This is a genomic window from Niallia oryzisoli, assembly GCF_043641075.1.
Classification (GTDB): Bacteria; Bacillota; Bacilli; order Bacillales; family Cytobacillaceae; genus Bacillus_BD; species Bacillus_BD oryzisoli_A.
In genome coordinates, this window is the sequence record NZ_JBHZRC010000014.1 from 57,672 (window position 1) to 101,046 (window position 43,375).

Here is a 43,375-nt window from a genome sequence, read left to right on the forward strand (position 1 = left end):
CGTCGCACCTGCGCCAAAGCAGGCCAAAACAAGAAACGTTTGCGCCCCGTAGATTCCTAGGGACAGACCCACGGAAAAGCTGTCCAGACTTACGCTAAGTGCAAACAGGATTAAGCCGAAACCAGCCGGTGTGATCAAGCTCCCCTCTTCCTTAGAAAAACTGGACCAAATCATCTGCACCCCTAGAATCAGCAGCAGCGCACCGCCTATGTATACAGCAATGGCCCCAAACTGCTCCGATAAATACCTGCCAGCTACCATTCCCAACAACGGCATAAAAATATGAAAAATACCAATTGTAATCCCAATTTTAAAAACCTGCCGCAGCCGCAGCCTGTACATCCCCATCCCCAAACTAATGGAAAAGGCATCCATCCCCAGTGCAAAAGCCATAATGATCAGCGTAATTAACTCCCCAATAATTGGCGGCATCCCAATTCCCCCTCGGACGTGCTATTTCAACATATGCAAGTCCAATTGAATTTAGAAGCGGGAGATTTTTTATGATTGCGTGCGCGGTTCGGAGCGGGAATATGCCATAAATAACAGCTATAGCAAGTGCTGCTTCTGTGAATAAGTGGGGGAAAACCGCGGATAACCTCTCAGCCAAAGGTTATCCACAAGCTTTTTCCGAAAAAACGTACCTAAAAGGGCAGCATTTCCACTGAATATGTGGATTTCCTGTTGAAAACATAAAGTTTTGCGGGCTCTTTTTTTACCCAGCACTGTTTAATATGTGGATAGGCTGTTGAAAAGTGATTAATCATCCGTTAACGGGGAGCTCTATCCACGGATATGTGGGTAACCTGTTGAAAACGAAGCCTCTTCGTCGAATAAAAAATCTTCAATGCTCGTTTCATTGTTGCTATAATAGGTTGACATGTATGATTGAAGAAGGCTAGGTACCCTGTATGAAGAAAAGATTACTTATTACTGGTTTTGTTATTTTGATTTTTCTCCTGCTGTTTTACGGCACGTATACATTAGCAACTTCTCGCGATTACCAGTTATTCGGAAACCTGACATCAAAGGTAGAGACGAATAAAAAGGTGGTTGCTCTGACCTTTGACGACGGTCCGACAGAGAATGTCGATCAGATTTTACCTTTATTGGACAAATACAATGTGAAAGCCACGTTTTTTCTAATTGGCCAAGATATTGAGAAATACCCCGAAGGCGCCAAGCAAATTGCTAAGGCGGGCCATCAAATCGGCAATCATACCTATTCACATAACCGTATGGTTTTCAAAACACCTTCCTTTATTAAAGAAGAGCTGGAAAAAACGGATCAGTTGATTCGCGATGCCGGCTATCAAGGTGACATTGACTTTCGCCCGCCGTATGGAAAAAAACTCATTGGGCTGCCCTATTATCTAAAAAAACAAAACAAGGAATCCATCACCTGGAACCTCGAGCCCGATAGCTTTTACAGCACCACGGCAGACAAGGTGAACTATGTGAAGGAAAATGTTACACCAGGTTCCATTATTCTGCTTCATCCAATGTATGAGGATAAGGACCACGTGCTGCAAACCATTGAGGGCGTCATCAAGAACTTGTTAGAACAAGGGTATACGTTTGTCACGGTTGATGAGCTTCAAAGCCTATAAGAGTCGTATGACCTCACATAACGAGGTCTTTTTTTATCCACAAAAAAAGGTATCTGACATTGAGCCTCGCAAGCCCAATTTCAGATACCTATTTTTACACTTTTAGCACGCGCTGACCGGCCGCCTTCATCAGCCGATTCATAATCGCATTTCCTACGCCTTCATTCGAAAACATCTCACTATAAATCAATTCAATGTCCTGTTTGTTGAAGCTTCGCAATGCTTCATAAATCGAGCTGGCAACCGTTTCAAGGCGCCCGCGCTCGCCGCAGGCAAAGACAAAGTCGGCATCATAGTAGGCTTCATTCTCCTTTGTCGTAAGAACGCCCACCTTCCTGCCTTCTCTCCTTTGTTCATTTACCAGCCTCTGAATCGCTTCCCTTGTTCCATCGACTAGATATAAAGGGGCATCCGGTGCATAGTGGCGGTATTTCATGCCAGGTGATTTTGGCGCTTCCTTTTCGTCAGCCAATGCCGGATCGACATGAACTTCACCGATTACTTCTTCCAGCTGCTCCTTTGTGACACCACCGGGTCGAAGGATAACCGGAATGGCGGTCGTACAATCGATTACAGTTGATTCCACTCCAACACCTGTCGGGCCGCCGTCCACAATTCCCGCAATCCTGCCGTCGAGATCTTCTTTTACATGCAAAGCCGTTGTTGGACTCGGCTTGCCTGAACGATTCGCACTTGGCGCCGCAATTGGCAGACCGGACTGCTTCAATACCGCCATCGCCACCGGATGATCAGGCATTCTCACTGCAACCGTCTCCAATCCAGCCGTTGCTTTATTGGAGAGAAATCCCTTTTTCAACGGAAAAATAATCGTTAATGGCCCTGGCCAAAAACGGTCCATTAAATATTGCGCTTTAGGGGAAATTTCCTCCACAAAGTCTGTCAGCTGGCTTTGCTCAGCAATATGAATAATTAACGGATTGTCACTTGGACGTCCCTTTGCCTCATAAATCTTGTTAACTGCTTGATCCTCTTTCGCATTTCCGCCCAAGCCATAAACCGTTTCAGTCGGAAACGCCACTACCTCATTTTTGCTTAAAAAATCAGCGGCTTGTTGAATTTGTGGATAATTTTCCAGATTATCCACAAACTTATCCACTGACCAATAATTTGTAATCATCATTCTCCACCTTCAGAAATACCAAAATTTACGCTAATTTCCTTTGAAAGTATAAAAGAAGATAGTGAACAACTCAAGTCTTATCCACAAATTGTGGATAAAAATCTTCATTTTGTGGATAATTTTGTGGATATTAGCATGTTTTAGAGAGAAATTTTTAGAAAAACCGAGTTATCCACAGTAAGAATGTGTTGAACATGGCCAGCTCGGGATAAAACCGGCGGCAGCTCCGATTTCTTAATCTGTTGAAAACCCAAAAGCTCAACAAGCTTTACCGCTCCAATTTTATTCGTGGCCATAAAGATTTCCTTCATGCCCTTTTCAGTCGCAAGCAGGAAAATCTGCTCGAATAAAATATATACATCATTTTTCATCGTTTGCGACGTCATTACCAACGAGCGCAGCAGTCCAACTTCACCAAACTGTTCAATTCCTATTGTTGCCTGAATGTCACCTATTTCATCCTCCATAATGAGGAAAGAATCAATGGTTCCCTTCACACCCTCCGCACTCAGCCCTGCACGTTCTAGAAAAATCTTTAAGTTATCTACATCATCTGTGATTGCACACCGAATCACTGCGCTCATAAAACTCCCCCCTAGTTTCATATCGTTAAACTATTAATATGAAAAAATAGAGAGAGTAGAACCTTTATTTTTATTTTCTGGCCGGGTGGTCATTAGGTAATAAAATTGGATGTGGATAACTCCTTCATACGTGTAAAAAGGAAAGAAGTGTAGCTTCTTCCCTTGCTTAACCAAATAGACTATCCCATATTTCTTTTACAAAAAACTTCACTTTAACCGGCTGTTCATCTTCACTTGTGTATACAGGTGCTGTTTGCTTGGAGTTAGCCTGTTCGACTTCCATTTCCTTTGCAGCTTCCCTCTTTTCATCTGTTGCTACAGTGGACTTCTCTTCATCAGATGATTGTGTTTCAGTTTCAGCTGTTTGTGTTGAAGTTACAACCGTTTCTGCTGCTTGCTTGCGATGATCCTCGTTATCCCTTGACGGCTCTTCTTTCTCAACAACTACGTTGCTTACCACTGCTGCTTCGATATTTTTTTCCTCCGCAGCTGCCTGTTCCTTGCTGTCCTTTTGTTCAGTGGACTTTACTGGTTTATCCTTTTGCTCAGAAGGTCTTTCTTCTGGAATAGAGGATTCTTCGTTGTCTGCTTTCTTTTTATCATCGTTATCAGCGATCTTCTCTTCTTCATCAAACCCTTCGCTGACAGCTACGCCGCTTGAGAAATCAAGGAAGCATAATGGCGGGAATAACACGCACCACCAATTGGCGCCTTCTCCGTCGCCAAGGGTAATAAGAATCGCTTCATACTGACCTGCTGGGTATAAAAATTGTCCGTAAAGCTTCGTAGGAAAATCTACTAGACCGAATTCGACCTTCACGCTTTGATTCACCTGTTCTTCTTCAAGCACCTGCTCAGCAATCCTCTGAATGTCTGGCATACCAGCCTTGATTACTTCTCTTGCTTCCTCTTTTGAAGTAAGAGCTGATACCCATTGGGTAATCTCCTTGTTAACCTCATCACGGACCATTCTCTTGATCGCCTGATCCTCCCCACTGTCACTGTTGGCAAGAATACGCAGGCGAATCGCATCATTTGGTATGATGACAGCATCGTTTGCCGTTACTTCATTTTTAGGTATATATAAACTTAAAATGGTTCCAATTGATAGGATAAATAGATAAATGATTGCTAGATTTTTTCTTTTCATGTAGAACACCGCCCCTTCACTAACCCATTGTGGACAGGAAGGTGGATTTTTAAACTAGCAAAAAATGAAAAAATTTTTTAATAGATTCGGTGTCAGGCACCGAAAATGGACACTTTAGCCATTTTGTCCTTTTGTGGTGCCTGACACCGGGTTGATTTCCATGAATACCATTCTGTCTTTTCCATTGATGTCATATACCGTTTCTATGTGTGCCTTAGGGAAGGCTTGATGCAGGAGTTGTGATACATCCTGACTTTGTCCCGCTCCTACTTCAAATCCGACGAGTGATTTTTCTTTTAAAACAAAAGGAAGCTCTTCGGCAAATCGACGGTACAAATCAAGTCCATCCTCGCCGGCAAATAGGGCGCTATGGGGCTCATGATCTGTCACGACAACGGACATCTCTACCATATCTCCAAGTGGAATATAGGGTGGATTGGAAATCACCACATCAAACCTCTGACCAGCTTCGATAAACGGCTTCAGCAAATCACCTTTAACGAAGGTTACATCCGCATCAAGCTGTTCTGCATTGCCAGAGGCAACGGCCAATGCACTCTCCGAAATGTCACTTGCCGTAACTGACAGCATCGGCCGCTCTAATTTTAACGAAATCGCAATTGCCCCGCTGCCCGTTCCAACATCAGCAACCGCCACAGACTGCCCATCACCAAATAAACGAGATATCCGCTCCAATGCTCCGAGCACAAGCTCCTCTGTTTCAGGCCTTGGGATTAACACACTCTCATTCACTCGAAACCTGCGGCCATAAAACTCCTCATGACCGATTATGTACTGGACCGGCGTCCCCTCACCGTGAAGCTCTACAGCACCACGGAAATGGTCCTCCACTTCAGGCTCCAGCTCCTCACGCAGATTCGCCAGGAGCTTTGTACGATCCATCTGTAATAAATAACGCAGCAATAATTCTCCGGCATTTTCGTCACGATTCTTTTCTTTTAAAAAAGAAGAAGCCCATTGAAGAGCTTCGTAAATTCTAGCCATATCTTAATCCTCTGCGCTTTCCAGCTTGCTTGATTGTTCTTCCATAATAAGAGCATCAATGATGTCATCGATTTTCCCTTGAAGAATTTGATCAAGCTTTTGGATGGTTAGACCAATACGGTGGTCTGTCACGCGGTTTTGCGGGAAGTTATACGTACGAATTCGCTCAGAACGGTCACCTGTACCAACCGCCGATTTACGCTGCTGATCATATTCAGCCTGCGCTTCACGCTGGAATTTATCGTACACACGGGCACGAAGAACCTTCATCGCTTTTTCTTTGTTCTTAATCTGGGATTTTTCATCCTGACAGGAAACAACCGTACCTGTTGGGATATGAGTTAAACGAACGGCTGACATGGTCGTGTTAACACTTTGTCCGCCTGGTCCGCTGGAAGCAAACGTGTCGACACGGATATCCTTATCATGGATTTCCACTTCCACTTCCTCTGTTTCAGGAAGAACGGCAACGGTTGCAGTAGAAGTATGAATACGGCCGCCAGATTCTGTTTCAGGAACACGCTGTACACGGTGGGCCCCATTTTCAAACTTCAGCTTGGAGTAGGCACCTTTACCGTTAATCATGAAGATAATCTCTTTATAGCCGCCGACACCTGTTGTGCTCGCCTCGATGACATCCGTTTTCCAGCCTTGCGCTTCAGCAAACTTGCTGTACATGCGGTATAGGTCTCCAGCAAACAGTGCTGCTTCATCACCGCCGGCAGCACCGCGGATTTCCATAATAACGTTTTTATCATCATTAGGGTCTTTCGGGATCAAAAGAATTCTTAGTCTTGCTTCCAATTCTTCGATACGGTCCTCTAATTCGGAAAGCTCTTCCTTCACCATTTCACGCATTTCCGGGTCAAGCTTTTCCTCAAGCATTTCCTTTGCATCACTTAATTGCTCTTTTACTTCTTTGTATTCGCGATAGGTTATAACAGTTTCCTGTATATCAGACTGCTCTTTTGAATAATCACGCAGCTTATTTGTGTCACTTACAATTGCTGGATCACTTAAGAGCTCGTTCAGCCTATCGTAGCGATCCTCCACAGCTTGAAGACGATCAAACACGGTCATTCACCTCATTTATTTAAAATAGATCATTTAAGTATGTTAAAGCGTAAAAATTAGTAGTACTCATATGTCGTTAAAATCTCATCACCATACGCATATCGTTCCACATGCATAACATTCTAATTATAGTATAGGCAATATTCTTCGTCAAAACCCCATTTGGAAGCAAAAGAACCGTCCCTCTGCTTCTTCGGTTCTCCTGCTTCCAAATCTTTGAACATCAAAAAACAGGCAAGATTGAAACTTGCCTGTTTTTGTTTGTTTAACATTTTATTACTGTCCAACTCCAGGCGCCATCGGCTCGAGGTCATAAGCCAATCCGTCAAGAAGGTTAAAGAACAACCTTCATGCCGGCTCGTCTTATGCTTGTCGCCGATAAGCGGGCGCCTTCCGTTTTCATTACTTGATACCGTATTTTTTGTTGAAACGATCAACACGACCGCCAGCTTCAGCGAACTTTTGACGTCCTGTGTAGAATGGGTGACATTCTGAACATGTCTCAACACGGATTAATTCCTTAACTGAGCCAGTTTCAAATTCGTTACCGCAAGCACATTTCACTGTAGCTTTTTTGTAATTAGGATGAATTCCTGATTTCATTCCTTTTCAGCTCCTTCCGCCCTGAATCTCTCGAAACAGAGTTATATGTTACAGCGTAACAATTATACGCTATTTATTACTGAAAAACACTCTTCATATTATAGCAAGGACTATTTTGAAATGCAACTTCTGTTTTATTCCTGTTTTTTAGTCACTGTTAGACATGGTTGTTGATTTCCGTTTCAGGCACTTCGCTTTCCGCGGGCGACCGCAGGAGTCTTCGTGCCTTACACTTCAATCAACAAATTAATTTTATAAAAATTAATATCAGCTACAATTTAAATTAAATCACTAACCTAAGAACGCTTTGCCTTCATTTCATCACTTAATGCAGCAAAGAAATCCTCATTTGATTTCGTTTGCTTTAGCTTGCGAAGGAATTTCTCGGCAAAGTCTGGCGCGTCTGACATGGATTTACGGATAGCCCATAATAGGTCAAGACGATCCTTTGGAATTAGAAGCTCTTCCTTACGCGTACCAGAGCGACGAATATCGATAGCCGGGAAGATTCTTCTTTCAGCCAAGGAGCGGTCAAGGTGAAGCTCCATATTACCGGTTCCTTTAAATTCCTCATAGATAACATCGTCCATACGGGATCCTGTATCAACAAGCGCCGTTGCTAAAATGGTTAAGCTTCCACCTTCTTCAATATTACGTGCCGCCCCGAAGAAGCGTTTTGGACGGTGGAACGCTGCCGGGTCAATCCCCCCTGACAATGTACGGCCGCTTGGCGGAATAACAAGGTTGTAAGCACGAGCCAATCTCGTAATACTGTCCATTAAAATCACAACATCACGCTTGTGCTCCACAAGGCGCATCGCACGCTCAAGCACGAGCTCCGCTACTTTAATGTGGTTTTCCGGTACCTCATCAAAGGTTGAGCTGACAACGTCACCGGCAACAGAGCGTTCAATGTCTGTCACCTCTTCCGGACGCTCATCGATTAATAGAACGATTAACTCTGCTTCCGGATGATTTGTTGTTACACTGTTGGCGATTTCTTTAATCAGCATCGTTTTCCCTGCTTTCGGAGGGGCCACAATCAGACCACGCTGACCAAATCCCACCGGTGCCACGACGTCCATAATACGCGTTGAAATATTTTTATGTGTCGTTTCAAGCTTCATTTGTCTGTTTGGATATAATGGAGTCAGGCCAGGAAAATGAACACGTTCCTTCGATGTTTCCGGGTCATCGCCATTCACCGCTTCAACCTGGAGCAAGCCGAAATAACGCTCATTTTCTTTAGGAGGACGAACTTTACCCGATACCTTATCCCCGTTTCGTAGATCAAATCGGCGAATTTGTGAGGCTGAAATATAAATATCCTCTGAACTTGGAGAGTAATTGATCGGTCTTAAAAATCCGAAGCCCTCTGATTGAATAATTTCGAGGACACCTTCCATGAAAAAGTACCCTTCCTGTTCAGCACGTGCTTTTAAAATGGCGAAAATTAATTCCTTTTTTGTGAGCTTGCTGTAATATGATACCTTATATTCGCGAGCTAATTCGTAAAGCTCCTTTAACTTCATATTCTCTAAACTTGATATATTTAATCCCATGATTCCACCACTCTTTTGAATTTTCAATCATTCCCTCCACGAGCAGAACATTCAGGCAGTATTGTATGAAAGGCAAAAGGAAAGATTTTTTTAACACTTGAGGTTCTTACTTTTTTGAAGAATGTCTTATACGTGATTTTGAATATTCGAAGACAAAAATAATGTTTATTTTACCCTCTCTTGTGAAACTTAACAATATTTATTTTTTAAAAATAGGGAATGAAAGGTTTTTTATCTATATGAAAGTGCAACAGCTATTCAGAAGTAAACAAGTAGCTGTTGCTTTATCTCTTCTGAAAGGAAATTTCTCTATATGGAAGGCTATATCATGCCCTGCCATTGGCAAGGCGCTTTTTTATTGCTCTGCGCCTACCCCCTCGAGTCATAAGCTGGTCGGGGGGTGATCAAGGCGCTTCTGCTTTTCATATTATCCAATAACTAAATTAGGCTTTTTCTTTAAACTATGTGTTCCTTCAATGAAACGAACGGTACCTGATTTTGCACGCATAACGACAGAATGTGTGGTTGCGTGTGAGCCTTTGAACTGAACTCCGCGCAGCAATTCTCCGTCCGTAATACCCGTTGCAGCAAAAATAGCGTCGTCACCTTTTACTAGGTCATCCATTAGAAGAACCTTGCTTGGGTCTACTCCCATACTTAAGCAGCGCTGTAATTGAGCGTCATCCTCTGGTAGTAGCTTCCCTTGAAGTTCACCGCCAAGACATTTCAATGCAACTGCCGCAAGTACACCCTCAGGGGCACCGCCTGCTCCAAATAAAATATCAACACCTGTGAAGTCGAATGCTGTATTGATGGCTCCTGCCACGTCACCGTTATCGATTAGCTTAATTCGTGCGCCTGCTTCTCGGATCTGTTGAATAATGTGAGCATGACGTTCACGGTTTAATATCGTTGCCACGACATCTTCAATATTTTTATTTTTCGCCTTCGCTACAGCTTTAAGGTTATCAATCACTGGTGCATTGATATCGATACAGCCCACACATTCTGGCCCAACAGCAATTTTATCCATATACATATCTGGGGCATGCAGAAGGTTTCCTTTATCCGCAATCGCAAGTACGGCAAGTGCATTCCAGCCGCCTGCAGCAAGGATTTCAGTCCCTTCTACCGGGTCAACAGCTACGTCAACCTCTGGTCCAATACCGGTTCCAAGCTTTTCACCGATATACAGCATTGGCGCTTCATCCATTTCACCCTCACCGATTACAACTGTTCCCTTCATATCAACCGTGTTGAAAATGTCACGCATGGCTGTAGTTGCAGCATCATCTGCTTCATCCTTCTTACCACGACCCATCCAACGTGCAGATGCCTGTGCAGCTCCCTCTGTTACACGTACCAACTCCATTGTTAAACTTCTTTCCACTGTGTTTCCCCCCTAGTATTTCCCTTTGTATGTTAAACAAAATTGTTGATTTCCGTTCAAGGCACTTCGCTTTCCACGGGCGACCGCCGAGCCTCCTCGACAGTCTCGCTTCTCCCGTAGGAGTCTTCGTGCCTTCCACTCCAATCAACAAGTTTACCAAAATAAACAATAGGCTTTAAACACTGCCTTGAAATCAAGCATTTTTCGTTTGTTCGATTTCATCCTTGGATAAGTTTTCGCGCCAAACGGTGGCACCTAATCCGTTTAATTTTTCTACCATATGACTGTAGCCGCGATCAATATGTTCAAGCCCTGTTACTTCTGTGACACCTTCAGCCATAAGACCGGCAATCACAAGCGCAGCTCCTGCACGCAGGTCACTGGCTTTTACCTTGGCCCCCTCAAGCTGTACCGGTCCATTAATAACGGCAGAGCGTCCTTCCACTTTGATGTTAGCATTCATTCGTCTTAGCTCATCAATATGCTTAAAGCGAGCTCCATAGATCGTATCCGTAACAATACTCGTTCCCTCTGCCCTTGTTAATAGAGAAGTCATCGGCTGCTGCAAATCTGTTGGAAAACCAGGATACACAAGCGTTTTAATGTCGATTGCTTTCATTTTCGGAACGGAACGGACAAATATTTGATCATCATTGACCTCAATATGGACACCCATTTCTCGAAGCTTGGCAAGCAACGATTCTAGATGCTGCGGAATCACATTATCCACAAGCACGCCATCACCAGCAGCAGCGCCGAGAATGATATATGTACCTGCTTCAATTCGGTCAGGAATAATCGTGTGTCGGCAGCCATGAAGCTGGTCGACTCCCTCAATCCGAATCACATCCGTACCGGCACCTTTTATTTTTGCCCCCATATTGGTCAGCAGTGTAGCAACATCAATAATCTCCGGCTCTTTTGCCGCATTTTCAATAACCGTACGTCCTTTCGCACGAACCGCTGCCAGCATGATATTAATTGTTGCTCCTACACTGACAACATCCAAGTAAATCCGTGCGCCCTTTAGTTCATCTGCTCGCAGATAAATAGCACCCTGTTCATTGGTCACTTGTGCTCCAAGTGCTTCAAACCCTTTAATATGCTGATCAATTGGGCGCGGACCAAGATGACATCCACCAGGCAAACCAATCACAGCTTTTTTAAAACGACCAAGCATGGCACCCATCAAATAGTAGGATGCACGAAGCATTTTGACTTTTCCGTTCGGCAGGGGCATGGAAATCATCGTTGAAGGGTCAACCGTCATATCATTGTCGGTAAATTCCACTTTTCCGCCAACCTCTTCTAATAATCCTTTTAAAATCTGGACATCTGAGATATCAGGCAACCCTTCAATCGTTACAGGAGAATCAGCGAGAATAGTGGCAGGAATTAACGCAACAGCGCTATTTTTGGCACCGCTGATTCGAACTGTCCCTTTTAATGGATAGCCGCCTGCAATCATTAATTTTTCCATTTTAAACTCCCTTCAAAGTCATGTTGTATATCAAATTCGCTTGTCGAATTTGCGCCCGGATTTTTATCGAGCTCGCTCGATAAATTACCTTTAAAAAAACCGTGGCATCCGCCGGAGGCTTAACTTCATTCAGCCGGGGTTTAACCCCTCTGAGCCAGAGAACTTATTTCATTCAATCATTAAACTTTAGAAGCGAAGAACTACTGCTGAATGAAGTTAATTCATTCTTCATGCTTACCTTAGAAGATCATGGCTTGTCTTGTCTTTTTCGAAGGCTCTTTTGTTATTCATTTACTCTTAGCTGTGGAACACGATGTTGTTGATTTCCGTTTTTCGAGCGAAGATCAACATGCTAGCATCCATCCTGTACTTAAACACAGCATTTGTTTTGACACCCATTCTTTATTTTACACAAAAAATAAGGGACTTCTATCAAATTGGAAAAATTTTTCCCTATTTCACTAAAATTTTTCTGAAAATACTATATTGGAAAAGTAATTCGCGAGTTTTTTCTTGGGGAATAGGCTGACTTAAGCATCAATCATCTGCCAATGGTTGTGACTGTGCAGTTCAGGAGTCAGTGCCGATGAAGATGGTGGCTGCGGCACTATTTAGATAAGAGCACCAAGCTTTATAAAGCAAGGCACTTTTGATAATTAACTACTCTTTAGTCTTCCAATCAAACAGCCTTCATTCCATCTGGAGTCATTGGGATTTTAACTGTAATATTGGGTGCAATAGCAGCCAATTCTTTTCCTTCTCTAATCATGCCTTCAGCATCAAGAGCGATTACTTCTCCACTTACTGAGCCAGGAACAAGGGTTGCAAATTCTCTCAGGCGGTCATGAAAAGAAATATTTTTTTCTTTAGCAACAAGGGAAGGATTTGTTGTTACACCGGAAATAATCCCAAGTTCATGCGCCTCTTTGATTTCTTCCATATTTGCAGTATCGATAAAAAGCTTTATCAGTATACCCCTCTCGAGTGAAAAATTTACTTATTACAGCTTTTTTATTTTTTACAGAAGGATTTTAAATAAACAAGAAGTAAGTGGTATGTACTAATGCATTGAAAACCGCCTTTAAAAAAGGCGGTTTCCCTATAAACAAACGTTTCGATTTACGCTTTACCTGAAGAACCAAACTCACCAATCTTGCCGATAACCGTTGCTTTGATTACTTCACGTGCAGGTCCTAAGTATTTACGTGGATCATAGACTTCTTTATCTGCATCTAAAATTTCACGAATACGTTTTGTTGATTCAATTTGATTTTCTGTATTCACGTTGATTTTGGCCGTACCTAAAGAAATAGCCTTTTGGATATCCTTTGTTGGGATTCCAGTTCCGCCGTGAAGTACAAGTGGTACACCTGTTGCATTTCTTACTTCTTCCATTTCTTTAAAGCCTAAGTTTGGCTCACCTTTGTATGGACCGTGAACAGATCCAAGCGCAGGTGCTAGTGCGTCGATACCTGTACGTTTTACAAGCTCTTCACACTCTTTTGGATCAGCATAGATTACGCCGTCCGCTACTACATCGTCTTCCTGTCCGCCGACTACTCCAAGCTCAGCTTCAACAGAGACACCCTTAGAATGAGCATATTCAACGACCTTTGAAGTCGTTGCAATATTTTCTTCAAATGGATGATGTGACGCATCTATCATAACTGATGTAAAGCCAGCATCAATTGCTTCTTTACATTTTTCAAAACTAGAACCATGATCTAAGTGAATCGCAACTGGAACAGTGATTTTTAGATCTTCTAATAACCCTTCAACCATTTTTACAACAGTTTTGAATCCACTCATATAGCGGCCTGCACCTTCAGAAACCCCTAGAATTACTGGTGATTTTTCTTCTTCTGCAGCTTGAAGAATCGCTTGAGCGTACTCAAGGTTATTTACGTTAAATTGGCCGACTGCATAGCCTTCTGATTTTGCTTTGTTAAGCATTTCAGTCATAGAAACTAAAGGCATATGTGTTCCTCCCTTTTCTTTATGGTTCATTCCATATAATACTTATATCAGTTTTCCCTTTAGAGCTGAAAGTATGTAATAACTATATACAGAACGAAGGAATAAACATCCATTGCAAATTCCAATTTGTATCATATCAAAATAATAATAGAAATGCTAATGTTCTAACAAAGTTTTACACAGTGATTTTCAACCTTAAAAAAGTAAACCGCTTCCAAGTGCATAGGGAGTACAATCTGCCTGAAAATGTCTTTTTTTTGTCTATTTTTCGTCTTTTTAGATTTTACTGTGCCAAATATTTAGCAACCGCAACACGGATATCTTCAATATCAAACGGCTTTGCAAAATGCGTTATCGCACCTAAGTCCATCGCTTCCTGAATCATATCCAATTCCCCATATGCTGTCATGAGCACAACTTTAATATCCGGAATCATTTCCTTCATCCGTTTTAAAATTTCAATTCCATCCATACCTGGAATTTTCATATCAAGCAGCACCAAATCTGGTACATTATCCTTTACGATTTCCAATGCCTGCAGACCATTCGCAGCCTGATACGTATCATACCCTTCTTTTTGCAATACCTCATTTAATAATATACGGATTCCGAACTGATCATCTACAATAAGTATTTTCTTTTCCATTGTGACACCTCTTCCTCTGCATTAAGTTTCTAGTATGTTGATTTATTTTTTCAATTTCACTTTTAAACAGATTTACTCTATATTCATATTACATTCTACTTTCCCTTTTGAAAATCCTTCCTGATTTATATGATTAATAAGAACTATTCTATAACACAATATACCTAGCCTATAAAATCTTTATAACAAAAAATGAAAGACAATATAGAAAAAGGTAAAATGCAGGTGTGCTTATGTTTACAGACTATTCTGTTACTTAACTAAAGTGTACTAGTATAGGTTATTTTCTTAATTCGATACATGTGTGTTAGTATATGTATTGTTTGTGTATTACAGCCAAGCTATATTCCATCAAAAATTATATTTCTATATAAACGTCTACTTGGAGGAGATAATTTGTTAAAAATTTTTGCAACCCAGCTAAATGGATTATTCACAAAAATTCGCGATGAACAAATGGAGGATATGGAAGACGGTGCACGTTTGCTGGCTCAGGCCATTATCGCTGACGGAAAAATCTATGTGTACGGCACAGCTGAAATGGCAGCCGTGGCAAGCGAAGCTGCCTATGGTGCCGAGCCTCTCACCCACGCAGTTGCTTTGACACCAGACGATATGGAACAGGTCTCCAGCGTTGACCGTGTACTAATTGTAACCCGCCATTCAACAGATACAGAAGCTTTAGCCGTAGCACAAAAACTTGCCGATCAGGGTATTTCCTTTGTAACATTGTCCACACATCAAGAATCAGAGGAGGAATCGATTGCAGAGCTTGCCGATGTCGCCATCGATCTATCGCTGCGTAATGGATTGGTTCCGACTGACGACGGCGGACGATGCGGATATCCCTTCTCTATGGCCGCGTTGTACGCATATTATGGGTTAAAATTTACAATTGACGAAATTTTGGCTGATTACTAAATAACTTATTTTTTAAAAAGGCTGTTTGCAGATGAAACCTTCTCCTTTAACCAAGGAATGTAAGTTGACTGCACACAGCCTTTTTCTTTTTCCCAAAAAACAAAAAAGCCTTGCAACAAACAAGGCTTTTCTGCTTACTTTTCTTCTCTATCTTTCAAAGACGCTCCGATAAAGTCACGGAATAACGGCTGTGGACGGTTTGGTCTTGAGATAAACTCCGGATGGAATTGGGATGCCACGAACCAAGGGTGGTCCTGAAGCTCCACGATTTCCACTAGACGGCCGTCAGGGCTTGTTCCTGAGAATACAAAGCCTGCCTTTTCCATTTGCGGGCGGTACTGATTGTTAAACTCATAGCGGTGGCGATGACGCTCATAAACCACTTCATCCTGGTATGCATCGTATGCTTTTGTACCTTCAGCCAGCTTACATGGATATAAACCAAGGCGAAGTGTACCACCAAGATCTTCAATATCCTTTTGCTCTGGAAGCAGGTCAATAATCGCATGCGGTGTTTCTGGATAAATTTCAGATGAATGTGCTCCTTCTAAATGAAGAACATTGCGTGCATACTCAATCGATGCAAGCTGCATGCCTAAGCAAATTCCAAGGAATGGACGTTTTTGTTCACGAGCATAACGAATGGCAGAAATTTTCCCTTCGATTCCGCGGTCACCGAATCCGCCGGGAACAAGCACTCCATCCACATCATTTAAAAGATCTGCTACATTCTCATCATTTACATCTTCTGAGTTAATCCATTTAATATCAATTTTTGAATCAAATGCATAACCAGCGTGCTTCAACGCTTCAACAACAGATAGGTAGGCATCCTGAAGCTCCACGTACTTTCCAACAAGACCGATCGTTGTCTTCTTAGAAAGATTGCGTACTTTTTCAAGTAAAGCTGTCCATTCTGTCATATCCGCATCACGGCATTCTAATTTCAAATGATTGCAGACGATAGAATCCATCTTTTGCGCCTGAAGGGCTAATGGAATCGATAATAGATGGTCTGCATCTTCACATTCGATTACGGCATTTTTATCAATATCACAGAAAAGGGCAATCTTGTCCTTCATATCCTGTGTCATTGGCATTTCTGTACGAACGACAATGATATTTGGCTGGATGCCAAGGCTGCGTAATTCTTTAACACTGTGCTGTGTCGGCTTTGTCTTCATTTCGCCAGCTGCTTTAATATATGGCACAAGTGTACAGTGAACATACATCACATTATCAGCACCGACATCACTTTTTACCTGACGGATCGCTTCTAAGAATGGCAATGACTCGATGTCGCCTACTGTACCGCCGATTTCTGTAATTACCACATCCGCGTTTGTTTCACGGCCGGAGCGGAATAAACGCTCTTTAATTTCGTTTGTGATATGAGGAATTACCTGAACGGTTCCACCTAAATAATCACCGCGGCGTTCTTTTTTCAAAACAGTAGAGTACACTTTCCCTGTTGTCACATTGCTGTATTTGTTTAGGTTAATATCAATAAAGCGCTCATAGTGCCCTAAGTCTAAGTCTGTTTCGGCACCATCATCTGTTACAAACACTTCACCATGCTGGTATGGACTCATGGTTCCTGGGTCCACGTTAATGTATGGGTCAAATTTTTGAATCGTTACATTGACCCCGCGGTTTTTTAATAATCTTCCCAATGATGCTGCTGTAATTCCCTTTCCCAGCGACGACACAACGCCACCAGTTACAAAAATATATTTTGTCATGATTAAAATTCCCCCTCCATAACAGTTTGTACAAATTCTCTTTTATTTAAAGACAGTAAATAAGTGAAATATGATGAACTTCCAGTTAATGTGGTCATTCATATAAAAATACATGCCAAAGATGCATGAAAAAAGGCTGCCCCTGCTTTTTGGACAGACAAAAAACAATATTGATATAGGGGAAAACCAATAAAAAAACAAAAACGCTCCTCTTACTTCTTCTTACAAAGTAAGGGAGCGCTACTCTCAAAAATTTATCCGTTCCTCGTTTGAGGAGCCCAAAAAGTATTCTACAAGTGTCGACACAAAATGTCAATATGAAAATTACTTATCTAGACCGTCTTCTAAATCATCGGCCAGATCTTCATCTTCTTCATCATCTTCGTCAAGATCGAACTCTTCATCCAATTCTTCATCTAAATCTAGATCGTCATCGTCATCGTCCAAATCTAAATCCTCATCAAGGTCATCGTCGTCATCGTCATCATCATCTAGGTCCAGATCATCATCAAGATCGTCGTCATCATCTAACAGATCATCGTCATCGTCATCTAACTCATCGAATACGTCATCTTCAAAGTCGTCTAACTCTAGATCGTCATCTTCAACAACCTTCTTCGCTTTCTTCTTCTTCTTCGCTTTAACAGGATTGACGATTTCTTCTACCACTTGATCAACTGGGTACCAAACACGCAGTCCCCATTGATTATCGCCAATAGCTAAAAAGCGGCCGTCTATATTTAAATCAGTATAAAATTGAGCAATTCTCTTTTTCAATTCCTCTTCAGTAAGTCCGGTAATGTTTGCTATTTCTTCCGTTAAATCTTTAAAAGTAATTGCTGCTTTTCTTTCTTCCATGATTTCGTAAGCAATCTCTATTAAAGACATTTCCATTATTTCTTCTTTTGAGAACTGAGCTAAACTCAAGATCCGCACTTCCTTTCTATCTAATCCCACATTCATTGCAGCCATATACGTAGCCCGTCCAGTTTAAGAAAATCAGCGAGCATGCTGCTGTACGTATTGATTCATTATGTAATTCTGTATAAACTATGAATCGTGCCATTTCTACGCAAAATACATATTCTTCATTATAAACAAAATATTGGTGTTTATGCTAGCACTAGCTGATGTTTCTAGCATATTTTTCACAACTTATTTCTTTGTAGCCTGTAATTTTTCTTTTAACAGTTTTTTCTTAACAATAGACCTCTTTTTCGGCTGTTTACGAAGTTCCTTCCGGGCTAATAGAAAAAAATAAATGGAAAATAAAAAGAATGGAATGGCTCCGAGCTGTTGTTTGTAAAGATAATACGAAACGGTCAACGCTCCAGTCCAACCCAAAATTTTGAAAATAAACCGCTTCAAGCCTTTCACATCCTGAACTAGAATAAATAAAAAACTCTCCTGCTGTAAAAGCGAAGTAATTTACAGCCTTCCCAATCTATGGATTTCTCATAAGACCATACTATCATTTATATGTAAATTTGTTGTAAAAACACCAAATAATTCTCCATTATTCCAAAACAATTTCATAAAACTGTTACAGCCCTGTCACAATCTTTAACGCATGAAAGCACCGGGGGACAGTCCCCCGGCGCTTTCATGCGGCGCAGTGCTCTACATGTTTCGGCGGTATTGGCCGCCTACCTCGTAAAGCGCGCGGGTAATTTGACCAAGGCTGGCGAATTTGACGGTTTCCATGAGTTCGTTGAAGATGTTGCCTCCACTCGTTGCTGTCTGCTTCAATCGGTCCAGCGCTGCATCTACAACAGCTTTATTCCGCTCCTGAAAACTCCTTAGATTCGTAATCTGTGTCTCCTTCTCCTCCCTTGAGGCACGAGCCAGCTCCATGTTATCCAGCTCTTCCTCCTTAGGTGGCGTTGGGTTTACGTACGTATTCACCCCGATAATCGGCAGCCCTCCTGTTGACTTTAAGGTTTCGTAATACATCGACTGCTCCTGAATCTGCCCTCTTTGATACTGCGTCTCCATGGCACCCAGGACTCCGCCTCTATCATCTAAGCGTTCGAACTCCCTTAATACAGCTTCCTCTACAAGCTCGGTCAGCTCCTCGATCATGAACGACCCTTGTAGTGGATTTTCGTTCGTTGATAAGCCATGTTCCTTTGTAATAATCATTTGAATTGCCATTGCACGTCTGACCGATTCCTCTGTTGGCGTTGTAACGGCCTCATCATAGGCATTCGTATGCAGAGAATTACAGTTATCCTGTAAAGCCATCAACGCCTGAAGCGTCGTCCGGATATCATTAAAGTTCATTTCCTGCGCATGCAGTGACCGTCCCGAGGTCTGAATATGATATTTTAGCTTTTGACTTCGCTCGTTGGCACCATATTTGTCTCGCATCACAACTGCCCAAATTCGCCGTGCTACCCTGCCAATCACGCTATACTCCGGATCCAGTCCGTTCGAGAAAAAGAACGATAAGTTTGGCGCGAAGTCATCAATCTTCATCCCTCTGCTCAAATAATACTCAACATACGTAAAGCCATTTGCCAGGGTAAATGCCAGCTGCGAAATGGGGTTGGCCCCCGCTTCTGCTATATGATAGCCGGAAATCGAAACAGAGTAATAATTTCGTACTTGGTGATCAATGAAATACTGCTGAATATCGCCCATCATCCTTAGAGCAAACTCCGTCGAGAAAATACACGTATTCTGTCCCTGGTCCTCTTTTAAAATATCCGCCTGCACCGTCCCTCTTACGGTCTGCAGTGCGGCCGCCATTACTTCGGCATACTCCGTTTCCGTGAGAGTTCGGCCCAGAGCAGCCGCCCTCTTTTCCACTTGCTGCGCAACGGCCGTATTCATGAACATCGCCAGAATAATCGGCGCCGGCCCGTTAATTGTCATCGAAACAGATGTAGACGGATCGCATAAATCAAAGCCTGCATAGAGTTTTTTCATATCATCAAGCGTACACACGCTGACGCCGCTCTCACCAATTTTCCCAAAAATATCAGGGCGCTCGTTAGGATCCTCGCCGTAAAGCGTCACGGAATCAAATGCCGTACTGAGGCGCTTCGCCTGATCATCCTTTGACAAATAATGAAACCGGCGGTTCGTCCGTTCCGGTGTCCCCTCACCAGCAAACTGACGCTTCGGGTCCTCCCCTTCTCGTTTAAACGGAAACACACCCGACGTATAAGGAAACCTTCCAGGCACATTTTCACGATAGACCCACGAAATAATCTCTCCATAATCCTTATAGTTTGGAAGCGCCACCTTCGGAATCAACAAGCCTGACAAGCTCTTTGTCTTTAGAACCGTCACGATTTCCTTATCACGAATTCTTGTTGTAAACTGTTCTCCCTCATAAAGCTCCTTTGTGCTTTCCCACTGTTCGAGAATCCGGACTGATTCCGGCGTTAGCTGCTCGAGTGTTTTCTCCTTAATCCTCTCCAGCTCATCAACTGTATCCTGCTGGCCGTTAAGCTCTCTTACTGCCTGAATCGCACCTTCCAGCTGGAACAGCTTACGTGCTACATCTGCCTGCACCGAAGCCTTCCGCTTGTAACTGTGGACCGTGTCAGTCACGCCGCGCAAATAAGTACGCTGCTCGTTCGGAATAATCACATGCTGCTTCTCCACCTTATCCTTCTTTGAAAAAGAAGTACCCCAGCCTAGACCCAATTTTTCATTGAGCTTTTGAACCAAGGCCGCCCACAACACATTCGTACCATAGTCGTTAAACTGACTTGCTATCGTGCCGTACACAGGCATTTCCTCCAGGCCTTTTTCAAACAGCATATGGCTGCGCTGATATTGTTTTTGCACCTGACTTTTGGCATCCTCTGAACCCTTACGCTCAAATTTATTAATAACGATTAAATCAGCATAATCAATCATATCGATCTTTTCCAGCTGTGATGGCGCACCAAATTCACTTGTCATCACATACATCGATACATCACAAATATCCGTGATGGCCGCATCACCCTGACCAATTCCGCTTGTCTCGATGACAATCAGGTCAAAGCCCGCGCATTGAACAACCTTTATGGCATCAGAAATCGCCGCTGATAATTCCGACTTTGACTTACGTGTGGCGAGGCTCCGCATATAAACACGAGGTGAAAAAATGGCATTCATGCGGATGCGGTCGCCCAGAAGTGCCCCGCCGGTTTTTTGCTTCGTCGGATCGATCGATAATACGGCGGCTTTTTTTTGCGGAAAATCCTGTAGGAAGCGGCGGATAAGCTCGTCAGTCAACGTACTCTTCCCCGCACCGCCTGTACCGGTAATACCTAACACAGGCACAGCCTTTGCCATCCTATTTATTTTTTCAAATAGAGCATTACTCGAAAAATGCTCCCCTTCGGCCCGCTGTTCTGCATGAGTAATCATCCTCGCAATGGAGTTCACCTCACCAGCCGCAAGTCTATCAACCACCTCTTCTGAAGCAGCCCCCAGCGGAAAGTCACATTCCTTAAGCATCGTATTGATCATGCCTTGTAGACCGTCACGAAGTCCATCCTCCGGAGAAAAAATCCGTGCTACACCGTACGCATGAAGCTCATTTATTTCCCGCGGAATGATAACGCCGCCCCCACCGCCAAAAATTTTGATATGGGAGGCGTTTCGTTCCTTTAAGAGATCCACCATATACTTGAAATATTCAACATGGCCGCCCTGATAGGAAGAAACAGCGATCCCATGGACATCCTCCTGGATCGCTGCATAAACCACTTCCTCGACCGACCTATTATGTCCCAGATGTATTACCTCTGCCCCGCTTGCCTGCAGAATTCTTCGCATGATATTAATCGAAGCATCATGCCCATCAAACAGACTTGAAGCGGTCACGAACCGGATTGTATTAGTTGGCCGATACATTTCTGGTTTCACAATAGATACACTCCTTTATATTCTCCTTAACCCCCTTAGCCCCCTCTACTAAAAACTCCATCTGCAGCTCGATATACTCATCAAGCGTGAATAGCTTACGCAGCTCCCAACGCCTGAATGCCCACATTTGTCCCTGTACGTAAATATTATGCGAATGCATTTTTATTTGATTGTCAGACATACTGATTTCACCGTTTTCCACACAGCGCTCAAGCATCTGTTTAAACACATCAACCATTTCTAATTCCTTGTGGAGCACATATGGAAGGGCATCCTTTGGTAGCGATTTTACCTCCTGATACATAACCAGAACCTCATCCTGCATCTCATCGACAACCCGGAAATAGTTGGCAATCGCCTGCCTGAGGTCTTCAATCGTGGTTTGCGGCTTTGTGTCAAGAATCCTCTGCAGCCGCTCCCGTACTTGATCATAAATTCGGTCACAGACTAAATACAGTACATCCTCTTTTGTTCGGATATATTCATACAAGGTTCCGATACTGAATCCTGCAGCCCGTGCAATTTCCCTTGTTGTTGTCCGGTGAAAGCCCTTTTCGATAAAAAGCTTTACCGCTCCATTAATCATTTGGTCTCTCCGCTTTTGGATGAGCCGTTCATCTTTTACTGATGCATGCACCTCTCGTTTTTTCATTGATACCTACCCGCCTGTCTATTTAATTAGGAAATAAATAGTCTAAAAATTAGCAAAATTAATGAGCCATGCCTCCTAAGATGAAAGCTGGTACAAAGCTATTTTTAGTTTTTTTAAACCTTCCTGCTTTTCCTTCGTTTTAATAAATACTGCGCTATTCATTAAAACATCGAACTTTTTGTTCTTCTATTATACAACAAAATCCGTCAGAACATTAAAAACTTTCCGTTTACTCTCTTTTAAATAATGAAATATTAGATTAAACCTTTCTTAAAACCTCTTAAAAATCCCTTCACAGCATTCGGGAAATAACCAGTCGCTGGATTTCCTGGGTCCCTTCGTAGATCTGCGTGATTTTGGCATCCCGCATAAAACGCTCGACAGGATAATCCTTTGTATAACCATAACCACCGAATACTTGAACGGCTTCTGTTGTAACCTTCATGGCTGTATCCCCGGCAAATAGCTTTGACATCGCTGATTCCTTGCCGTACGACAGGCCCTCTGATTCTCTCCAAGCTGCCTGATACGTTAAAAGCCGTGCCGCTTCAACACTTGTTGCCATATCAGCCAGCTTAAAGGCAATTCCCTGCTGGGCAGCTATCGGTTTCCCGAATTGATGACGCTGCTTGGAATAGGCAACAGCTGCATCTAGAGCTCCCTGAGCAATCCCCACAGCCTGCGCCGCAATGCCGTTCCGCCCACCGTCAAGAGTCATCATCGCAATTCTAAAGCCTTCTCCCACCTTGCCAAGCACATTCTCCTTTGGAATTTTACAATCCTGAAAAATGATCTCTGTTGTCGGCGAGGAGCGAATCCCGAGCTTCCTTTCCTTTTTCCCGATTAGAAATCCCGGTGTATCCTTCTCCAAAATAAAGGCAGTCGTCCCCTTCTGCTTTGCGGATGGATCAGTTAACGCAAAGACAATATAGATGTCGGCGACCCCGCCATTGGTGATAAAAATCTTCGAGCCGTTTAACACAAAGTGATCCTCTTCAAGCTTCGCGGTCGTCTTCATGGCGCCGGCATCAGAGCCGCTTCCAGGCTCAGTCAGACCATAAGCGCCAATTTTGTCACCTAATGCCATTGGCTTTAAATATTTTTGCTTCTGCTCCTCGGTGCCGAATTTATAAAGCGGCCACCCGGCAAGAGACGTATGAGCGGATAAAGTAACGGCTGTTGAGGCACAGACACGGGCTAATTCTTCAACTGCAATGCAGTAGGCCAAATAATCACTGCCGATGCCACCGTACTCCTCAGGCCACGGAATCCCCATTAAGCCCAGCTCCGCCATTTTATCGATAATGTCACGATCAAAGCGTTCCTCCTCATCCCTCTCTGCAGCCGTAGGGGCGACCTCATTCTGAGCGAAATCCCGAACCATCTTTCGAATCATTTCATGCTCTTCAGATAAAGTAAAAATCATATTTATTCCCCTTTGTTCGTATATACTATAGAGCCCTTTTTTGGAGCACTACATAGTTGTTGATTTCCATTCCAGGCACTTCGCTTTCCGCGGGCGACCGCCGAGCCTCCTCGACACTGCGTGTCTCCGGGGTCTCGCCTGTCTCGCTTCTCCCGCAGGAGTCTTCGTGCCTTCCACTACAATCAACCTGCTAAATAAAAAACAATGTACTCTAACTTCTGAGAACTTAATTAGTACATACTCTCGAGTTATAAATGCTTACTGATGACAACCCGTTGGATTTCGCTTGTGCCTTCGTAGATTTCCGTGATTTTGGCATCGCGGAAATAGCGCTCAACTGGGTACTCGTCTGTATATCCAGATTCGCCCAGCACTCCAATCGCCTCTGTTGTGATGTAGACAGCTGTCTTTGATGCGAATAATTTCGCGATTGAGGCCTCTTTCCCGCACGGAAGGCCCCGTCGCTTCAAATCAGCTGCACGATAGACTAACAGTTTGGCAGCTTCCAGATTGACTGCCATATCGGCCAGTTTAAACGCGATCCCCTGTTGTGTTTGGTTATTTTTTGAAAAAGAAACAGCTGCCTCAAAGGCTGCCTCTGCTATGCCGAGAGCCTGTGCAGCAATGCCGATGCGGCCGAATTCCAGATTCGCAAGGGCTATCCGAAAGCCTTCCCCTTCACCGCCCAGCCTGTTAGCAGCTGGTATTTTCATATTTTCAAAATACAGCTGCCTTGTTCGCGACCCATGGAGTCCCATTTTCTGTTCATCCTTGCCAATAATTAAACCTGGTGTATTTTTTTCAACAATAAAAGCAGTGATGCCCCGGCTTCTTAGAGACGGGTCTGTTAGAGCAAATAGAATATAAAGGTCAGCCTCCCCTCCATTTGTAATAAAAAGCTTGGAACCGTTGATGACATAATGATCACCAGTTTTGACCGCCTTTGTTTTGAGATTCGCTGCATCCGACCCTGCGTTAGCCTCTGTCAGGCAAAAGGCTCCTAGATACTGCCCTGAGGCCAGCTTCGGGACGTATGCTCTCTTCTGCTCCTCCGTCCCGAAAAGAAGAATCGGATTCGTTCCCACTGAGGTATGGACAGACAGGATAACCCCAACGGTGGCGCTAACCTTTGAAAGCTCATGAATGGTGATTATATAAGAAGTAAAGTCCTTTTCTTGCCCGCTGTATGTTCGCGGAACAGAAATTCCCATTAAGCCAAGCTCTCCCATTTTTTCGAGAATCCTTCTCGGAAACTCCCCCTGCTCCATACGGGGAATAAAGGGCTTTATCTCTTTTTCAGCAAAATCAATGACCTGTTTCCTTACCTGCTTCTGTTCTTTTGTAAATACCAGGTCCATATGATCCCCACTTTCTGCTGCTTGTTGAATTTTTTGCTCTGAAGGAGAGTAATTATTCATTAAAAATGGTAGTAAGTGTAAAACCGCGGATATATTTTTTCCCCGCCGCTAAAAAGTCCCACACTCTCTATTTATATTCATAAAACCCTCGGCCTGCCTTTCTGCCAAGCCAGCCTGCTTTTACATATTTTCTTAACAGCGGGCAGGGACGGTACTTATCCTCACCAAGGCCTTCATGAAGGGTCTCCATGATATAGAGGCATGTGTCGAGTCCAATGAAGTCAGCCAGTGTCAGCGGTCCCATCGGGTGATTCATGCCAAGCTTCATCACCTCATCAATCGCCTCCTTAGTAGCGACACCCTCATATAACGTAAAAATCGCTTCATTAATCATCGGCATGAGAATGCGGTTAGAGACAAAGCCGGGAAAATCATTCACCTCAACCGGTACTTTTTCCAATGTTTTCGTGATGCTCTTAATTGTTTCGTAGACTTCATCACCGGTTGCGAGACCGCGGATAATTTCTACCAGCTTCATTACCGGAACAGGATTCATAAAATGCATCCCAATTACCTTTTCCGGACGGTTCGTGCTTGCGGCAATTTCAGTAATCGGCAGTGAGGATGTATTGCTCGCTAAAATTGTATGCTCTGGTGCGACTGCATCCAGTTCGCGAAAAATTTTCGTCTTGATGTCCATATTTTCAACCGCTGCCTCAATGACTAAATCAACATCCCTCGCATCGCCAAGAATAGTCGATAGGGTAATGAGTGAAAGAATTGCCTCCATTTCCTCCGTCTTCATTCGTCCCTTGTTCACCTGCCGCAAAAGATTCTTGCGAATGGTGTTCTTTCCTTGTTCTGTCAATTGCGTATTCAAGTCATTCAGGATGACATCATAGCCTGCCTGTGCACAAACCTGTGCAATTCCGGAACCCATCTGACCGGCACCTATGACAAGAATCTTCTCAACCTTCATCAGACACCTCCACTTTTTATTTAGAAAACCGATGTGGCCGGTACGATCCTTTACAGGACATGTACCGGCAAAACAAAGGTTCATCGTATTTTTTTAAAAAGCTGTAAGCTAACCATCTCTCTTAGATTGGCTTAACTAGTCACCGCCTGACAAGGTATTTATGCCTTTTGCGGCACCTCAATCATTATCGCATCTCCCTGCCCGCCGCCTGAGCAGATGGCTGCAATGCCAATGCCTCCGCCACGGCGTTTTAATTCATGCATGAGCGTCACGATGATTCTTGCGCCGCTCGCACCAATCGGATGGCCTAGCGCGACTGCACCACCGTTGACATTTACCTTTTCGGGGTCCATTCCGGTTATTTTCATCGTAATCAATGCCACTGCGGCAAAGGCCTCGTTGATTTCGAATAAGTCAATGTCCTCAAGCGTTTTCCCTGTTTTCTTCAAAAGCTCCTTTACGACCAGTCCCGGTGTATCAGGGAAGTCCTTCGCTTCAACCGCAATGGCAGCATGACCAAGAATGACTGCCTCAGGCTGGCGATTTTCCTTTGCGGCACGCTCTGCACTCATTAAGACAAGTGCGGCAGCGCCGTCATTAACACCCGGGGCATTTCCTGCGGTTATGGATCCATTCTTCCCAAAGGCAGGAGCCAGCGCAGCCAGCCTTTCAAGTGATGTATCCCTTCTTGGCCCCTCATCCTGCTTGACAACAATCGGGTCCCCTTTTCGCTGCGGTACTTCCACCGGAATCATTTCCTGTGCAATAATTCCCGCATCCATCGCCGCCAAGGCTCGCTGGTGGCTTCGCAGCGCCCACTCATCCTGTTCTTCACGGCTAATGTTCCAGTTGAAGGCACTTTGATTTCCATACATCCCCATTGGTATACCGGTAAAGCTGCAGGTTAGGCCATCATATTTCATTAAGTCGGTCACAGCAGAATCACCCATTCTCATTCCAAAGCGGGCATCCTGGAGAATATATGGAGCCTGACTCATAGACTCCATCCCGCCGGCCACCATCACACTCTCATCTCCCGCACGGATTAATTGATCTGCCAGCGTCACACTGCGCATGCCCGATGCACACACCTTGTTGATGGTTTCCGTTTTGACATTCCACGGCAGACCGGCTTTTCTGGATGCCTGTCGGGACGGTATCTGCCCCTGCCCGCCCTGCAGCACATTGCCAATTATGACCTCCTCCACCTCTGATGGAGAAACATTTGCTCTTTTTAACGCCTCCTTGATTGCAACTGAACCTAGGTCGGAGGCTGACAGACTGCTTAGGCTGCCCCCTAATTTGCCAATAGGTGTTCGAACTCCGCTTAAGATTACCGTTTTACTCATTGTAAACGTCACTCCTCCTTTTCCTAGTGGAAAAAAAACGAAAGCTCAATTGAATTTTTTATGTTAATTTATTTAGCACCTTCATCATTCCTAATGTAATAGATCCCTTCGCACCTGCTTACACCCTCATTAAATTATATAGAGATAAAAAGCAAATCATGCCTGTACATCCATCTGGCCTATATTCTTTAAACTACTAAACCATATCTCAATCCAGACAGTGTAAGCGTTTCCTTTTCATTTTACTATAAAATAACCCAAATAAAAAGAATTTACTAAATATTCTAAAATATAATAAACGGGAAGCTACCTAAGCTTCCCTTATCTACTCACGATGAAGATATCGCTTCTCTTTTGTCACCAAAAACCGCTTTTTCCAATAGCTCTGCAACATCATATGTCTTTACGGTATCTTCCACTTCCTTCGCTTTCGTTCCGTCAGACAGCATGGTCAGGCAGTATGGGCAGCCTGAGCTGATAACAGACGGTTTGACCTCCAAGGCCTGCTCGGTACGTGCAACGTTAATGCGGTGACCTGTTTCCTCTTCCATCCACATTAAGCCCCCTCCTGCGCCACAGCACATCCCGTTTTCACGGCTCCGCTCCATTTCCACAAGCGTAACACCCGGAATCCTTTTAAGAATTTCCCTTGGGGGATCAAAGACTTCGTTATAGCGGCCTAAATAGCAGGAATCATGGAAGGTGATTGTCTCATTCACCGCATGCTGGGGCTTCAATCGTCCTTCCTTGACTAGCTGGGCCAGCAGCTCAGTATGATGGAAGACCTCAAGGCTCAAGCCGAAATCAGGGTATTCATTTTTAAATACATTATAGGCATGTGGATCAATTGTGACGATTTTTTCAACACCGGCACTTTCAAATTCTGCAATATTATGGGCCGCAAGCTCCTGGAATAAGAATTCATTGCCAAGACGGCGCGGTGTATCACCTGAATTTTTTTCCTTATTTCCTAGTATCGCAAACTTCACACCCGCTTCATTTAACAGCCTTGCAAAGGCTAACGCAATCTTCTGGCTTCGGTTATCGAAGGACCCCATGGAGCCGACCCAGAAAAGATAGTCAAATGTTTCACCTGTTTTTGCAAGCTCCTTAACGGTCGGTATCCTAACATCCTCCCTCGAGCTTCGCCAGTTTTCCTTTTCCCTGCGGTTCAGGCCCCACGGGTTCCCCTGGCGTTCAATGTTGGTCATGGCACGCTGAGCATCCGAGTTTAATTTCCCTTCCGTTAATACTAAGTAACGGCGCAAATCAATGACTTTTTCGACATGCTCGTTCATCACCGGACATTGATCCTCACAGTTCCTGCACGTTGTACAGGCCCAGATTTCTTCCTCGGTAATAACCTCACCGATTAAGCTAGGACTATATGCGGCAGGCACTGCTCCCCCTTTTGCAGCGGCAGCTGCCAGTTGATTTCCCTCAGTATTGGCGAACGCAAATGCAGGCACCCATGGCTTCAGCCTTGTAACGGCGGCACCATGATTTGTAAGATGATCACGCAATTTCACCATCAAATCCATCGGCGACAGCATTTTCCCGGTCCCTGTTGCCGGGCACATATTCGTACATCGCCCGCATTCCACACAGGCGTATAAATCGATTAGCTGATGCTGCGAGAATTCTTCAATTTTTCCAACACCAAAGGTTTCCTGGGTTTCATCCTCAAAGTTGATCGGCGCCAGCTTCCCCGGGCTCTTTAAGCGGTTAACATAAACATTGGCCGGTCCGGCAATTAAATGGGCATGCTTTGACTGTGGGACATAGACAAGAAATGTGAGCAGGATGATTAAATGAGCCCACCAGGCTATATAAAAAATGACAACAGCAGCCTTTTCCCCCATTCCGGAGAAGATAGCAGCGATCATTGAAGCAACAGGCTCTGACCAGACTGGCTCATGCTGATGCCAAACCATACCCATTCCGTTACCAAGCAGGACGGATAGCATTAATCCGCCGATAAAAATCAGCACAAGTCCAGCCTTAAAGTTTCTTTTTAAACGAACAAGCTTTTCAATATAACGGCGGTAAAAGGCCATTATTACAGCAGCCAGAATTAAAAGCGTCACGATTTCTTGAAAAAAGGTAAATGCGGGATAAAGGGGACCTAACGGCAGGTGTGCACCAGGCTTAATTCCTTTTGTAATAAAATCAATGGCTCCAAATTGGACGAGGATAAAGCCGTAGAAAAACAAGACATGCATGATGCCGCTTTTCTTATCCTTCAACAGCTTCTTCTGCCCAAATACATGGACCCATATCTTATGAAGTCGTTCTCTAATATTGTGGTCGAACTCCACTTTCCTGCCTAATTTAATATAGGCGATTCTCGTCTTAATTAGGTAGACAAACAGGCTAACAGCGTAAGCGGTGACAGCAAGAAATGCTAAAAAATTGATCCATAGAATACCATTCATTTTTTGACCTCTCCCTCCTGTTTGAATAAATATCCCTGCCGGTGTGGATTTTTTTGATGAATGAAGTTAATCCATTATATTAACACGTTAATTTTTTTATTTCCCTTTTACAAAAAACATAGGAAATGTGAATCCTGTGCATACTATCAGAACAGTAGGTAAGGCTCTAGGGGGAAATGAAACATGGATACATTTTTCGTAATCATTGGGATTCTCTATGTAGTCGTCCTTTATTTCTTCATTGACTTTTCCCTTGGCAGAAAAATTCATTTAGAGAAGTTACAGCTGCAGCACTTTCCTGATCGACATAGCGATATTCAGCTATTTACCTCAGGTCCTGAATTGTTTGCTGACCTGTTTGCTGAATTTAAGGAAGCACAAAAGCACATTCATATTCTCTTTTATATTGTTAAAAAGGATCGAATCTCCGCCGAATTCCTATCGTTGTTAAAAAAGAAGGCAAATGAGGGTGTCGAAGTCCGCCTCATGCTGGACTGGGTTGGCAGCCTAAAAGCGAAGCGCAGCATTTCTCGAGAGCTTCAGGGTTCAAAGGTACAGCTTGTCTTTTGCAAGGCACCGAGACCTCCCTTTTTCTTTTACTCCTCTCAGGTCCGCAATCATCGAAAAATTACGGTTATTGACGGCAAAATCGGCTATCTTGGAGGCTTTAATATTGGCAAGGAATATATCAACCTGGATTCAAAGCTCAGCCCGTGGCGCGATTACCATTTGAAAATAATTGGCGAGGGCGTACAGGACCTGCAGCATATGTTTCTACGAGACTGGGAAGAAGCGGCACGTGTCCGCTTGCTCCAAGATGAAGCGTATTTTCCACGTTTGGAAAAAGGGAAATACCGTCATAAGATTGTTCCCTCCGAGGGCTTTTATCTGGAGGAAACCTTTTCTGACCTGATTAGAAGTGCAAAGCAATGCATTATGATAGGATCACCTTATTTTATCCCGGGCAAAGTAATTTTTCGTGATCTGCAGGCTGCATTAAAAAGAGGCGTCAAGCTTGAGATTCTCGTCCCATCCAATCCAGACCATGCGCTTGTCAAAGAAGCCTCCTATAGGTATTTACGCAAGCTTCTGTCCTTAGGGGCTTCGGTGTACCAATATCAAAACGGCTTCTATCATTCTAAAATTCTCATCATCGACGACAAGGTCTGTGACGTCGGAACCGCCAACTTTGATAAACGAAGCTTCTATTTAAATCATGAAATGAACTGCTATACGTACGACCCGCACTATATCGAGAAAATCCGATCCGTGCTAAAGCAAGACCAGTCTGATTCCAAGCTCATCTCAAAGCAAGACATCTCCAGGCTGAACCCCTGGATCTTCTGCAAAGAAATGGTCGCACGATCGATTTCATTGTTTTTATAAAGGAGCCACGGGGACGGATTCCTTGGCCCGGCACGTAACAGTCTCTAGATTTTACAAAGCTGCCCGCACTAAAGCCATTTTCACCGAAAAAAGGAGTAAACACTATGAGGATTCGCTTTGGTTATGTGTCCCAATCAATGAGTCTATGGGATGCATCTCCATCCAAAACCGTTACCTATACCCGTTTTTCACAGCTCCCTGCAGAAGAACGCATGGAGAAGCTATTAACCGTCACCGCAGCCAATCTAGCTAATACGAAAAGAATGCTTCATTATAATATTGGCCATGAAATTGAGCTGTACCGGTTCTCTAGCTCGATTGTCCCGCTTGCGACCCATCCTGAGGTTCGCTGGGATTTTGTCACACCTTTTCGGGATGAGTGGCGTGAGATTGGTGACCTTGTTAAAAAGCATCGCCTGCGGGTTAGCTTTCACCCTAATCAATTTACGCTGTTCACCTCGCCTCGCGAGGATGTGACAAAGAATGCCGTTGTTGATATGGAGTACCATTATCGAATGCTTGAAGCAATGGGAGTTGAAAAGGAAAGCCTCATTAACATCCATATCGGCGGGGCTTATGGGAATAAAGAGGAATCCCTTGAACGGTTCCAGGTTAATTTAAAAAGTCTTCCCGCACATATTAAAGAGGTTATGACGCTGGAAAATGATGATAAAACGTATACGACCGATGAAACGCTGAAGATCTGTCAGCTTGAAGGTGTCGCGAATATTTTCGATTATCATCACCACATGGCTAACCTAGGGGAAGCCTCGTTAGAGCAGATGCTGCCGCAGGTTTTTGCTACGTGGGAGCGTCGGGGGCTTCTTCCGAAAATTCATATCTCATCGCCGAAGACATCATCCGCCTTCCGTTCCCATGCCGATTATGTCGATATTGAATTTCTCCAGCCCTTACTGGAGCTTCTTCATTCCATGAAACAGGATGTCGATTTTATGATTGAAGCAAAAATGAAGGATTTGGCGATGCTAAAGCTTGTCGAGGATATCAGCAAAATTCGCGGGGTCAAACGAATCAGCGGTGGGGCGGTGGAGTGGAAATAATAAAAGGTATTTGAGTTTCTTCTTTAAGGACCCACTTTGTCCTTTAGACCCCCATCATCAACGCATTCCTGCACACCAAACAAAAAAGGCTCCCGCAACAGGGAGCCTTTTTACTATTACATCTTCTCCGGAGCCGAAACCCCAATCAAATCTAACGCATTTTTCAACGTAATCTGCACAGCCTTAATCAATGACAAACGAGCCTTTGTTTTCTCCACTTCCTCCAAATCAAGAACCTTTTCAGCATTATAGAAGCTGTGGAAATTGGATGCTAATTCAAAAATATAGTTGCTAATACGGTGCGGCATTCTCTTCAATGCAGCTTCCCCTACTGCTTCAGGGAATTCACCAAGCTTCTTCAATACATCAATTTCCTTTTCAGCCTGAATAAAAGAGAAATCTGCATCTGTGCTGTATGAAAGATTTTGCTCCTCAGCAGAACGCAGGATACTGCAGATACGCGCATGTGCATATTGTGCATAATACACCGGATTATCATTGGATTGTGACACAGCTAAATCAAGGTCAAAATCCATATGGGTATCCGCACTTCTCATCGCAAAGAAGTAGCGTGTTGCGTCAAGACCAACCTCTTCAACAAGATCTCTCATGGTTACAGCCTTACCTGTACGCTTACTCATCTTCATTTTCTCGCCATTTTTATATAAATGAACAAGCTGGATAATTTCCACTTCAAGTGTATCGGCACCATAGCCTAAAGCCTGAATGGCCGCTTTCATACGTGGAATATAACCGTGGTGGTCAGCACCCCAAATATTGATCAGCTTCTCAAAGCCGCGCTCAAGCTTGTCTCTGTGGTAGGCAATATCCGGCAGCAAGTACGTATAGGAGCCATCCTGCTTAATGAGCACGCGGTCCTTATCGTCACCGAAATCAGTTGAACGTAACCATGTTGCACCGTCCTGCTCGAAAATATAGCCATTATCTCTAAGCTTTTGCAAAGCATCATCAATTTTACCATTATGATATAAAGAAGTTTCAGAGAACCACACATCAAATCCGACACGGAAATCCTCTAAATCCTGCTTCAGCTTGGCCATTTCGTATTTCAATCCGTATTCACGGAATTGCTGGAAGCGCTCTTCTTCGTCCATCTCAACGAACTTATCACCGAACTCTTCCGCTAATTTTTTCCCGATCCCAATAATGTCTTCCCCATGGTAGCCATCCTCAGGCATTGGCTTATCGATGCCAAGCGCCTGATGGTAACGCGCATCCACTGACAATGCAAGGTTATTAATCTGGTTACCAGCATCATTGATATAATATTCACGTGAAACGTCATAGCCTGCCTTTGCTAAAATATTGCAAAGTGAATCACCGACTGCAGCACCGCGGGCATGTCCTAGATGAAGATCACCTGTTGGGTTGGCAGATACAAACTCAACCTGAATTTTCTCGTTGTTCCCAACCGTTGTTTCACCATATTTTTCGCCAGCATCCATAATTGCTGGAATTAAATCCGTTAAATAGCTGTTGTTCATGTAAAAATTAATAAAGCCCGGTCCGGCAATTTCAATTTTTTCAATCGAAGCCTTTGATTTATCAAAATTGGCCACAAGCTCTTCGGCAATCATCTTCGGCGCTTTTTTTGCCACTCTTGCCAGCTGCATCGCCATATTTGTTGAATAGTCCCCGTTTACCTTTTCCTTTGGAATTTCCAAAATTACGTCAGGCAGCTGTTCTTCCGTCGCTAATCCTGCTTTGATAACAGCAGCAGCAATTTCCTGCCTTAAATTACTTTTTACCTGCTCCACTATGTTCATTGCTTTCATCCTCCTCAAACGTTATCGATATGTGATATGTACCTGCATGGTTTCCCAGCATCGTTAAATCATAGAATATGTTAATGAGACCCTTTTTTAAACCATAGTCAAATTCATGGCTAATCCTCGTTGCTGTGGTTTCCATGTCGAGTACCCCGTACGGCGTTTTGTAGCTTCCGACAAGTGTCTTATTCATTTGAAAGGGCAGACGCATGTCAACGGCTCCGTTTCTAACTATAGACCCTTCCCGTTCAGATACCTTCACAACCGTTTTCGCGGTCCCCTCTTCCATTAATTCATCATAGCGCAGAAAAACAGAGCTCGTCTTTTGAATGTATTGTCCAAAAGCGATGAGCTCATACGTTTCTTTTTCCGAATCATTCGTAATCATCGTATTTACTGTTATTTTAACAGCCATTTGCTCTGTTGGATAGCTGGACACTGAACGTGCACCTCTTTTCCTTGCATTACCTGGTTACATCCTTTTGGATAACCTATTAATTATAAATTTTTTTATAAATTGTTTCAAGTTCACGTTGGTTTTCCGTTAACAGCCTTGGATGCTGCCCTCTTTTTCCGAAAACTTCCGACAATCCATAGCAAGAGCGGAATTCCAGCCATATTTAGAGACAGGACGAATGGAAGCCAAAAATATTCCATATACTCCATTCCATATAATGAGTAATTTGAAAAAATGGTTGCTAAAATAAAGGATAGGCATGCCACCAAAACAATTAGCTTTTTCCAATCTTTAATATGAAACAATTGAGCAGTTCCATAGGCTGCCATAAAAAAATATAAGGATAGTTTGACAAAAAGACTTAGTATCCATATTAATACAGCCAGTATTTCAAGATTTTGTATAAAATTCATTACATTAATAAACCTGATCATTTCAAATGCAGAATATTTCAGATTGGCCGCCACTTCTGGTCCAAAAACCAGAATGACAAAAAGGGCGGAGATATTAAGCAGCACGGCTGCAGAGAAAACCCCCCATACTGCCCGGCGGGTTCCTTGCTCCGGCTGGTCCATAAATGAAATGAGCATTAGCATGAATACCGATTCTCCTAAAAAGGAAAGGGGATATAGGCTGCCTTTCACAATAGGATATAAACCTGTATCAGAATAAACCGGGAGAACGTGAGCCATTTGGAGATTGGGTAACGTAAAAAAAATCAAAAAGAGAAAGCTCACCAAAATAATGGGCCCAAACACCTCACTGCATCGGGCAACCCCTTCTATTCCACCTAGATAAGCAATATAAATCATTAATAAAAGGATGGTCAAAAACAATACCCATGGTGGAGTTCTAGGAAGTAAAATAATGTTCACAAACTCGGAAAATTCCCCCAATATATCGCCGATAACGGAATACCAATAGACTAAATAGAGAATTGCTAGGAAGGTACCGATCCATTTGCCAAAAATTAATTTACCGTATTCAATCAGGGTATGCTTGGGATGCAGTAAAGCCGTTTTGGCTGCAAGGAACACTAGCAACACTCCCCCCAGTCCTGCTAGAAGAAAGGAAATCCAAACGTCTTGTTTCGCTGCCTTAATTGCCGGTGAAACGGTAATAAGCAAAGTATTGCCAACTAATATTGATACCATAATCCAATAAATTTGCAGTCCCGTTATTTTCATTCCTTGATCTCGCTTTCTTTATACAATAATGATGGACCAGTCATGCCAATTCGACGGATCTTAAGGTCAACGTCTACTGAAATATTCGCTTCTGCAAAATATGTGTCCCAATCCTTCTTCACCTTTTTCCACTGCTGGGGATATCTTTTATGAACAGCCTCCCCAAAGCCGAATATATCCAGTCCAAATTCCTTTTGTACTTTAGTGATTGTTGCCAGTACTTCTTCTTTTGTTTGTTTTTCCATTGCATGTTTCAGTAGTTTGATATTGTCCCTTTTATCAATATCTAAATTATTATTATTTTCAGTAATACCTCCCTCTCCGCTTAACTCAACCGTAAAGGTGATCTGACCGTTCCTCATTTTTGGGATTATTTCCCCATGGATTTTAGTTAATGCCAAGCTTGCGTTCCCTTTGCCATTCTGTGAAACACTTATCTTCTTTTTATTTAATCGATTGGTTACCCACAAAAAATCCCAATTTTCATCCATATTTAAAAAACCCGCTAATTTCAAATCTGGGTCAAACACAGCTAGCCCAGCCAATTTTAAAATTGGTTTCGCAGCTTCCCCCTTGGCATCCTTATTTCCATGTTGGAAATAATCAATATCAATAGCTGGAATAGTAGGCCGAATCCCGTCACTGTTAGCAGCAATAATAAAATCCAGATAGGCCACATCTCCTCTTCCTCCTGCCTGTTCATGGACCTTTAAAGCAGCAACTGCTGGCGGACTTTCAAACGGGTTAGACAGATTCAGTGCCTGTAAAGCCGTATCCCCTTTTACGACAAAAACGTCCGTTCGAATACTGACATCCGAGCTTCTGCTATTTATATCAATCTCTTCCTTCAAACCATGCTTTGCAAATTTTTCTCCATATAAAACCACCCGCCTCTGGCCAAAATAAGCTTCCCTTGAGAGCTTATTTTGTTGGGTTTCCAAGGCATCCTGTACACTTTTCCCCTTCTCCGAGACCGTTACGTATGATTCACTTTTACTGCCTCCACCGCTTCCTCCTCCGGTTTGCGACTGCATATTCGCTGGGATCGCTATTTGACCGCATATTTGAATCTCATCCTCTTTTTCACCAACATCCCAGCCTGTCGCAAGCCATATGGAACGGTCATTCAGCTCCTTCCGATCCCAGCAGCCTGTTGTGATGATCAATTGGATACAGAAAAAGATACACACAATACTCCCCTTGCCCATTATTCAAACTCCTTATTTTTGTTTTTGCCCTTTTGGAAACCGTATCTTATCCTTGCCTGACAAAAAGGTTGGCCGTTGATTCAAAGCCCATCTTGGAAGTCTTATAATGACATCCTTTAAATCTGCTGGAATTTGCGGTGCTACAGGACTGAAATAGGGAACGCCAAAGGAACGCAGGGACACCAAATGAATCGTTAAAGCAATAAATCCGAGCACAATTCCATATAAGCCCAAGGCCCCTGCTAAAATTAACATGACGAACCTGATTATTCGTATAGCGGTTCCAAAATTGTAGCGAGGAATAGAAAACGAAGAGATTCCTGTTGTCGCGACGACAATCACCATTGGCGCTGAAACAATTCCAGCCTGAACAGCCGCTTGACCGATAACCAGCGCTCCAACAATACTAACGGCGGACCCGATTGCTTTTGGCAGACGGACGCCCGCTTCCCGCAAGCCTTCAAACACAAACTCCATCATAAAGGCCTCAATCATTGCTGGAAACGGCACTCCCTCCCTTGCAGCAGCCACACTGAAAAGCAGGCTCGTTGGAATAAGCTTCGGATGAAAGGTCGAAAGCGCCACATAAAGGGATGGCAAAAAAAGTGAGATATTAAATAAAACGTACCGAATTAAACGGATAAATGTCGTATAGATAAAGCGTTCATAATAATCATCGGCTGCCTGGAGCCCGCTCCAAAAGGTCATCGGAATCACAAGAGCAAAAGGTGTATTATCTACAATGATCCCGATTCTGCCCTCGAGAAGATTGGCTATTAAAATATCCGGTCTTTCTGTATTCTGAATCTGCGGAAATGGCGAGTATGGGACATCTTCAATAAACTCTTCCAGCATCTCCGAACCCATTAATGCATCTAGTTCAATCCGGCCGATTCTCGTTCGGACCTCCTCTAATAGAGAATCGGGTGCAATACCATCTAAATAGGCCATCACAACATCAGTTTGTGACAGCTCTCCAATAGTGAAGGACTCAAATTTAAGCTTTGTACTGCGAATTCGTCTCCGAAGAAGGGTTGTATTGGTCCTTAAAGATTCTGTAAACCCATCCTTCGGACCACGAATGGTGACTTCTGTTGCCGGCTCTTCAATGGATCGCTTCTCAAAGCCAGGCAGTTCCGCAAGCATTGCCTTGTCCTCTCCATCAATGACAACACCAACATTTGCCTTCAGTATTCCATCCACCAGCTCACTCAGATTTGTCACATTTTTCACCTGGGTAATCGCTATCAGGTGCTGTCCGATGATTTTCCCTACTGACGAAGTCTCCTCAACGCCTTGAGGCTTTCCTTCAACGATCATGGGCTTTAAAAAAACCTCATCAAGCAGGTTTGTATCAATAAGTCCATCTAGATAAATGAGTAATAGCTTAACGTTATCCGTAACAAAAACAGGACGAATGACAAAATCCGAACAGTGTTCAAAAAGCTTTTTTAACTGCTGTTCATTATCAGATAGATCTGAACTAATCGAGTCCTCCTCCTTGTTCTGTGATGGAAGAGATGCCGTTTTTTTATTGAACAAATCCTGTAATGTTTTTCGCTTCCGGAATTGACGCATCATAAGTGATCCCCTTTTTTCATATGGGTATATTTTTCCAATTAAGGGAAATTGTATGCACACTTTAAACTGAACAATAAAAAAGAGAGCAAACACTATAAGTGTCTGCTCTCTTTTTTATTGTCTACCACTGTATTTTTCAGATGGAAAAGCCAATGCAAATGTCCATCTTCGGTGTCAGGCACCGGATTTTTATTTCACAAACCCAAGGAGCATTTCACGAAGCAGCTTGCTGGCCGTGTTAACCGTTTGCTCTGAATGATCGTATATCGGAGCAACCTCCACAAGATCCGCTCCTACAACGCGTACATCTGAATGCGCGATTTCGTGGATGGATGCCAATAATTCTCTTGACGTAATGCCGCCCGCATCAACCGTACCTGTTCCAGGTGCATGTGCCGGATCCAATACATCAATGTCAATCGTTACATATACAGGGCGTCCAGCAAGCGTTGGCAGTACCTCCTGCAGCGGTTTATGGACATCAAATTTGTACAGATGCATACCCACTTCCTTTGCCCAGTCAAACTCCTCCTTCATACCGGAGCGAATGCCAAAAGAGTAAACGTTCGTCGGACCAATCAGCTCCGCCGCCTTCCTAATCGGCGTGGAATGAGATAATGGCTCGCCCTCATAATTTTCACGCAGGTCGGTATGGGCATCCATATGAATAATCGCAAGATCCGGATACTTTTTATACATTGCTTTAATCACCGGCCAGCTCACTAGATGCTCACCGCCCATTCCTAACGGGAACTTGTCATCTGCCAGCAAGCCATCAAGGTAGTCCTCAATCAAATCCAAGCTCTTTTGCGCATTTCCGAATGGCAGTGGAATATCCCCTGCATCGAAGTATTTCAGTTCATTTAAATCGCGATCCAAATACGGGCTGTATTCCTCAATACCGATTGACACCTCGCGAATACGTGCTGGGCCGAAGCGGGAACCTGGACGATAGCTGACCGTCCAATCCATCGGCATCCCATAAATCACAACCTGACTTTCCTCATAGCTTGGATGACTTTTAATAAACACATTACCTGAATAGGCTTCATCAAAACGCATGTAAAATCCCCCTTTTATCATTAATACTGCTTTGACGCAGCAGTACTTTTTCCTGTAAAATTACTCTACTAAATCTCTTACAAACTTTGGCAGCACAAATGCTGCTTTATGTAATTCCTTTGTATAGTATTTTGTTTCCAACTCATGAAAACGATCGTCACTCACCTCAAGCGGATCATACTTCTTTGACCCGAGTGTAAAGGCCCACATCCCGCTCGGATATGTTGGAATATTTGCCGTGTACAAGCGTGTAATCGGGAAGATCTCTTTTACATCCTTCTGCACGCTGCGAATTAAATCACTCTTAAACCAAGGGTTGTCCGACTGTGCAACAAAGATGCCATCCTCCTTCAACGCTTTTGAAATACCGGCATAAAAGCCTTTTGTAAAAAGATTCACTGCAGGTCCAACCGGCTCCGTTGAATCTACCATAATCACATCATAAGCATTTTCGCTTTCCGCGATATGCATAAATCCGTCGCCAACCTTTACGTCAACGCGCTCATCATCCAGCTTGCCGGCGATTTCCGGGAGGTATTTCTTTGAATACTCAATGACTTTCCCGTCAATATCGACCAGCGTTGCCTTCTTCACACTTGAATGCTTTAGCACCTCACGAATGACTCCACCGTCCCCGCCGCCAACGACTAATACATTTTCCGGATTAGGATGAGTAAAAAGTGGAATATGTGCTACCATTTCATGATAGACAAACTCATCACGAACTGATGTCATCACCATATCATCAAGCAGCAGCATATTTCCCCATTCTTCTGTTTCCACCATGTCCAGCTTTTGAAACTCAGTTTGCTCTGTATGTAAGGTACGATTGATTTTCATCGTGATCCCAAAATTCTCTGTCTGCTTCTCAGTAAACCAAATTCCCATAGTATTCATCCCTTCATTTGGATTGAAAACACTAAACGTCGTTTTTAGATTACCCAGACATGCTAAATGCAAACAAAAAAATTATAGAGCATCCCACAGGAAATAAAAAGAAAAATATTCCGACTAACCCAAATTATGTTTAAAAATCCACTTATTTTTCAATACTACTAATATGTTTATTTTTTAATCTAAAAGAGAAAAAGATTGTTGCTGAGCAAGCGTTAGACAATCTAATTGCGTATTTTGCCGAACAACACTGCTTTTATTCCGGGGGTGAAACACTATGGAACTGATGACAGACCATCGATTTCGAAAGACGATTAAATACTTACGGGCCTTATTCTTTCTTTGTTTTATTCTTGCTTGTTTGATGGTACTTTTTGCCATCGGAATCCTTATGTATGCGAAAATACTTGGTCCTCCTCCGCTTGCTGTTCCGCAGTCGTCCTTGTACTATGACGACAATGGAAATGTAATTGGAGAAAGCAACAACGGCCAAAAGCGGTACTGGGTGAATTTTGACGAAATTAGCCCGCATCTAGTGGATGCAACCCTTGCCATTGAAGATCGAAATTATTACGAGCATCATGGCTTTGACTATAAACGAATTGCCGGTGCCGCCCTTGCTGACATTAAGGCAATGGCAAAGGTTCAGGGGGCAAGCACTATCAGTCAGCAATATGCTCGAAACCTCTATCTTGAGCATGATAAAACCTGGCAGCGGAAATTGCATGAAGCCTTTTATACAATTCGTTTGGAAATGAACTATACAAAGGAACAAATATTAGAGGGCTATCTGAATACAATCTATTACGGCCACGGGGCATACGGCGCCCAAGCGGCGAGCCAGTTTTATTTTGGCAAGGATGCGTCCGAGCTGAGTTTAGCTGAGGCCGCGATGATGGCAGGAATTCCGAAAGGGCCAAGTATCTACTCGCCGCTCGCCTCGCTAAAAAATGCAAAAAACCGTCAGGGCATTATTTTATCAGCGATGCAGTCAAATGACTTAATTGATGAAAAGGCGTCCAAAGAAGCTAAGCAGGAGGAGCTTACGATTGTCGGCAAGCATCCGCACACTCAGCTCGTAACAGCCCCCTATTTCCAGGATGCCGTTCACCAGGAGCTAACGGACGTGTTGAAGCTCGATGAAAGAACGATTGAGCTTGGAGGGTTAAAGATCTACACAACCCTTGATCTCGATCAGCAAAAAATTGCCGAGGAAACGATTGAGAAGCAGATATCCGAGGATTCCGATATTCAAATTGGCTTTGTGTCGATGAATCCAAAAAACGGCTACATTAAGGCGATGGTCGGCGGCCGTGATTACACGGAAAGCCCTTATAACCGCGTCACCCAAGCCGAGCGGCAGCCAGGTTCGACAATGAAGCCGCTTCTCTATTACGCAGCGCTTGAGCAGGGCTTTACACCGGCCTCAACGATGCGCAGTGAACTGACAACATTCAAATTTGATGATAATCGGGCCGAGTATACACCGCATAATTTTAACAACAAATATGCTGAAAATGATATTACAATGGCTCAGGCCCTTGCCTTATCGGACAATGTCTATGCCGTGAAAACCCACCTGTTTCTTGGCGAGGAGACCCTAGTGGAAACGGCCAAGCGTTTTGGAATCACCTCCGAGATGGCAAAGGTCCCTTCCCTCGCACTCGGTACATCCGGCGTGCGCGTGATTGAGATGGCCAACGCCTACAGTCTATTTGCCAACGGAGGGAAAAAGGTCACTCCGGTTACAATTAAAAAGGTTGAAAACCATAAGGGTGAGGTTATTTATGAGCATAAGCCTGAGCCTGAGGAGGTACTGCGACCGGACTTAGCCTTTGTCATGACACATATGATGACCGGCATGTTTGATAAAAAATTAAACGGCTATGCCAGTGTAACCGGAAGTACCGTTATGAATGATATGACGCGGACGTATGCCGGCAAATCCGGTTCCACCAATACGGACAGCTGGATGATCGGCTATTCACCTCAGCTCGTCTCTGCGGTTTGGACTGGCTATGACGATGGTCAGCCGATTGAAGGCAGATTGGATCAAATGTATGCAAAAAATGTCTGGATTCAGTTTATGGAAGAGGCATTGAAAGGGACTCCGGAAAAATCCTTTAAGGCACCGAAGGGCACTGTCGGCATTTATTTAGATCCGGTAAACGGGAAGCTTGCCACAAAGGATTGTCCAATCAAACGCTACACCTATTTTGCGGCAGGCACCGAGCCAACTGACTATTGTACTGAGCACCTTTTTGAGGAGGACAAAGAATCCTCTAACGGGAAAAAGAAAAAACAGCTTGACGGGAACGAAAATGGTGATCGGGCTCCTTGGTATAAGAGGATGATGCCATGGTCGTAAAAGAAACTGCATGCAGAGGATGGCATGCAGTTTTTGTTTGTTTTGATTACCTTTTTTCGGATGGGGAGTGTGATGGGGCATCAGATTGGCTTCTTGGTTACCTTTTTGCTTACTTGGCCTCTGAAACGGGCATCAGATTTCTCTCCTGATTCCCTTTTAGCACACTCACCCTCTGAAACGGGCATCAGATTGCTCTCCTGATTCCCTTTTAGCACACTCACCCTCTGAAAGGGGCATCAGGTCCCACTTCTGATTACCTTTTTACACTCTCGCCCTCTGAAACGGGCATCAGATTACTCTCTTGGTTACCTTTTAGCACACTCACCCTCTGAAACGGGCATCAGATCACACTCTTGATTACCTTTCTGCTCTCTCGCCCTCTGAAACGGGCATCAGGTCCCACTTCTGATTACCTTTTTACACTC

35 protein-coding genes and 1 pseudogene (1 of these 36 running past the window's edge) are annotated in these 43,375 nt (G+C 43.6%); 5 read left to right on the top strand and 31 right to left on the bottom strand.

Going from position 1 to position 43,375, the window contains the following annotated elements; translation table 11 throughout:
• A protein-coding gene (locus ACHUFV_RS23960) for a manganese efflux pump MntP (protein WP_394238606.1) crosses the window boundary here: on the bottom strand, positions 1-432 show its 5' portion. The gene continues 123 nt to the left of window position 1, outside the view; only the first 432 of its 555 coding nucleotides appear in the window; the start codon lies at positions 430-432; its stop codon lies off the left edge, out of view.
• A 479-nt stretch (positions 433-911) separates the two neighbouring features.
• On the opposite strand from ACHUFV_RS23960, the gene ACHUFV_RS23965 reads away from it, so the two are divergent.
• Positions 912-1,610, top strand: coding sequence for a polysaccharide deacetylase family protein (locus ACHUFV_RS23965; RefSeq protein WP_394238607.1), 699 nt, complete (start codon positions 912-914; stop codon positions 1,608-1,610).
• Positions 1,611-1,704: 94 nt separating this feature from the next.
• Here ACHUFV_RS23965 and ACHUFV_RS23970 read toward each other — a convergent pair whose 3' ends face one another.
• The 13 genes and pseudogenes from ACHUFV_RS23970 to ACHUFV_RS24030 form a co-directional block, all read right to left on the bottom strand.
• Complete coding sequence (locus ACHUFV_RS23970; protein ID WP_394238609.1) at positions 1,705-2,748, bottom strand: L-threonylcarbamoyladenylate synthase; 1,044 nt, start codon at positions 2,746-2,748, stop codon at positions 1,705-1,707.
• A 143-nt stretch (positions 2,749-2,891) separates the two neighbouring features.
• Complete coding sequence (locus ACHUFV_RS23975) at positions 2,892-3,335, bottom strand: GNAT family N-acetyltransferase (protein ID WP_394238611.1); 444 nt, start codon at positions 3,333-3,335, stop codon at positions 2,892-2,894.
• Between the two features lie 166 nt (positions 3,336-3,501).
• A complete protein-coding gene (gene spoIIR / locus ACHUFV_RS23980) occupies positions 3,502-4,485 on the bottom strand; it encodes a stage II sporulation protein R (protein WP_394238613.1) in 984 nt (327 codons plus the stop codon).
• A 114-nt stretch (positions 4,486-4,599) separates the two neighbouring features.
• Positions 4,600-5,490, bottom strand: a complete 891-nt coding sequence (prmC, locus tag ACHUFV_RS23985; RefSeq protein WP_394238615.1) for a peptide chain release factor N(5)-glutamine methyltransferase — start codon at positions 5,488-5,490, stop codon at positions 4,600-4,602.
• Between the two features lie 3 nt (positions 5,491-5,493).
• The gene (gene prfA / locus ACHUFV_RS23990; RefSeq protein ID WP_394238617.1) at positions 5,494-6,564 is read right to left on the bottom strand and encodes a peptide chain release factor 1; all 1,071 of its coding nucleotides are present in this window, start codon (positions 6,562-6,564) and stop codon (positions 5,494-5,496) included.
• A 122-nt stretch (positions 6,565-6,686) separates the two neighbouring features.
• Positions 6,687-7,001 carry a hypothetical protein gene (locus ACHUFV_RS23995; protein ID WP_394238619.1) on the bottom strand — a complete coding sequence of 105 codons (315 nt, stop codon included), beginning with the start codon at positions 6,999-7,001 and terminating at the stop codon, positions 6,687-6,689.
• A complete protein-coding gene (gene rpmE / locus ACHUFV_RS24000; protein WP_394238621.1) occupies positions 6,967-7,167 on the bottom strand; it encodes a 50S ribosomal protein L31 in 201 nt (66 codons plus the stop codon). Before rpmE ends, ACHUFV_RS23995 begins: the two co-directional genes overlap by 35 nt.
• 296 nt (positions 7,168-7,463) lie before the next feature.
• Positions 7,464-8,729, bottom strand: a complete 1,266-nt coding sequence (rho, locus tag ACHUFV_RS24005; RefSeq protein WP_394238674.1) for a transcription termination factor Rho — start codon at positions 8,727-8,729, stop codon at positions 7,464-7,466.
• A gap of 427 nt (positions 8,730-9,156) precedes the next feature.
• Positions 9,157-10,119 (bottom strand): class II fructose-bisphosphatase, encoded by a 963-nt coding sequence (gene glpX / locus ACHUFV_RS24010; protein ID WP_394238623.1) that lies wholly within the window; start codon positions 10,117-10,119, stop codon positions 9,157-9,159.
• A gap of 193 nt (positions 10,120-10,312) precedes the next feature.
• Positions 10,313-11,599, bottom strand: coding sequence for a UDP-N-acetylglucosamine 1-carboxyvinyltransferase (locus ACHUFV_RS24015; RefSeq protein ID WP_394238625.1), 1,287 nt, complete (start codon positions 11,597-11,599; stop codon positions 10,313-10,315).
• 685 nt (positions 11,600-12,284) lie between these two features.
• Positions 12,285-12,566 (bottom strand): annotated as a pseudogene (locus tag ACHUFV_RS24020) (transaldolase family protein); the annotation flags it as partial.
• Positions 12,567-12,718: 152 nt separating this feature from the next.
• Positions 12,719-13,576, bottom strand: coding sequence for a class II fructose-bisphosphate aldolase (locus tag ACHUFV_RS24025; RefSeq protein ID WP_394238627.1), 858 nt, complete (start codon positions 13,574-13,576; stop codon positions 12,719-12,721).
• 283 nt (positions 13,577-13,859) lie between these two features.
• Positions 13,860-14,222 (bottom strand): response regulator, encoded by a 363-nt coding sequence (locus ACHUFV_RS24030; protein ID WP_394238629.1) that lies wholly within the window; start codon positions 14,220-14,222, stop codon positions 13,860-13,862.
• A gap of 300 nt (positions 14,223-14,522) precedes the next feature.
• Here ACHUFV_RS24030 and ACHUFV_RS24035 point away from each other — a divergent pair, with 300 nt between their 5' ends.
• The gene (locus ACHUFV_RS24035) at positions 14,523-15,143 is read left to right on the top strand and encodes a DUF2529 family protein (RefSeq protein ID WP_394238630.1); all 621 of its coding nucleotides are present in this window, start codon (positions 14,523-14,525) and stop codon (positions 15,141-15,143) included.
• Positions 15,144-15,277: 134 nt separating this feature from the next.
• On the opposite strand, the gene ACHUFV_RS24040 is transcribed toward ACHUFV_RS24035, so the two are convergent.
• The 10 genes from ACHUFV_RS24040 to ACHUFV_RS24085 form a co-directional block, all read right to left on the bottom strand.
• Positions 15,278-16,885: a CTP synthase gene (locus ACHUFV_RS24040; protein WP_394238632.1), complete on the bottom strand. Its 1,608-nt coding sequence runs from the start codon at positions 16,883-16,885 to the stop codon at positions 15,278-15,280.
• 324 nt (positions 16,886-17,209) lie between these two features.
• Positions 17,210-17,857 carry a DNA-directed RNA polymerase subunit delta gene (gene rpoE, locus ACHUFV_RS24045; RefSeq protein WP_394238634.1) on the bottom strand — a complete coding sequence of 216 codons (648 nt, stop codon included), beginning with the start codon at positions 17,855-17,857 and terminating at the stop codon, positions 17,210-17,212.
• A 183-nt stretch (positions 17,858-18,040) separates the two neighbouring features.
• Complete coding sequence (locus tag ACHUFV_RS24050; protein ID WP_394238636.1) at positions 18,041-18,253, bottom strand: hypothetical protein; 213 nt, start codon at positions 18,251-18,253, stop codon at positions 18,041-18,043.
• Between the two features lie 252 nt (positions 18,254-18,505).
• Positions 18,506-21,745 (bottom strand): fused isobutyryl-CoA mutase/GTPase IcmF, encoded by a 3,240-nt coding sequence (icmF, locus tag ACHUFV_RS24055; RefSeq protein ID WP_394238676.1) that lies wholly within the window; start codon positions 21,743-21,745, stop codon positions 18,506-18,508.
• On the bottom strand, positions 21,729-22,409 hold the full coding sequence (locus ACHUFV_RS24060; RefSeq protein WP_394238638.1) for a TetR/AcrR family transcriptional regulator: 681 nt from the start codon (positions 22,407-22,409) through the stop codon (positions 21,729-21,731). Before ACHUFV_RS24060 ends, icmF begins: the two co-directional genes overlap by 17 nt.
• Before the next feature lie 292 nt (positions 22,410-22,701).
• The gene (locus ACHUFV_RS24065) at positions 22,702-23,835 is read right to left on the bottom strand and encodes an acyl-CoA dehydrogenase (RefSeq protein WP_394238640.1); all 1,134 of its coding nucleotides are present in this window, start codon (positions 23,833-23,835) and stop codon (positions 22,702-22,704) included.
• Between the two features lie 248 nt (positions 23,836-24,083).
• Positions 24,084-25,193 carry an acyl-CoA dehydrogenase gene (locus ACHUFV_RS24070; protein ID WP_394238678.1) on the bottom strand — a complete coding sequence of 370 codons (1,110 nt, stop codon included), beginning with the start codon at positions 25,191-25,193 and terminating at the stop codon, positions 24,084-24,086.
• Between the two features lie 127 nt (positions 25,194-25,320).
• Entirely contained in the window at positions 25,321-26,172 is an 852-nt protein-coding gene (locus tag ACHUFV_RS24075) for a 3-hydroxybutyryl-CoA dehydrogenase (protein ID WP_394238642.1), read from the bottom strand.
• A 158-nt stretch (positions 26,173-26,330) separates the two neighbouring features.
• The gene (locus ACHUFV_RS24080; protein ID WP_394238644.1) at positions 26,331-27,521 is read right to left on the bottom strand and encodes an acetyl-CoA C-acetyltransferase; all 1,191 of its coding nucleotides are present in this window, start codon (positions 27,519-27,521) and stop codon (positions 26,331-26,333) included.
• Between the two features lie 329 nt (positions 27,522-27,850).
• Entirely contained in the window at positions 27,851-29,956 is a 2,106-nt protein-coding gene (locus ACHUFV_RS24085; RefSeq protein ID WP_394238646.1) for a (Fe-S)-binding protein, read from the bottom strand.
• A gap of 183 nt (positions 29,957-30,139) precedes the next feature.
• On the opposite strand from ACHUFV_RS24085, the gene cls reads away from it, so the two are divergent.
• Both cls and uvsE read left to right on the top strand, forming a co-directional pair.
• Positions 30,140-31,342 carry a cardiolipin synthase gene (gene cls / locus ACHUFV_RS24090; RefSeq protein WP_394238648.1) on the top strand — a complete coding sequence of 401 codons (1,203 nt, stop codon included), beginning with the start codon at positions 30,140-30,142 and terminating at the stop codon, positions 31,340-31,342.
• Between the two features lie 104 nt (positions 31,343-31,446).
• Entirely contained in the window at positions 31,447-32,403 is a 957-nt protein-coding gene (gene uvsE, locus ACHUFV_RS24095; protein WP_394238650.1) for a UV DNA damage repair endonuclease UvsE, read from the top strand.
• 116 nt (positions 32,404-32,519) lie between these two features.
• Here uvsE and argS read toward each other — a convergent pair whose 3' ends face one another.
• The 7 genes from argS to speE form a co-directional block, all read right to left on the bottom strand.
• A complete protein-coding gene (argS, locus tag ACHUFV_RS24100; protein WP_394238652.1) occupies positions 32,520-34,190 on the bottom strand; it encodes an arginine--tRNA ligase in 1,671 nt (556 codons plus the stop codon).
• Complete coding sequence (locus ACHUFV_RS24105; RefSeq protein ID WP_394238654.1) at positions 34,162-34,632, bottom strand: YwiB family protein; 471 nt, start codon at positions 34,630-34,632, stop codon at positions 34,162-34,164. The genes argS and ACHUFV_RS24105 overlap by 29 nt, the downstream gene beginning before the upstream one ends.
• A gap of 89 nt (positions 34,633-34,721) precedes the next feature.
• Complete coding sequence (locus ACHUFV_RS24110) at positions 34,722-35,837, bottom strand: GerAB/ArcD/ProY family transporter (RefSeq protein ID WP_394238656.1); 1,116 nt, start codon at positions 35,835-35,837, stop codon at positions 34,722-34,724.
• Positions 35,834-37,045 carry a Ger(x)C family spore germination protein gene (locus ACHUFV_RS24115; protein ID WP_394238658.1) on the bottom strand — a complete coding sequence of 404 codons (1,212 nt, stop codon included), beginning with the start codon at positions 37,043-37,045 and terminating at the stop codon, positions 35,834-35,836. The genes ACHUFV_RS24110 and ACHUFV_RS24115 overlap by 4 nt, the downstream gene beginning before the upstream one ends.
• Before the next feature lie 12 nt (positions 37,046-37,057).
• Complete coding sequence (locus tag ACHUFV_RS24120) at positions 37,058-38,626, bottom strand: spore germination protein (protein ID WP_394238660.1); 1,569 nt, start codon at positions 38,624-38,626, stop codon at positions 37,058-37,060.
• 189 nt (positions 38,627-38,815) lie between these two features.
• On the bottom strand, positions 38,816-39,688 hold the full coding sequence (gene speB / locus ACHUFV_RS24125; protein ID WP_394238662.1) for an agmatinase: 873 nt from the start codon (positions 39,686-39,688) through the stop codon (positions 38,816-38,818).
• A gap of 60 nt (positions 39,689-39,748) precedes the next feature.
• The gene (gene speE / locus ACHUFV_RS24130; RefSeq protein WP_394238664.1) at positions 39,749-40,576 is read right to left on the bottom strand and encodes a spermidine synthase; all 828 of its coding nucleotides are present in this window, start codon (positions 40,574-40,576) and stop codon (positions 39,749-39,751) included.
• 283 nt (positions 40,577-40,859) lie between these two features.
• On the opposite strand from speE, the gene ACHUFV_RS24135 reads away from it, so the two are divergent.
• A complete protein-coding gene (locus tag ACHUFV_RS24135) occupies positions 40,860-42,950 on the top strand; it encodes a transglycosylase domain-containing protein (protein WP_394238666.1) in 2,091 nt (696 codons plus the stop codon).
• The last annotated feature ends 425 nt before the right edge of the window (positions 42,951-43,375 follow it).

What these genes read in the sequence shown, in the direction of transcription:
- ACHUFV_RS24025 (WP_394238627.1), bottom strand. Translation starts at nt 13,576, where the DNA reads ATGCCTTTAGTTTCTATGACTGAAATGCTTAACAAAGCAAAATCAGAA.
- ACHUFV_RS23975 (WP_394238611.1), bottom strand. Translation starts at nt 3,335, where the DNA reads ATGAGCGCAGTGATTCGGTGTGCAATCACAGATGATGTAGATAACTTA.
- argS (WP_394238652.1), bottom strand. Translation starts at nt 34,190, where the DNA reads ATGAACATAGTGGAGCAGGTAAAAAGTAATTTAAGGCAGGAAATTGCT.
- ACHUFV_RS24135 (WP_394238666.1), top strand. Translation starts at nt 40,860, where the DNA reads ATGGAACTGATGACAGACCATCGATTTCGAAAGACGATTAAATACTTA.
- rho (WP_394238674.1), bottom strand. Translation starts at nt 8,729, where the DNA reads ATGGGATTAAATATATCAAGTTTAGAGAATATGAAGTTAAAGGAGCTT.
- ACHUFV_RS24085 (WP_394238646.1), bottom strand. Translation starts at nt 29,956, where the DNA reads ATGAATGGTATTCTATGGATCAATTTTTTAGCATTTCTTGCTGTCACC.
- ACHUFV_RS24115 (WP_394238658.1), bottom strand. Translation starts at nt 37,045, where the DNA reads ATGGGCAAGGGGAGTATTGTGTGTATCTTTTTCTGTATCCAATTGATC.
- ACHUFV_RS24075 (WP_394238642.1), bottom strand. Translation starts at nt 26,172, where the DNA reads ATGAAGGTTGAGAAGATTCTTGTCATAGGTGCCGGTCAGATGGGTTCC.
- ACHUFV_RS24040 (WP_394238632.1), bottom strand. Translation starts at nt 16,885, where the DNA reads ATGACAAAATATATTTTTGTAACTGGTGGCGTTGTGTCGTCGCTGGGA.
- prmC (WP_394238615.1), bottom strand. Translation starts at nt 5,490, where the DNA reads ATGGCTAGAATTTACGAAGCTCTTCAATGGGCTTCTTCTTTTTTAAAA.
- ACHUFV_RS24070 (WP_394238678.1), bottom strand. Translation starts at nt 25,193, where the DNA reads ATGGACCTGGTATTTACAAAAGAACAGAAGCAGGTAAGGAAACAGGTC.
- ACHUFV_RS24110 (WP_394238656.1), bottom strand. Translation starts at nt 35,837, where the DNA reads ATGAAAATAACGGGACTGCAAATTTATTGGATTATGGTATCAATATTA.
- rpoE (WP_394238634.1), bottom strand. Translation starts at nt 17,857, where the DNA reads ATGGCTGCAATGAATGTGGGATTAGATAGAAAGGAAGTGCGGATCTTG.
- ACHUFV_RS24120 (WP_394238660.1), bottom strand. Translation starts at nt 38,626, where the DNA reads ATGATGCGTCAATTCCGGAAGCGAAAAACATTACAGGATTTGTTCAAT.
- ACHUFV_RS24035 (WP_394238630.1), top strand. Translation starts at nt 14,523, where the DNA reads ATGTGTGTTAGTATATGTATTGTTTGTGTATTACAGCCAAGCTATATT.
- speB (WP_394238662.1), bottom strand. Translation starts at nt 39,688, where the DNA reads ATGCGTTTTGATGAAGCCTATTCAGGTAATGTGTTTATTAAAAGTCAT.
- spoIIR (WP_394238613.1), bottom strand. Translation starts at nt 4,485, where the DNA reads ATGAAAAGAAAAAATCTAGCAATCATTTATCTATTTATCCTATCAATT.
- cls (WP_394238648.1), top strand. Translation starts at nt 30,140, where the DNA reads ATGGATACATTTTTCGTAATCATTGGGATTCTCTATGTAGTCGTCCTT.
- ACHUFV_RS23970 (WP_394238609.1), bottom strand. Translation starts at nt 2,748, where the DNA reads ATGATTACAAATTATTGGTCAGTGGATAAGTTTGTGGATAATCTGGAA.
- ACHUFV_RS24015 (WP_394238625.1), bottom strand. Translation starts at nt 11,599, where the DNA reads ATGGAAAAATTAATGATTGCAGGCGGCTATCCATTAAAAGGGACAGTT.
- ACHUFV_RS24080 (WP_394238644.1), bottom strand. Translation starts at nt 27,521, where the DNA reads ATGAGTAAAACGGTAATCTTAAGCGGAGTTCGAACACCTATTGGCAAA.
- ACHUFV_RS23965 (WP_394238607.1), top strand. Translation starts at nt 912, where the DNA reads ATGAAGAAAAGATTACTTATTACTGGTTTTGTTATTTTGATTTTTCTC.
- icmF (WP_394238676.1), bottom strand. Translation starts at nt 21,745, where the DNA reads ATGTATCGGCCAACTAATACAATCCGGTTCGTGACCGCTTCAAGTCTG.
- speE (WP_394238664.1), bottom strand. Translation starts at nt 40,576, where the DNA reads ATGGGAATTTGGTTTACTGAGAAGCAGACAGAGAATTTTGGGATCACG.
- ACHUFV_RS24065 (WP_394238640.1), bottom strand. Translation starts at nt 23,835, where the DNA reads ATGATTTTTACTTTATCTGAAGAGCATGAAATGATTCGAAAGATGGTT.
- uvsE (WP_394238650.1), top strand. Translation starts at nt 31,447, where the DNA reads ATGAGGATTCGCTTTGGTTATGTGTCCCAATCAATGAGTCTATGGGAT.
- rpmE (WP_394238621.1), bottom strand. Translation starts at nt 7,167, where the DNA reads ATGAAATCAGGAATTCATCCTAATTACAAAAAAGCTACAGTGAAATGT.
- ACHUFV_RS24030 (WP_394238629.1), bottom strand. Translation starts at nt 14,222, where the DNA reads ATGGAAAAGAAAATACTTATTGTAGATGATCAGTTCGGAATCCGTATA.
- ACHUFV_RS24060 (WP_394238638.1), bottom strand. Translation starts at nt 22,409, where the DNA reads ATGAAAAAACGAGAGGTGCATGCATCAGTAAAAGATGAACGGCTCATC.